A 55,844-nucleotide genomic window follows, 5' to 3' on the forward strand; every position below is an offset into this window, starting at 1 on the left:
TCGCCCCGCCGAAGCCGGAGACGACTCCGGTGGCGACGAGGGACACATAGGTTTCACGGCGGAACGCTTCGCGCGCCGCCGGGTTGGACAGGTGGCACTCGATGACAGGAATATCCAGTGTCTTGAGCGCGTCCAGCAGGGCCACGGAAGTGTGACCATAGCCCGCAGGATTGATCACCACGGCGCAGGCCTCCGTCCGGGCTTCCTGCACCCAGTCGATGAGCTGGCCTTCATGGTTGGTTTGGCGGAAGACCACGGCATGACCGAGGGCGCCGGCGCGGCGTTCGCAACGAGTGCGGACGTCCTCCAGCGTCTCCTTTCCGTAAATCTCCGGCTCCCGGACCCCCAAGAGGTTGAGGTTGGGCCCGCTAAGCACATAGATCGGTTTCGACATTCGGCTCCGCCGTCGATTCCGCCGTCTTGTAACGGGCGGCGGCGGGGGTCACAAGCATTCGGAAACTCCAAGCTTCACGAGGGCGTCATGACGCTGACCATCAACGGGGAACAAAGGGCCTTTGGCGGGGTGTCGAGCGTGGCCGCCCTGGTGAGCGAATTGGGCCTGGATCCCCGCAAGGTGGCGGTTGAGCGCAATCTGGAGATCGTGCCGCGATCGGCCTATGGACAGACCGCGCTCGCCGACGGCGATCGCATCGAGATCGTGCATTTTATCGGAGGCGGCTGACATGGACGGGTCTATCCACAAGGAAGACACCTGGAGCGTCGCGGGCCGGACCTTCACCTCGCGGCTGATCGTCGGGACGGGGAAGTACAAGGACTACGCCGAGAACGCCGCCGCGGCCGAAGCCGCGGGCGCCGAGATCGTCACCGTGGCGGTTCGCCGGGTGAACCTGTCAGACCCGAGCCAGCCGATGCTGGTGGATTATGTGAAGCCCGATCGCTTCACGTTCCTGCCTAACACCGCAGGCTGCTTTACCGGCGAAGACGCGATCCGCACCTTGCGCCTGGCGCGCGAAGCCGGCGGCTGGGACTTGGTGAAGCTGGAAGTTCTGTCGGACACCAAGCACCTGCTGCCGGACATGGAAGAGACGCTGCGGGCGCTGAAGCTGCTGGTCGCCGATGGCTTCCAGGTGATGGTCTACTGCTCGGACGATCCGGTCTACGCCAAGAAGCTGGAAGATGCGGGGGCGGCGGCGATCATGCCGGCGGCCGCGCCGATCGGCTCGGGGCGCGGTATTCAGAACTTCCTGAACCTTGGCCTGATCATCGAACAGTCGACCGTGCCGGTGCTGGTCGACGCCGGCGTCGGCACGGCGTCCGACGCCGTGCTGGCCATGGAGACCGGCTGCGACGCGGTGCTGATGAACACCGCCATCGCCGGGGCGAAGGAGCCCATTCGCATGGCGATCGCCATGAAACATGCCGTGATCGCGGGGCGGGAAGCATTTTTGGCAGGACGCATGCCAAAACGTATGTATGCTGACCCATCATCCCCGTTATCCGGTCTGATCTGATGAGCCTCGGCGTCGACGTCTACTGGTCCTTCCGCAGTCCCTATTCCTATCTTGTGACCCCGCGGTTGCGGGAATTGGCTGAGACCTACGACGTCGATGTCCGAATGCGGCCGGTCTATCCGCTGGCGGTGCGTTCGGAGGGGTTCTTCACCAAGCAGGACCCGTTGTTCGTGCCTTACCTGGTGCGGGACGTGCGGCGGCTGGGGGATTTCCTCGGTCTGCCGCTGGCGTGGCCCAATCCTGATCCCGTGGTGATCGGCCAGAACCTGAACGGCGCGGCCGAGCAGCCACACCTGGACCTGTTGATGCCGCTGGGCGTCGTCGCGGCCCATAAGCCCCAGTCTCTGGCCTTCTATGACGAAGTCTCGCGCCTGATCTGGAGCGGCCAGGACATGCCTTGGAACGAAGGCGACAAGCTGGCCCGCGCCATTGAGCGGGCGGGCCTTGATATGGCTCAGCTTCAGGAGGAGGCTGCCAGCAAGACCGGCGAAATCGCCGCTGAGATCGAGGCCAACCAGGAGGCGCACCGCGCCTCAGGTCACTGGGGCGTGCCGACCATGGTCTTTGAAGACGAGCCGTTCTTCGGTCAGGATCGTTTCGACGTCCTGGTGTGGCGTCTCAAGCAGCGGGGACTCGCGCCCCGAAAATAGGGGAGCGGGATGACCAAGGCTGGCGGGCGCAAGTCCATCTTCATCACCGGCGCGGCTTCGGGCATGGGCCGAGAGACCGCCAAACTGTTTGCGTCGAAAGGCTGGTTCGTCGGCGGTTTCGACGTCAATGACGCCGGCCTCGCCGCGCTGCAGAGCGAACTTGGGGCCGACAACTGCATCGTCCGCCGTCTCGATGTCACCGACCGTGAGAACTATCGCGCGGCGCTCGCGGCCTTTGGCGAGGCGACCGGCGGCCAGATGGACGTGCTCTACAACAACGCCGGGATCGGGCGCGGAGGCCCGTTCGCCGAGCAGCCGTTCGAGGACGTGATCGCCGTCGTCCAGGTCAACCTGATGGGCGTGCTGATCGGCATCCACGCTGCGATCGGGCTGCTCAAGGCGACGCCGAACTCGCTCTGCTTCACGACATCGTCGTCCTCCGCGACCTTCGGCATGGCCAATATCGCCGTTTACTCGGCGACCAAGCATGCGGTGAAGGGCCTGTCAGAAGCGCTGTCGGTCGAGTTCAAGGCCTATGGGGTGCGCGTCGCCGATGTGCTGCCCGGCCTGATCGACACGCCGATCCTGCCGCCCGAGGCCATCGCCAATGCGCCCAAGGAAGGCATGTTTCGCGCGATCCCGCCGATCGAGGTCGCCAAGGCCGTCTGGGAGGCCTACCACGCCGACAAGCTGCACTGGTACGTGCCGCCGGAGCTTGTGGAGCTGGACAAGGCCGCCACGCTGTCGCCGGAGACCGTGCGCGATCAGATGGCGCAGGGCGGGCTGTTCAACTCCGCGCCCTGAGGTTTGTCAGGCGCGGATCATGTCCGCGTCGGCGGCGAGGCCCAGGGCCTGGAACAGCTCGGCTCGGCCGGGACCGGGCTTGGGCGGATAGGCGTCAGCCTTGTTGTCTCGGCGCGTGATCCAGTAGCGCATCACCTTCGCCAGGTTGTCTGGACGCTTCAGCCAGGCTGAGGGGTGCTCGAGCATGTGGAAGCCGCGCAGCGCCTCGCGCAGCAGATTGGCGTCTGAGCGGATCGCGATGTTGACGCCGTCCTCCAGGAAGCTTTTGACGAGCTTGCTCTTGAGGCTTGGCCGATAGCCAGGGGTGAGCTGCTGGCGAGCGCGGCGGATGGCGGCGCGGTCCTGGTCGCGCATGTTGAGATAGTAGGGCTGCAATTCATCGGTGACCCGGGCCTGGAAGGCCTGGATGCGGTCGGCGGCGTCGCCGGATGAGACGAGCACGTCGCGCAGGATATAGGCCGTCACCGCCGCGAAGGAGCAGCCGCGGCCATAGAGTGGATTGGTGCGGATCAGGGAGTCGCCGACTGCGAAGTACCCAAGCACGGCGGGCGTCTCACCGCCGCCGATATCGCGCCAGCGGCTGTGCAGTTCGCCCATGCCGAACACCCGGCTGACGCCCTCGGCCCTGGAGTTGTCGACCCACGCGGCAAGTCCAGGCAGGCGCGCGCAGATCGCGTCGAACGCCTCCGGCCGCACGATCGCCTTGCGCAGCTCCAGCTCGGGCTCGGGCGTGCACAGGGTGATGGAGAAGCAGCCGTTGTCGGCGGGGAACAGGCCGAACTTCAGGAAGCCCAGATCGCCTGTGCCGCCGGCCTTGGTGCGCGAGGGCTCTTGAGCGCCTGGTCGCAGGCGGTAGTGGCGCGTGAAGTAGAGGATGCCGGCGCTCTCGCTCTCCTCGGTGATCGGCGCGCCTTCTTCGACCAGTTGTTCGATGCAAGAGGAGGTGCGTCCTCCGCCGTCGATGACGACGTCGCCAATGATGTCGCGGGGGCCGTTGGCGTCGGCGACAGCCACCCCGACGACGCGCAGACCCTGCGGATCGTGCTGGGTCAGCAGCTTGCGGACGAAGGTCTCGGAGTCGATTCGAATGTTGGGATAGCGCTCGACGTAGCGTCGGATGACGAGTTCGAGGGTCGTGCGGCGGCTGGTCAGGACCACGAAGTCGCGGTCCGTGGGCTGAGGCTTGTAGTCCAGGCGATGCAGATCGGTGAGCATCTGCTCGAAGCCGAGCTCGCGGCAGCCGGCCGCCAGCAGGTCAGCGTGCAACTCGGGATGTTCGTTGCGGATGATGGTGCGTAGCCGCGCCAGGAAGGCGTGGCTGTGGCGCAGGTGACCGACGCCCCGGCGAGTCCAGTCGGCGAAGGCCTGGTCGGCGTCACCGCGCGGCGGCGCCGGATCGCGCTCGAGCATGACGATATCGCGGCCGGTCGGCGCCAAGGCCAGCGCCGTACACAGGCCGCCTATACCAGCCCCGATAATGAGCACCCGCTCGTGCATCCGGCTCGCCGTGGTCGGAACGACAGACTCTCAAAGCACTAGAGAGGAGCCTAGCCGTGTCGCCCGGCGACGCAATGCCCGAGTTGCCGAGACGGCGTCAGCCCTTGTCGAGCTGCGGCGAGGGCATGGTCTTGAGCTTGCCGGTCTTGGCTTCGGCGATCGCGGCGCGCAGAGCAGCCATATCCGCGCCGGGGATGATGCGGTCGCCGACGATGAAGGCCGGCGTGCCCTCAATCGCGAGTTCCTGGGCCAGGGCGCGGGTGTCGGCGATGTGCTTCTTGACCTCCGGGCTGGCGCCGCCGGCGCGCGCGGCGGCCGGATCGACCCCAACGGCGCGCAGGTGGCGATCGATCGCCGCCTCGTCCAGCGCCTTTTCAGCCATGAAGCGTTCGAAGAGCTCGATGTTCTTGGGCATCCCGGCCGGCGACAGCGCCACTTCGGCGGCGACGTTGCTCTCCGCGCCAAAGATCGGGAATTCCTTGAACACGAAGCGGACGTCTGGATTTTCCCGGATCAGCTTGAGGACTTCGGGAGCGCTGACCTTGCAGTAGCCGCAGCGGTAATCGAAGAACTCGACCACCGTGATCTTGCCGTCCGGATTGGCCACGAAGTCGCGCGGATCGCGCTCAAGCTGGGCGCGATACTTGGCGAGCGAGGCCTGTGCGGCCTCTTGCGCGGCGGCCTGCTTATTCTGCTGCAGTTTGAGAACGGCTTCCTCGATCACCTCGGGATGCGCGAGCAGGTAGGCGCGGACTTTCTGGCCGAAGTCGTCTTCCTGCTTCTGGCAGGCGGCGAGCGGCAGGGCGAGGGCGGCGCAGGCGACGAGGGCGCCGCGGGAAATCTTGGTCATGTCAGGCCAAATAGGTGAGAAGCGGGGCTTTGCGAAGGCCTTTCGACCTTATCAGCGCGAGGAACGGCGTGTGATCGAGCCCTCGGAGGCGAGGTCCTTGAGGTCCTCCCTACTGGGCTTGGAGGTCAGGACGATGTCCGTGGCGCGACGCCATTCGGGCGTGTCCTTGTCGAGCTTTTCGCGGGCGCGCATGGCGAAGACCCGTGCCTGGGTCGGATCGCCGACAGCAAAGAAGTATTCGCCAGTGGCCAGGCGGGCGAGCCCCTCCTTGCCCTGCTTGTCGTAGGCCTGAGCGAGGATGCGCCAGGCGGTGGCGTTGTCATGCTCCTGGGTCAGCGCCTTGCGCAATTCGCCGACGCCTTCTTCCACCTTGGCCTTGTCGTCCAGCGCGATCAGGGTCTGGCCGAGGTTGATGCGCAGCAGCGGCGCGTCCGGCTTCAGCTCCACCGACTTGCGTTGCGGCGCCTCGGCCTCCTGCGCGCGTCCGAACTCGAACAGAACCTGACCCTTGAGTTCCCAGAGGTACGGATTGTCCGGCTGTTCGGCCAGCAAGGCGTCGATCATCTTCAGCGACTGATCGGGCTGCTTCATCTGATAGTACGCGATCGCCCGGGCGTAACGCGCCGGGTAGGAGGTGTCCTTCTCGCCGTACTTGGTGATGGCGACCGTCGGGTTGATGAACCCGTCCAGCTTGGCCTTCATGATGTTGTGTTCGGCGATCGCTTCCGGGGTGTCGGGTGTGTCGTAGTGGGCGTTCTGCTCGACCCGATGGCGAAGCGCCTCGATCCGCGAGGACGACAGCGGGTGGGACCGGAAGTAGGCGAAGCGCCGGGCTTCCTGGAAGACTTCCTGATAGCGGAAGTTGTCGAAGAACTCGACGAGGCCCTTGCCCGAAAGACCGGCCCGCTCGAGCATGGCTGCGCCGGCCTGGTCAGCGCGGCTTTCCTGTTCGCGGCTGAAGCCCATGGCGCCGAGCGTGCCGAAGTAGCTGGCGCTGCCGATGAGGCCCGCCGCGCCTTCGCCGGAACCAGCCAGAGCGGCGAGTACACCCAGACCCATGGTCAACAGGAACGGTTTCATGCCCGCGGCGGTCATCTCGCCCGACCGCGCCGAGTGACCGGCCGCGAGGTGGCCGACTTCGTGAGCGATGACGCCCTGGAGCTGGTTGGGATTTTCGGATTCGAGGATCAGGCCGGTGAAGACGCCCATCGTGCCGGGGCCGGCGAAGGCGTTCAGATCCTTCGATCCGATCAGGAGGATATCGATGGAATTCGAGTCGACGCCCGCGGCCTTGAAGATCGGTTCTGAGTCCTTGCGCAGGATCTCTTCGATCTCGGTGTCGCGGATCAGCGACATGCCTTCCTGGGCGTGAGCCGGAACGGCCGGCAGCATAAGGCTCAGGGCCGTCGCGGCGGCCAAGGCGAATTTCGAAACCGAACGGGCAGGGGATACCATGCCGAACAACTCCAAGCGCCCCCCGCAAAGCCCCATGGATTGAAGCCTAACGCGCTTCAGACGGACTGGAAACCGGCTCGCATGGCGCGAGCCGGTTTCCGATGTCACGGTTCAGGATCAGCCCCTGCGCCACCAGCCCTTTTTCGGCACTGAAGGCGGCGCGTTGATCTCGTTCGGATCAGGCTCGCGCACGACGGGGGCGGCTGGGGTGGGCTCCGGCGCCGGTTCGGCGACCGCTTCCACGACCTCGACAGCCTCGACGACTTCGGCGGCCTCAACGACCGGCTCGGCGGCGGCTTCAGCTGCAGCCGAGGCCTTGGTGCGGCGCGCACGCGGCTTCTTCGCCGGCTTGGCTTCCGGCTCGGCGGCGACGACTTCGGCCTCGGGTTCCGGGGCCGGCTCAGCGACCGCCGGGGCGGCCTCCTGGACAACAGCTTCGGGCGCCTCGTCAGCGACCTCGGCTTGGGCCGGAGCCTCGTCGGCCTTGCCACGGCTGCGACCGCGGCGCGAGCGAGACTTCTTCGGCTTGTCGTCGACGGCCGGCAGTTCCACCCAGACGTCCAGTTCGACGTCGGGCTGATCGTCGTTCACGCTCGGCGCCGGTGCGGCCGTTTCAGCCGCGGCCGGAACCGGAGCGCGATCATTGGCCGGGGTCGGGGCCTGAGCGCGGGCCGGCGGGAAGTCTTCCGACGGGTCGTGCCAGACGAACGGGTCGTCGCCGTAGGGCACCCACGGACGGGTCCACGAGAACATGTCCGCCGGACGACCGTCATCGCGCATCCGGCGACCGCCGCGGCGGCCGCGACGACGGCGGCGGCCGCCGTCGTCGGTTTCGCGATCGTCGGTGCGGGCAGGCTGCTCGGCGGTAGCTTCGCGCGCTTCGACCGGCTCGCCATCGCGGCGGCCGCGGCGGCGGCGGCGGCGGCCACGGCGTCCGCTGCGGTCCTCGTCCTCGGATTCGTGTTCCTGGAACCGCTGCTCGGCCTCGTCGTCGTCAGTGGCCTCGCGCTCGATATCGGTTTCGTCCTCGTCCTCGATCTCTTCCTCGTCCTCGAACGCCTCGTCGTCGAAGTCGTCGTCGACCGGCTGGTAAGGCTGGAGGGGCGCGCCATGGACCGGCGGAGCGTGCTCGGGACGGGTCTCGCTGGCGGTCCGCTCGATCTCATGATCGGCATGGGCCAGGGCGTCGTCGATGGTGATGGTGATGAAGAGGCCGAGGTTCTCGTGAAGACGCGCGAGATGGTTGCGCTTCTCGTTGAGAATGTAGAGGCCGACGGCGCGCGGCACTTTCAGGGTCGCTTCGCCGCCGCCCTTCAGGGCTTCGATCTCGATGGCGCGCAGGGCCGATAGGGCGCTCGATTCGACCGAGCGCACGCGGCCGGTGCCGGCGCAATGCTCGCAGACGTGGGTGGTGCCTTCCAGGACGCCCGAACGGCGGCGCTGGCGGCTGATTTCCATCAGCCCGAAGGTCGAGATTTTGCCCATCTGGACGCGGGCGCGGTCGTCCTTCAGCGCGTCCTTCAGCTTCTTTTCGACGGCGCGATTGTTCTTCGATTCATCCATGTCGATGAAGTCGATGACGATCAGGCCGGCCAGATCGCGCAGACGCAGCTGGCGAGCGGTCTCTTCGGCCGCTTCCATGTTGGTCTTGAGGGCGGTGGCCTCAATGTTCCGCTCGCGCGTGGCGCGGCCGGAGTTCACGTCGACGGCGACCAGGGCCTCGGTCTGGTTGATCACCAGGTAGCCGCCGGACCGCAGCGGGACGACCGGCGAGTAGATCTGGGAAAGGTGATCCTCGACCCGGTGCTTGACGAACAGCGGGGTCGCCTCGCGATAAGGCAGGACCTTCTTGGCCTGCGACGGCATCAGCATGCGCATGAACTCACGCGCTTCCTTGAAGCCGGCCTCGCCCTCGACCCAGACCTCGTCGATGTCCTTGTCGTAGAGATCGCGGATGGTCCGCTTCACCAGGTCCTCTTCCTCGTAGATGAGGGCGGGAGCCACGGAGTGCAGGGTGGTGTCGCGGATGTTCTCCCACAGGCGCAGGAGATACTCGTAGTCGCGCTTGATCTCGGCCTTGGTGCGCTTGGCGCCGGCCGTGCGGACGATCAGGCCCATGCCTTCCGGCACGTCGAGGCTCTGGACCACGCCCTTCAGGCGCTTGCGGTCGGTGGTCGCGGTGATCTTGCGGCTGATGCCGCCGCCGCGGGCGGTGTTGGGCATCAGGACGCCGTAGCGGCCGGCCAGCGACAGGTAAGTGGTGAGCGCCGCACCCTTGTTGCCGCGCTCTTCCTTGACGACCTGGACCAGCATGATCTGCCGACGGCGGATCACTTCCTGGATCTTGTAGCGACGCATCAGCCGCCGGCGACGCCGGGCGACTTCTTCTTCCATGACGTCGTCTTCGTCGGCGTCGACGGAGTCTTCGTCCTCATCGTCGGAGCCGCGGGCGCGCGATTCGGCGATGTCGTCCTCTTCGTCGGCCTCTTCGCGCATCAGCGCTTCGCGGTCGGCGACCGGGATCTGGTAGTAATCGGGGTGGATTTCGTTGAAGGCCAAGAAGCCGTGGCGGTTTCCGCCGTACTCGATAAAGGCAGCCTGCAGCGACGGCTCAACGCGCGTCACCTTGGCGAGATAAATATTGCCTCTGAGTTGCTTTCGGTTCTGGCTCTCGAAATCGAATTCTTCAACACGCGGTCCGTCGACCACCACGACACGCGTCTCTTCGGCGTGTGCGGCGTCGATCAACATCTTCTTGGACATAAAGTACGTCTCCGAGGCGCGCCGCGAGCTCTCGGCTCGGGCGCCGCCGGTCTGTCAGGAGGGCGCGCACGCCACCGCCTATCGTCTTGTCGAAGCCGACAAGGCGGGCGGTAGGCCGAAATTGGGCTCGAGCGGCGCTGCCCATTGGTGTGTTCCCAGGCGCGCTCAACGAAAAGCGCGGATCGGATGGCGCGTGGCCGCCGATAGGGCGAGGCCGACGCGGGTTGTGTCGCGCTGGCCGCGACCTTGCGACGCAAGGCGCGCACGGTTCAGCGCGGGCGGACATTGCAACACTGGCGGCGAAAAGGAAAGCCGCTGCGCTGCAATGCGATGGCGTAAGGACACGGTTAACCGTTTGTCCACGTCGCCGGCGTCTATATGGGTATGACTGTATAGGAAGTGTAACGGGGCTGCGCGTATGGGCGGCAGGTTCAGGATCGGCGGACGAAGCGTGCTGGCGGCTGTCGGTGCAGTGGTTTGCTGCCTGGCGATCGTCGCGGGAGCGCAGGCCGCTGGCGCCAGGGCCGATGTCCTGAAGGTGCGCCTGGGCGGCGACCGGGCCGAGACCCGTATCGTTATCGATCTCGACAAATCGGCGACCGGCAAGGTGGCCGCGGACGGACAGAGCGACCGTAGGGTCGTTCTGAACCTGCCTGGCGTGTCGGTGGATACCGAATTGCAGGGCGGGGGACTTGGCCTGGTGAAGGCCTGGGTCGTCGACGACAACGCCAGCGGCGCCCGCTTGCGCATCGACCTGGCCGCCGACGCCGTAATCAAGCGCCGTTTCCTGCTGCCGCCGGCCGACGGGGTCGCCAACTATCGCTATGTGATCGACCTGGCGGCCAAGGAGCCGTCGAGCGTGAAGGTCGCCCAGGCAGGCGGGCCGCGTTTCATCTCGGCGCCGGTCAAGACGACCAAGGCCGCGCTGCCGCTCAAGAAAGTCATCGTCATCGATGCTGGGCACGGGGGCAAGGATCCCGGGACCAAGGGCGCCGACGGCAACGAAAAGGACGTCACCCTGGCCGCGGCGCGTTCGCTGAAGAGCCAGCTCGAGAAGAGCGGCCGCTACAAGGTCGTGATGACCCGCGACGCCGACGTCTATGTGGATCACGCGGTCCGGGTGCAGATCGCCCGCCGTGCGGACGCCGACCTGTTCATCTCGCTGCACGCGGACTCCGGCAGCGACCCCAGCCTGCGGGGCGCCAGCGTCTACACCCTGGCCGACCGGGCGACGGCGCGTTCGGCCAAGTTCGTCAGCAAGGACGACTGGTTCATGCAGGCGGGCACCCACGGCGATAAGGGCGTGTCGACGATCCTGCTGGACCTGACCCAGCGCATGACCCGCAACCGCTCGGCCACCTTCGCCGAAGTGCTGCTGAGCCGGGTCAGCGACCATCAGCCGCTGCTGCGCCGCAGCCACCGCGAGGCGGGCCTTGCAGTGCTGCTGGCCCCTGACGTGCCCGCGGTGCTGCTGGAAATGGGCTTCCTGACCAATGCAGCCGACGAAGCAGTGCTGCGCGACCCGAGCAAGCGCACCCGGCTGATGGGTTCGGTCGCCGATGCGATCGACGACTATTTCGGCCAGCCGACCAAGCTGGCGTCCAACTGACGGCGCGCCAAGCCGACGCAGGCCCGTTGGCGCCCGGCGCGATGCACGCTAGACCAGCCTGAGCGGACGGGGAGCGCCCCCGCGGAGGTCGGTCAGTTTGAAGCCCCCCGAGAGATGGATCGCGGTCGCCGGCGTGACGGTGCTGAGCGCTATTGCGCTGGCCGGATTCGCCATCGCCATCTATGCCGCCTGGCTGTTCCACGACATGCCCGACGCGGCCGATCTGGCGGACTATCGTCCGCCGACGGCGACGCGCGCCTATGCATGGGACGGGGTCCTGATCGGCGAGTTTTCGCGCGAACGTCGCATCTACGTGCCGTACGACAACATGCCTCCGCAACTGGCCCAGGCCTTCCTGGCGGCTGAGGACCGGAACTTCTTCAGCCACGGCGGCGTCGACGCCATGGGCCTGACCCGGGCGATGGCCAAGAATGTCCTCAACGCGATGAACGGCCGGCGCCTGGAAGGCGGCTCGACCATCACCCAGCAGGTCGCCAAGAACGTCCTGCTGACCAGCGACGCGACGGTCGGGCGCAAGCTGAAGGAAGCGATCCTGGCGGGGCGTCTGGAGCAGACGCTCAACAAGGAGCAGATCCTCGAGCTCTATCTGAATGAAATCTGGCTGGGCTATCGCTCGTACGGCGTCGGCGCGGCCGCCTACAACTACTTCGGCAAGTCGATCACCGACCTGACCCTGGCCGAGAGCGCCTACCTGGCTTCGCTGCCGAAGGGGCCTGACAACTATCACCCGACGCGCCGCAAGGCGCAGGCCATCGCGCGCCGCAACTGGGTGCTGGAGCAGATGGCCGAGCTGGGCTGGGTCAGCCGCGCGGACGCCGAGGCGGCCAAGCGCGAGGATCTCAAGGTCCAGAAGGCGCCGACGCGCGCGAAGTACCGCGACGCCGACTTCTTCGTCGAGGAAGTGCGCCGCCGCGGCCTGGCGACCATGGGGCAGCGCCTGAACGAAGGCGGCTACTATATGCGCACCACGCTCGATCCGCGGCTGCAGACCGCCGCGCGGGTGGCGCTGATGAACGGCCTTGAGCAGTACGACCGCCGTCACGGCTGGCGCGGCGCCTGGGGCCATGTCGACACGGCCGAAGGCTGGGAAGACGTCGCCAAGCAGAAGAGCCCGCCGTCCGAGCGCCGCTCCTGGCGCGCGGCGTTGGTGACAGACGTCTCCGGCGGCAATGTCCGGGTCCGCGTGGCGAGCGACGGCGGAGCCGGGGCCATTGTCGGCCAGGACGTTGCGTGGGCGCGTGCGGGCAAGGGCCTGAGGTCCGGCGATCTGGTGTTCGTGGAGCCGGTCGAGAACGGCGGCGGCTTCCGGCTGCGGCAGGTCCCGGCGGTCAACGGCGCGCTGGTGGCGATGGAGCCGCATTCTGGCCGCGTGCTGGCGATGGTCGGCGGCTACTCGTTCTCGCTGTCGAACTTCAACCGGGCCACCCAGGCGATGCGCCAGCCCGGCTCGGCCTTCAAGCCGATCGTCTACGCCGCGGCCCTGGAGAACGGCTACACGCCGTCCAGCGTGGTGATGGACTCGGCGATCACCCTGAAGGGCGCGGCCGGCCAGAACTGGACCCCGGAGAACTACAACCGCCGCTATTACGGCGCCCTGACCCTGCGTCGCGGGCTGGAGCTGTCGCGCAACGCCATGACCGTGCGTCTGGCCCAGGGCGTCGGCATGAAGAAGATCAGCGACCTCGCCGTGAAGATGGGCGTGGTCAAGAGCATGGATAAGGTCCTGGCCATGGCGCTGGGGGCGGGGGAGACGACGCCGTTCCGGCTGACCGCCGCCTATGCCACCTTCGTCAACGGCGGGCGGCGGATCGATCCGCACCTGATCGAACTGGTCCAGGACCGTAACGGCGAGACCATCTTCCGCGCCGACAAGCGCGACTGCCCCCGGTGCGAGGTCGGCTTCAACGGCGACGAGAGCCCGCGGATCCCGCCGGGCGGCGAACAGGTCATGGACCCGATCACCGCCTATCAGGTGACCTCGATGATGCAGGGCGTGGTCCAGCGGGGCACCGCAACCTCGGCCCTGGTGTTGAACCGCCCGGTCGGCGGGAAGACCGGCACGACGAACGAGTACCGCAGCGCCTGGTTCGTCGGCTTCACGCCGCAGATCGTGGCGGGCGTGTTCGTCGGCTTCGACGACAATCGCAGCCTTGGCGAGGGCGAGACCGGCACCCAGGCCGCGGTGCCGATCTTCATCGAGTTCATGCAGGAAGCGACCAAGGACCTGCCGAAGGACGAGTTCAAGGCCCCCGCGAACGCCAAGTTCGCCACCGTGCGCGGCATCCGCGAAGCGTTCCGGCCTGGAACGGAACCGAAGGTGATCGTGGCCCCGGCGGGCGGAATGCCGGTCGGTGGCCCCCAGCCCTACAATCAGGTCTGGCCGGACGGGCAGCTGACGACGCCGGCGCCGGCCGCGGCGCCGCCGCCCAAGAAGCCGGACGACATGAGCGGGCTGTACTGAGGGCGCGCCGGCCGCTTTTCGCTTTCGCATGGCCGGGGCACGCCCGACCGTGACGAGTTGGAATGGGGAATGACGGTGGTCGTGCGGCGGCACGTGGACCCCGCGCCATTGTAATGCGGCCCGCCGCGCGCTATCTGCCCGACCCCCAGAACATTTCTGGTTTCGGAGATTCCCATGAGAGTGGATGTCGAGGCCTCGAAGGCCGACATCGAGCAGTCGATCGACTTGCTCAGGAGGAGACTTTGACTGGGAACCGGCCCTAAGAAAGCTCGATGAGCTGAACGCCCGCGTCGAAGACCCGACCCTTTGGGACGATGCGGCCGCCGCCCAGGCGATCACTCGCGAACGCTCCAAGCTGGCGGCGTCCGTCGAGGCCGTGCAGTCGCTGGAACGCGACCTGGCCGACGCCATCGGCTATGCCGAAATGGCCGACGAGGAGGGCGATGAAGCCACCCTCGATGAGGCTCGCGAACAACTGAAGGGCATCAAGGAGCGTGCTGCGCGCGCCGAGCTGGAGGCCCTGCTGTCTGGCGAGGCCGACGGCAACGACGCCTTCATGGAAATCAATTCCGGGGCCGGCGGCACCGAGTCCAACGATTGGGCCGGGATGCTGATGCGCATGTACACCCGCTGGGCCAACGCCCACGGCATGAGCGTCGACTTCCTCGAAGAGACCTCCGGCGAACAGGCCGGGATCAAGTCGGTGACCCTGCAGATCAAGGGGCCGAACGCCTATGGCTGGCTGAAGAGCGAAGCGGGCGTGCACCGGCTGGTGCGCATCTCGCCGTTCGACGCGGCGGCCAAGCGGCACACCAGCTTCGCCTCGGTCTGGGTCTACCCGGTGGTCGACGACACCATCGAGATCGATATCAATCCGTCCGACGTGCGCACCGACACCTATCGGGCGTCCGGCGCCGGCGGCCAGCACATCAACAAGACCGACTCGGCGGTGCGCCTGACGCACATTCCGACCGGCGTGGTGGTGGCCTGCCAGATGGGACGCTCGCAGCACCAGAACCGCGAAGAGGCCTGGAAGATGCTGCGCGCCCGGCTCTATGAGCTGGAGTTGCAGAAGCGCGAAGCCGAAGCTCAGGCGATGAACGACCTGAAGACCGACATCGGCTGGGGCCACCAGATCAGGTCTTACGTCCTGCAGCCGTATCAGATGGTCAAGGACCTGCGGACGAACGTCGAAACATCCGATACCCAGGGGGTGCTGGATGGCGATCTCGACGAGTTCATGGGCGCGGCCTTGGCGCAGCGCGTCGGCAGCACCCGCGACGGAGCGGGGGCCTAGCCGGCCAGTTGGCCCCAATGCAAAAGGTGTCGTCCCGGTTTTGGCGAAGCCGAAGACCGGGACCCATGAACACCTGATCAGGCAAGTCTCGCTTGAACTTCCCCAGACGGCGCGAATGGGTCCCGGTCTTGCTTCGCAAACCGGGATGAAATTCGGAGAAGCGCTTCCCTGAAGTCGAGGGACGGCAAGGCGCCACAGCCACGTTTGCATTTGAGCTGGGAACGGCGTTCGATCAAATCCGGAGGCGCTCGATGCAGAAGGTCCATTGCGAGTGGGGGCTGAACGGGGTCGAGCTGATGCGCGACCGCGTCGCCGTCGTTGTGATCGTCGATGTGTTGTCGTTCTCGACGGCGGTGGACGTCGCAGTGCATCGGCAGGCGCGCGTCCACCCGTTCGCCTATGGCGACGAGGACGCGGCGCGGGCCGAGGCTGAGCGGGTCGGGGCCCGCCTGGCGGCCAGCCGCAAGGCGGGGGGGCAGCTGAGCCTGTCGCCGGCCAGCCTGATGAAGCTCAATCCTGGGGAACGGCTGCTGCTGCCCTCGCCGAACGGATCGCGGCTGTCGCTCGCCTGCGGCCGCGCCACGGTCCTGGCCGGTTGTCTGCGCAATGCGGCGGCGGTGGCGGCCAAGGCCGTGGCCCTGGCCGAGGGGCGGGACATCGCGGTGATCCCTGCGGGCGAACGCTGGCCGGACGACAGCCTGCGGCCAGCTATCGAGGATCTGATCGGGGCCGGGGCGGTGATCGAGGCTATCGGCTTCGACGGCGAGACTGAGGCGGTGGTGGCGCGGCACGCTTTCCTGAGCGCCAGGCCTCATCTTGAGGCGACGCTGCGGACCTGTCGCTCAGGCGTCGAGCTGATCGAGCGCGAGCATGCGATGGACGTCGATATCGCCGCAGAGCTGAACGTCAGCCGCTGCGCGCCTGTGCTGAAGAACGGGGCCTACGAGAACGCGGCCTAGCCTCAGGCGCTCTGGACTTCCGGTTCGGGAGCGGCGAGGGCCACCGGGGCAGGGCGCTGGAACTTCAGGCTGCGGCCCTGGAAGAAGGCGCCGGATTCGACCGAGAGCTGCTCGTGGGTGATGTCGCCGTCGACATAGGCGGTGCCGAACAGGCGCACCTGCTTGGCGGTCACGGTGCCGATGATGCGGCCGCGGATATCGACCGTCTCGGCCTGGACCGAGCCCTCGATGTGGCCGGTGTCGCCGAGCGTCAGCCGGCCGACGCGGACGTCGCCGCGGATGACGCCGTCGACGTGCAGTTCACCTTCGCCGACGATGCCGCCTTCGAGGGTGATGTCCTGGCTGATGAGGGAAGCGGGCTTGGGGGCCTTGCGTTCGCCGGTGTTGGCCGACAGGGACACGTCGGAGGTCTTCTCGGGCTTAGCCGCCTTGGAGAACATAATCGCCAGCCTTTACGAAACGCGACGGGTTCTGGGCCCTACCATTGACCCAGACCTCGTAGTGCAGGTGCGGCCCGGTGGACCGGCCTGTGGAGCCCATGCCGCCGATGCGGCTGCCGACGGTCACGCGCTCGCCCGGACGCACGCCGATGGCCTGCAGGTGGGCGTAGCGGGTCTTGAAGCCGCGGCCGTGATCGATCTCGATGGTATTGCCGTAGCCGGAGCGCACGCCGGTGAACGACACGACGCCCGGGGCGGTCGAGTAGATCGGCGTGTTGGTCGGGCCGGCGAAATCCAGGCCCGAGTGGAACGCGGGACGACGGGTGAACGGGTCGAACCGCACGCCGTAGCTGCTGGTCTGGGCCGCGGCGGTGGTCGGACGCGCGAAGGGCAGCTTGGCGGCTGCGTCGACCAGGGCGCCGGCTTCGGAAAGATTGGTGGCCGCATGCTGGATACGTTCGGCGAAGTCCTCGTCCACGTCGAGCACGGCGGCAAGGGCGCGGGGATCCTTGGCCTCGATCAGCGGGCCGCCGAGAGAGCCGCCCTTGGGCACGAAGGTCGACGGCGTGAGGCCCGCGAGACGGAAGGCCAGGCGCAGACGGTCGGCGCGGGTCTTGGCGAAGTCGTCGGCGGCGTCGATCAGGCGTTCCTGGCCGGCGCGGACGAGTTCGATGCGGCGAAGCGGGCCGACCTCGCTGGAGGCGCTGGTGGCCTTGGCGATGGCGGGGCCAAGGGCGGCCTGCGCGCCTGGCTGGCCCTTGAATTCGGTCAGCAGCATCGCGAGCGCGGCGTGACGGTTCTCGACGCTGGCGGCCAGCGCGCCGATGCCGCCCTCGGCCTGGTTCAGCTGCACCATGGCGCTGTTGAGGCGGGCTTCGCGGTCGGCGACGAGGCGTTCGGACTTGGCCTGCATGCGGGCCAGCTGCTGGTCATGGCTGGAGACAGCCATGGCGTTGACCATCATCGCCGCGGTGCTGACGCCCATCCAGAGCGCGCCGGCGGCGACCCCGCCGGCGATCGCCATCTGGCGGCCGGTCGTGAGGACGAAGGAACGCATTTCACCGCCAGAGCGGATGTAGAGGTGTCGCTCGGGGAACAGCTCTACAAGCGATCGGCGAAGGCGCGCGAAGCGTGTCATTCTCACCGTATCGGTTACGAACGCTAGGGAACGGCGCGATATGCAATGAGATTTAGGACGCGTGCAAGCGTCTTCGCGCTGCAACGTGCGCGGGCTGAGCAGCCTGTAGCATCGATGATCGTGGTTAACAGGGCCTGAATGGCCACGCTAGATCACGAGCGGAAGCTGAGCCGGCCCCAGGCGGATAAAGGGTCGGCGCGACAATTCTACAACAGCGGACGCGGCCGACAGTTCCCGCATCCGAGGTGCGATCTGGCGTCGCTCTGCGGCGAGGGGCCGCAGAGCGCTAAGCTTAACTGCTACAGGGATTGCGCGGCTTTCAGCACCTCGGCGGCGTGGCCAGGGACGCGGACCTTGCGCCAGATCCGCGCCAGCTTGCCGCCGTTGTCGATCAGGAAGGTCGAGCGCTCAATGCCCATGTACTTGCGGCCGTACATGTTCTTCTCGACCCACGAGCCGTAGGCCTCGATCATGGCGCCTTCCGGGTCCGAGGCGAGGGGAACGGCGAGGCTGTATTTCGCCGTAAACTTCGCGTGACTGGCCACGCTGTCCTTGGAAACGCCCAGCAGGGCGACGCCGGCCTTGGCGAACTCGGCGGCCAGGGCGGTGAACTCCTGGGCCTCCTTGGTGCAGCCGGCGGTGTCGTCCTTCGGATAGAAATAGACGACCAGCGGCTCGCCGGCGAAGTCGGCCAGCTTGACGGGGCCGCTCGCGCCTTGCAGCTCGAAGTCGGGCGCGCGCGCGCCTTCGGTAAGGTCGGACATTTAGGGTCTCCTAGACCGGCTTCACCAGGACGATCTTCTTCTTGCCGGCTGCAAGCTTGATCACGCCGTCGACGAGGTCTGCGCTGGTGAGCATGCGGCCGGCGTCGGGCTCGGCGGTGTCGTTGACCCGCAGGCCGCCGCCCTGGGCCAGGCGACGGGCCTCGCCGCGCGATCCGGCCAGGCCGGCGTCGGTGGCGAGGGCGGCCAGCATGAGGCCGGCTTCGAGATCGGCCGCGGCCACCTCGTGGGTCGGCATGTCGCCGGAGACCGAGCCGACCTCGAAGGCGACGCGCGCGGCCTCGGCGGCGGCCTGGGCCGCTTCCTCGCCGTGCAGCATGCGGGTCGCCTCGTTGGCGAGCACCTTCTTGGCCTCGTTGATGTCGGCGCCCTGCATCGCCTCGTAGCGGGCGATCTCGTCCATCGGCAGGTCGGTGAACAGGCGCATGAAGCGGCCGACGTCGGCGTCCTCGGTGTTGCGCCAGAACTGCCAGTAGTCGTAGGGGCTGCGCATGTCGGCGTTGAGCCAGACCGCGCCGCCGACCGTCTTGCCCATCTTCTGGCCCGAGGCGGTGGAGAGCAGCGGCGTGGTCAGGCCGAAGGAGGCCTTCTGGTCGACGCGGCGGATCAGCTCCACGCCGTTGACGATGTTGCCCCACTGGTCAGAGCCGCCCATCTGCAGCACGCAGCCCTGGCTGCGCGCGAGCTCCAGGAAGTCGACCGACTGCATGAGCATGTAGTTGAACTCGAGGAACGTCATCGGCTGCTCGCGATCGAGCCGCGCCTTGACGCTGTCGAAGGCCAGCATCCGGTTGATCGTGAAGTGGACGCCGTAGTTCCGCAGGAACTCGACGTAGCCGAACTTGGACAGCCACTCGTCATTGTCGACCATGATCGCGTCGGTGGGCCCATCGCCGAACGTCAGGAAGCGCTGGAAGGTGCCCTTGATCGTGGCGATGTTGCCCTGGATCTGCTCATGGGTGAGCAGCGGGCGCTGGCCGTCCTTGTCGGTCGGGTCGCCGACCTTGGTGGTGCCGCCGCCCATGAGCACGATCGGCTTGTGGCCGGCCTGCTGCAGGCGGCGCAGCATCATGATCTGGATCATGTGGCCGACATGCAGCGACGCGGCGGTGGCGTCGAAGCCGATGTAGGCGGTGATCGGGCCCTTGGCGGCGGCTTCGTCCAGCTCCACCGGGTGGGTGATCTGATGGATGTAGCCGCGCTCCTGCATGGTGCGCAGGAACTCGGACTTGAAAGGCTGCTCGGCGGACATGGGCTTTGACTCAGGAGGTTGCGCGGGGCGCTCTAGCACTTCGGACGGCATCTGACAGGCTCCTATTGGGGCCGGAGACCGTCTGTTCATCGTGGAGATGCGGGCGCCGACCGTTACGGGTGGCGCAAGAGATCGTTCCGCGCCTGCTCTAGGGCAGGCGGTAATAGCGGCCAGCGAGGGGGGCGCGGATGATCATGACCGCTAGCTACGGCGCGCGGAGCGTGGCAGTCAAGCTCGCATGCGTGTTCTGGGCTTCATGACCGGCACGTCCCTGGACGCCTGCGACATGGCGATCCTGGAGACGGACGGAGAAACGATTTTCGCCTTCGGGCCGGCCGGCGAGCGCAAGCTGACCGAGGAAACCCGGGCGCTGGCCCTGGAAGCGACGCAGGCGGCGATGAGCTGGCCGCGCGGCGCGCCGGAGCCAGGGGTGTTCAAGGCGGCGGCCGAGGCGGTGGCTCGCGAGCACTTCGAGGCTGCGGAGGGCTTCCTGGCCGAGCACGGCCTGACCTGGGCCGACATCGACCTGATGGGCATGCACGGCCAGACAGTTCTGCATGAACGCCCCCAGGAGGGGCGCGTGGGTCGGACGGTGCAATTGGGCGACGCCCAGTGGCTGGCCGACGCCGCCGGCGTGCCGGTGGCCTACGACTTCCGCACGGCCGACGTGGCGGCGGGAGGCGAGGGCGCGCCGCTGGCGCCGATCTACCATCTGGCGCGGGCGCGAAGCGCGGGGATGGCCGCGCCGCTGGCGGTGCTGAACGTCGGCGGGGTGGCCAACGTCACCTTCTGGCCGGGCGGCGACGACATCGCGGCCTTCGACACCGGTCCCGGCAACGGCATGATCGACCTGCTGATGCAGTCGCGGGGCGCGGGGCGCTTCGATGAGGGCGGCAAGTACGCGAGCGTCGGCCAGGTCGATGAGGGCGTGCTGAGAGGCCTGCTGGCGCATCCCTATTTCCAGGCGCCGCCGCCCAAGTCGCTGGACCGCTACGACTTCTCGCTGGAGCCGCTGGAGGCGCTGCGGCTCGAGGATGCCGCCGCGACGCTGGTCGCCTTCACGGCCGAGGCGGTGAAGCTCGGCTTCGACATTATGGGCGGCGCGCCGCGAGAGCTTATCGTCTGCGGCGGCGGCCGGCGTAATCCGGTGCTGATGCAGGCGTTCGCCGAACGGCTGGCCGTGCCGGTGACCACGGCCGAGGATCACGGCTGGCGCGGCGATGCGATCGAGGCCGAGGCCTTCGCCTACCTGGCGGCGCGCACGGCGCGGGGGCTGCCGATCTCGTTTCCCAAGACAACCGGCGTGGCTGCGCCGATGACCGGCGGGCGTATCGTCCGCCCGAACCGCTAGAGCTCAGGAGTATTCATGTCGAAACGGGTTTGGCTGGCGGGTGTCGCCGCTGCGGTGGCGATGACGGGGACGGCGTCGGCTCAGGAAACGCCGGCGGCCAAGCCATATGACGCGGCGGTGTTCGCCAAGGCCGCGGCGCTGCAGCCCAAGGTCATCGCTTGGCGGCGCGACTTCCACGAGCATCCGGAACTGTCCAACAGCGAGGTGAGGACGGCCAAGATCGTCGCCGATCACCTGCGCAAGCTGGGCATGGAAGTGCGCACGGGCGTCGGCAAGACCGGCGTGGTCGGCATCCTGAAGGGCGGCAAGCTGGGCAAGGTCGTCGCCCTGCGCGCCGACATGGACGCCCTGCCGGTGGCCGAACAGACCGGCCTGCCGTTCGCTTCCAAGGCGACAGGGCAGTATCTGGGCCAGACGGTGCCGGTGATGCACGCCTGCGGCCATGACAGCCACGTGGCGATCCTGATGGGCACGGCCGAGGTCCTGGCCGGCATGAAGGACCAGATCGAAGGCACTGTGGTCTTCGTCTTCCAGCCCGCCGAGGAAGGCCCGCCTCCGGGCGAGGAAGGCGGCGCGCCGCTGATGGTCAAGGAAGGCGTGCTGAAGAACCCCAAGGTGGATGCGATCTTCGGGCTGCACGCGTTCCCAGGCCCGGTTGGGATGCTGGTCTGGCGTCCTGGCCCCATGATGGCCGCCTCCGACCGCTTCGAGATTCACCTGAAGGGCAAGCAGGCGCACGGGTCGATGCCCTGGCAGGGGATCGACATGTCGTCGCTGACCGCCGACATCGTCACCGCCTTCAACCAGATCACCTCGCGCCAGATCAACGTCTCCAAGACGCCGACGGTGCTGACCATCGCCACCCTGCAGGGCGGCATGCGCTACAACATCATCCCCGAGAACATGGCGATGACCGGGACGCTGCGCACTTTCGATCCGGGCATGCGGACCGACGTCATGGCGCGGGCCGACAAGGCGGTGGCCTCGATCACCGAGCGCTACGGCGCCACTGGCAAGATCGATTGGGGCCAACCCAACCCGGTGACGGACAACAACCGGGCCCTGTCGGCGCAGATGAAGCCGACCCTGACACGCGCCGCCCAGGGCCAGGTCGCCGACGACATCGACTACATCATGGGCGCCGAGGACTTCTCGTACTTCCAGAAGGAAGTTCCGGGCTTCTTCTATCACCTGGGCGTCGGCAATCCGAAGGGCGGCAACCACTCGCCTTTCTTCGACGTCGACGAGAAGGCGATGGAGACCGGCGTGCGGGCCCAGGCGCTGCTGGCGCTGGATTACCTGGCGGCGAAGTAGGCAAAGAAAAAGGCCGGGGCGTGAGCCTCGGCCTTTGAACTTCTTGCGCTGGCGCCCAATCAGATCGGGTCGGCCTCGATGCGCTTGTCGAGGTAGGCGCCGACACGCTTTTCGACTTCGGGCAGGTGTTCGGCCCAGAAGTGGGTGGCGCCGTCGACGACCTCGTGGTCGATGACAATGCCCTTCTGGGTGCGCAGCTTCGACACCACGCGTTCGACTTCCACTGGCGGGACGACGGTGTCGGCGCCGCCGTGCAGGATCAGGCCCGAGGCCGGGCAGGGGGCCAGGAAGCTGAAGTCGTACATGTTGGTCGGCGGCGACACGCTGATGAAGCCGTCGGTCTCTGGGCGGCGCATCAGCAACTGCATGCCGATCCAGGCGCCAAACGAGTAGCCGGCGACCCAGCACTGCGAGGCGGCCGGGTTGGTCGCCTGCAGCCAGTCGAGCGCTGTGGCCGCATCGGCCAGTTCGCCGATACCCGAATCAAACTCGCCCTGGCTGCGGCCGACGCCGCGGAAATTGAAGCGCAAGGTCGAGAAGCCGCGCTTCATGAACAGGTGGAAGAGCTGCACCGCCACCGGGTGGTTCATCTGCCCGCCAGCCTTGGGGTGCGGGTGCAGGATCAGCGCAATTGGCGACGTCGGGCTCTTGCCCTGGGTGTAGCGACCCTCGATCCGCCCGGCCGCGCCGGTCAGAACCACTTCTGGCATGCCATTCCTCTCGTCAGGCGCGACGTCCGAATACTTGACTAACGCGCTCGGTCTTCCTAGATCGCGACCGTCGGCCGGTTCCGGCGACAAGCCCCGTGCAAGCCGGGGCCTGTAACATATGGGCCGCGCCAAATGCTCGAAAAAAAGCAAACGGGCTGCTGAGAGCTTTCGAGGAGCGATATGCGCCTTTCGACCAAGGGACGTTATGCGGTGATGGCCATGGCCGACCTCGCGCGCCGGCAGGCCGCGTTGGCGGACGGCGATCGCGCCGTGACCCTGGCCGAAATCGCTACGCGGCAACAGATTTCGCTCTCGTATCTCGAACAGCTGTTTGCGCGCCTGCGCCGCCGCGGCCTGGTCAAGAGCCTGCGGGGCCCTGGCGGCGGCTATCGCCTGGCCCGAACCGCCGAAGAGACCAATATCGCCGACATCGTCCTGGCCGTGGACGAACCCCTGCGCGCCACCCGCTGCGGGATGCAGGGCAAGGGCTGCATGCTCAAGGGCGAGCGCTGCATCACCCATGACCTCTGGGAGGACATGGGCCGGCATCTGCATAGCTATCTGTCCTCGGTGACCTTGGCCGACCTAGTCGATGGGCGTTTTGCGCCCCACGAGGCGGCGGCATGAACGGGGTCTATCTGGACTACAACGCCACCGCGCCGGTGCGGCCGCAGGCCGCCGAGGCCGTGGCGCGCGCGTTCACGGTCGGCGGCAACCCGTCGTCCGTTCACGCCAGCGGCCGCGCCGCGCGCGCGATCGTCGAGGACGCCAGGAACGCCGTCGCGGCGCTGATCGGTGGTCCCGCTTCGACCGTGGTGTTCACCTCGGGCGGAACGGAGGCCAATGCGCTCGCGATCGAGAGTGCGGTGGCGACCGGCTCCAAGCGTCTGATCGTCAGCGCCATCGAGCACGACAGCGTGCTGGAGTCGGCCAAGGCCAGCGGCGCAGCGGTCGAGTATTTGCCTGCGACCGCCGATGGCGTCGTCGACCTTGCCTGGCTGGCCGAGCGCCTGGAGCGTTGGGACGCCGCCGATGGGCGGCCGTTCGTCGCGCTGATGCACGCCAACAACGAAACCGGCGTCATCCAGCCGATCCGCGAGGCGTCGGAGATCGTTCGCGCCGCCGAGGGCTGGCTGCATGTCGACGCGATCCAGAGCGCCGGGAAGATTTTCACCGACAGCCGCGGCCTGGGCGCCGATACGCTGGTCGTCTCGGCGCACAAGCTGGGCGGCCCGCAGGGCGTCGGCGCGCTGACCTTCGGTCCGCGTGCGACCCTGGTGCGTCGCCAGCACGGCGGCGGACAGGAGCGCGGCCGCAGGGCCGGCACCGAGAATGTCGCCGGCATCGCCGGTTTCGGCGCGGCGGCCCTGGCTGCTCTGCGCGACCGCGAGATTGACGCGGGGTGGCGTGACGCCGCAGCCGCGCGCCTGAAGGCTGCGGGCGCCGTGGTGATCGGCGAGACTGCGCCGCGGCTTCCCAACACCCTGTGCGTGGCGACGCCGGAGTGGGGCGCAGAGCTGCAGGTGATGGCCCTGGACCTGGCCGGTATCATGGTCAGCGCCGGCTCGGCCTGTTCGTCAGGCAAGGTGAAGGCCAGCCACGTGCTGACCGCGATGGGCCTGACCGACCTGGCGGGATCGGCGATCCGCGTCTCTGGCGGCTGGGCCACCACGGAAGAAGACTGGGCGGCGTTCGCGACCGCCTGGGAGCAAGTTCAGTCCCGTCACGCCGCGCGTCGCCGCGCGCCGGCGGCGTGAGGAGGTAAGAGTATGGCCGCCGTCAAGCAGACCGTCGAACACGTCGAAAGCCTGGAAAAGTACAAGCACGGCTTCGTCACCGAGATCGACCAGGAGTTCGCGCCCAAAGGGCTGTCGGCCGACATCGTGCGCTTCATCTCGGCCAAGAAGGAAGAGCCGGAATGGATGCTGCAATGGCGGCTGGACGCCTTCGAGCGCTGGCTGGCCATGGACGAGCCGACCTGGGCCAAGGTCGATTTCCCGCCGATCGACTATCAGGACTCCTACTACTACGCCGCGCCGAAGACCAAGGACGGCCCAATGAGCCTGGACGAGGTCGATCCGGACATCCTGGCCACCTATGCGAAGTTGGGCATCCCGCTGCGCGAGCAGGAAGTGCTGGCCGGCGTCCAGGGCGCGCCGCGCTATGCGGTCGACGCGGTGTTCGACAGCGTTTCGGTGGTTACCACCTTCAAGAAGGAGCTGGCCGAGGCCGGGGTGATCTTCTGCTCGATGAGCGAGGCCATCCGCGAGCATCCCGAGCTGGTCAAGAAGTACCTGGGCTCAGTGGTGCCGGTGTCGGACAACTACTATGCCTGCCTGAACGCGGCGGTCTTCTCCGACGGCAGCTTCGTCTATGTGCCGCCGGGCGTGCGGTGCCCGATGGAACTCTCGACCTATTTCCGGATCAATGCCGAGAATTCGGGACAGTTCGAGCGCACACTGATCATCGCCGATGCGGGCGCCTACGTTTCCTATCTGGAAGGCTGCACCGCGCCGATGCGCGACGAGAACCAGCTGCACGCCGCGGTGGTCGAACTGGTCGTGCTGGACGACGCCGAGATCAAGTACTCCACGGTCCAGAACTGGTATCCGGGCGACCCGGAGACCGGGAAGGGCGGCATCTACAACTTCGTGACCAAGCGCGCCGACTGCCGTGGCGACCGCTCGAAAGTGTCGTGGACGCAGGTCGAGACCGGTTCGTCGATCACCTGGAAATATCCGTCCTGCGTGCTGCGCGGCGAGAGCAGCGTCGGCGAGTTCTATTCGATCGCGATCACCAACGGCCGCCAGCAAGCCGACACCGGCACCAAGATGATCCATCTGGGGGCGAACACCCGCTCGCGGATCATCTCCAAGGGCATCAGCGCCGGCAAGTCGTCGAACACCTATCGCGGCCTGGTCTCGGCCCACCCCAAGGCCAAGGGCGCGCGCAATTTCACCCAGTGCGACAGCCTGCTGATCGGCAAGACCTGCGCGGCCCATACGGTGCCCTATGTCGAGGCCCGCAACGGCAGCTGCGTCTTCGAGCACGAGGCGACCACGACCAAGCTATCGGAAGACCAGCTGTTCTATGCGATGCAGCGCGGCCTTTCGCAGGAAGAGGCCGTCCAGCTGCTGGTCAACGGCTTCGTCAAGGACGTGCTGCAGGAGCTGCCCATGGAATTCGCCGTGGAAGCCCAGAAGCTCGTCGCCATCTCCCTTGAGGGTTCCGTCGGATGACCCTCGCAACGTCAGAGACCCGCTCCATGTCCCTTCGCCGCGCCTTCGAAGCCGAGCACGCCCGCCGCGACGCGGCCCGCCATGCCCGCGAGGAGGCCGAGCGACGCCAGCAGGAGGAAGACCTGGCGCGCGCCGAGCAGCTGTTCAGCGCGTTGTCCGATGACGACGGCTTCCTGAAGGAAAAGGGCCTGACCCTGGACCTGCGCCGCTACACGGTCAGCCTGAACCACGAGGACTATCTGATCGACGCCTATTTCGAATCCGGGACGGCCAGCATCCGCGCCGCGGACAAGCGCACCGCGACCACGGCGACCGCCGCGCCGCGCAAGCAGCAGACGGTCAACACCGTCGAAGAAGCCCTTGAAGTGATGGCCCAGTACCTGGCCGACGAGACCAACTGATGCTTTCGATCTCCAACCTGCGCGCCGAAGTCGACGGCAACGAAATCCTCAAGGGCCTGTCGCTCGACGTCCCGGCGGGCGAGGTGCACGCCATCATGGGGCCGAACGGCGCCGGCAAGTCGACCCTGTCCTACGTGCTGACCGGCCGCGACGGCTATGACGTCACCGGCGGGACGGCGACGCTGAACGGCGAGGATCTGCTGAGCCTGGATCCGGCCGAACGCGCGGCCAAGGGGATGTTCCTGTCGTTCCAGTATCCGCTGGAGATTCCGGGCGTCCCCGCCCTGACCTTCATCCGGACGGCGATGAACGCCCAGCGCAAGGCGCGCGGCGAGCCCGAAATCAGCGCGCCGGAGTTCCTGAAGCTCGCCAAGGCGACCGCGGCGTCGCTGAAGATCGAGTTCGACATGCTCAAGCGAGCGCTGAACGTCGGCTTCTCTGGCGGTGAGAAGAAGCGGATGGAAATCTTTCAAATGGCGATGCTTTCGTCACGGTTCCTCATCCTCGACGAGACAGACTCCGGCCTCGATATCGATGCGCTGAAGATCGTGTCCGACGGCGTGAACGCCATGCGCGCGCCCGACCGCGCGATGCTGGTGATCACCCACTACCAGCGCCTGCTGGACTACATCAAACCCGACCGCGTGCACGTGCTGGCGGCCGGGCGGATCGTGGCGTCCGGCGGACCGGAACTGGCGCTCGAGCTGGAGCGTGAAGGCTACGACAAGTACGCGAGGGCTGCGTGAGCATCGCTGAGGCCATCAGCTCCGGCGACGCCAGCCTGCTGCCGAGCCGGCGCGACGAGGACTGGCGCTGGACCGATCTGCGCGGATTGATCCGCCAGATGCCGGCCGCCTCGCCCGAGGGGCGCGCCTGGGCCTGGGACAGTCCTCTGTCCGGACAGGTCGATGTCGAAGTCGGCGTCGTCAACGGGCGTGGATCGACCGATCTCGAGGTCGCCGCGGGCGAAGAGAAGTTCGTGGCCTGGCGTTTCCTGTCCACGGCCGAAGCCGGGGCGCACAACGCCGAGCTTTGGGTCACGGTGGGCGAGGGCGGCAAGCTGACCCTGGTCGAGAGCTATGAAGGCGTGTCCGGCGGCTACCTGGCCAACACCATGGTCAACATCCGGCTGGCCAAGGGCGCCAAGGTCGAGCGCATCGTTTTCGCCGCCGATCACGCTGACGGCGTGTCGGTGGTGGATGCGAAGGTCGAACTGGCTGCTGACGCGGCTTACTCCCAGACCGTGCTGACCCACGGTGCGCGCCGCCAGCGGATCGAGACGCGGGTCGCCCATCCGGGCGCGCACGCCCAGTTGCGGCTGGACGGCGCCTATCTGCTGGAAGGTCAGCACAACGCCGATCTGACGACCGTGGTCGAGCATCAGGGCGTCGACGGAACGACCAGCCAGCTCACCAAGGGCGTCGTGCGCGATCAGTCGCGGGGCGTCTTCCAGGGCCGCATCGTCGTCGCCGAGGGCGCCGACCGCACGGACGCGCGAATGGGCCACCATGCGCTGATCTTGTCGGACAAGGCCGAGATCGACGCCAAGCCGGAGCTGCTGATCTTCGCCGACGACGTTCAGTGCGCGCACGGCAACACCATCGGCGCGCTCGACGAGGATGCGTTGTTCTACGCCGAGCAACGCGGCATGCCCGAAGATCTGGCGCGCGCGCTGCTGACCGCGGCCTTCGTCGGCGAGGTTATCGAGCGGATCGAGCACGACGCCGTCCGCGAGGTCGCCCAGGCCTGGGCCGCGCAGCGGCTGGAGGTCTGAGCATGGCCTTCGACGTCGACGCCGTCCGGGCGCAGTTTCCGATCCTGCAGCGGCAGGTGAACGGCAAGCCGCTGGTCTATCTCGACAGCGCTGCGTCGGCCCAGAAGCCGCGGGCGGTGATCGACGCGATGACTGCGGTGATGGAGGGCTCATACTCCAACGTCCACCGCGGCCTGCACACCCTGGCCAACGAGACGACCGACGCCTACGAGGCGGCGCGCAAGTCGGTGGCGAAGTTCATCAACGCCGGCGAACACGAGATCGTCTTCACCAAGGGCGGCACCGAGGCGATCAACCTGGTCGCCTCCGGGATCGGGGCGAGTCTGGTCGAGGGGGACGAGATCCTCCTGACCGTGATGGAGCATCACGCCAACATCGTTCCCTGGCACTTCCTGCGCGAGCGCAAGGGCGTGGTCCTGAAGTTCATCCCGGTGCTGGACGACGGGACCCTGGACCTGGCCGCGCTGCCCGACCTGCTGACGCCGCGCACCAAGGTCGTGGCCTTGACGCAGATGTCCAACGTGCTCGGTACGATCAACCCGGTGGCCGAGATCGCCCGCATGGCCCACGCGGCCGGAGCGAAGGTGCTGGTCGACGGCTGCCAGGGCGTGGTCCATCTGGACATCGACGTGAAGGCGCTGGACGTCGATTTCTACGTTTTCTCCAGCCACAAACTCTACGGGCCCACCGGGATCGGCGTGCTCTACGGCAAGGCCGAGGCGCTGGCCCAGCTGCCGCCTTACCAGGGCGGCGGGGAAATGATCGGCGAAGTGCGCCTCGAGGCGATCACCTACGCCGACCCGCCGCACCGGTTCGAGGCCGGCACGCCGCCAATCATCGAGGCGATCGGGCTTGGGGCGGCCATCGAGTGGCTGAACACCATCGACCGCAAGGCCGCCGCCGAGCATGAGGCCAAGCTCTATGCGCGCGTGCGCGAGGGGCTGAAGGGCTACAATTGGCTGCGGGTGATCGGCGAGGCGCCGGGCAAGGGCGCGATCATGGCCTTCACCGTCGACGGCGCACATGCCCACGACGTGGCCCAGATCCTCGACCGCTATGGGGTCGCTGTGCGGGCGGGAACCCACTGCGCCGAACCTTTGATGCGGCGTTTCGGCCTGACCGCGAGCGCCAGAGCTTCCTTCGCCCTATATAATACGGAAGGGGAGGCCGACGCATTCGTCGACGCGCTGACCCGCACCCAGGCCTTTTTCGCTTGAGTTTGATCATGGACGACGCTGCCGCCATCGAGCCGACCGCCACCACTCCGCTTTCGCAAGCGGAACTGGATGTGCTGACCGATCTGCTCATCGAGAAACTGAAGACCGTGTTCGACCCGGAAATCCCGGTCGATATCTATGAGCTTGGGCTCATCTACAAAGTCGACGTGTCGGACGACAAGGACGTGGCGATCGACATGACGCTGACCGCGCCGGGATGTCCGGTGGCCGGCGAGATGCCCGGCTGGGTGCAAGACGCGGTCCGGGAGATCCCGGGCATTCGTAACGTGACCGTGGAGCTGGTGTTCGATCCGCCGTGGGATTCCTCGCGGATGTCGGACGAGGCGAAGCTTCAACTCAACATGTTCTGACCCCATATGGAGGGGACATGAGCGATCTGAACCTGACACCCGCGCCTCGGGCGCGCCGTCCGCGGCCCAAGGTCGTCACCCTGACCGACGCTGCGGCCGAACGCGTGCGTGCGATCATGGCCAAGGCCGAAAAGCCCTATGCCGGCCTGCGCGTCGGCGTGAAGAACAGCGGCTGCGCGGGCCAGGAGTACATTCTGGAGTACGCCGAGGAATCCGGTCCTCTGGACGAGGTGGTCGAGGACAAGGGCGTCACGATCCTGATCGAGCCGAAAGCGGTGTTGTTCCTGGTCGGCACCGAGATCGACTACGTGACCACCAAGCTCTCGTCCAAGTTCCAGTTCCGCAATCCCAACGAGACCGACGCCTGCGGCTGCGGCGAGAGCGTCACCATCGCGCCGGCCAAGCCCGCGGACGCCTAGCGTCCCTTGAATTCGGCCGGACGCTTCTGAAGGAAGGCGAGGATGCCTTCGCGGCTGTCTTCGGTTCTGCCTGCGGACTTCTGGGCCACGCGCTCGGAGTGCAGCTGGGCGGCCCATTCCTCGTCCAGGCTCTCCCAGACCAGCTTGCGGATGGCGCCCAGGGCCTTGGGGCCCGTCGCCAGGGTCTTGGCCAGTTCCATGGCGGTCGGCATCAGTTGGTCGTCGGCCACGCAGCGGTTGACGAGGCCCCATTCAAGCGCGGTCTTGGCCGGAACCTTGTCGCCGAGCAGGGCCATCTCCATCGCCCGCGCCTTGCCGATCAGGCGCGGCAGCAGGTAGGTCGATCCGCCGTCCGGCACCAGGCCGATGCGGCGGAACGCCTGCAGGAAATAGGCGCTCTCGGCTGCGACGATGATGTCGCCCATGAGCGCGAGGGAGCAGCCCACGCCGGCGGCCACGCCGTTCACCGCGGTGACGATCGGCACGGGGAACTCGCGCAGCGAGGTGACGAAGGGATTATAGACGGTCTCGAGCGCCGCCCCGGCGTCGGGGCCTTCCGGGTCGGGCGTCTCAGCCGCCGGGCCACGCCCCGACAGGTTGGCGCCGGAGCAGAAGCCGCGGCCTTCGCCGGTCAGCACGACGCAGCGGACGGAGGCGTCAGCCTTCATGGCCTCGAAAGCCTGGCCAAGCTCGTCCATCAGGTCGAGGCCGGCGGCATTGAGGGTGGAGGGGTCGGACAGGGTGATCACGCCGATGCCGGCACCCACCGATGTCTTGATCTTCGAATAGACCATGGCGTCCTCCCTCAAGGTTCTGATGAACTTAAAGAGGAATGTCGCGGCGTCAGGCTAGGGGAAAATCACCGGGCGGCTCAGGCCGCCGCGGCCACCTTCTCGGCGCTGGTCACGCGGTTGCGGCCTGAGCGCTTGGAGACGTAGAGGGCGCTGTCGGCACGCTCCATCAGCCCATGGGCGCTTTCGCCGCGACGCAGTTCGGCCAGGCCAGCCGAAACGGTGATCGCGCCGAGGTCGTCGTTGGTCGAGCGGCGCTTCAGCATGCGGGATGAGACCTCTTCGCGGATCTCCTCGAGCACGATCGTCGCCAATTCGGCGCTCTCGCGCGGGAAGATCAGGGCGAACTCTTCGCCGCCGTAGCGCGCAGCGAAGCGGGGCGGGGCGCCCACGCGGCCGATGACGCTGGCGACGTAGCGGATGACCTGGTCGCCGGTCTGGTGGCCCCAGGTATCGTTGAAGGACTTGAAATGGTCGATGTCGATGACCGCGAGCGTCAGGCTCTGAGCCTGCTCGTCGGCGTCGGCGCAGGCGCGCTCCAGTTCCTCGTCGAACGCCTTGCGGTTTGCGAGATTGGTCAGGCCGTCGGTCGTGGCTTCCCGGCGGACCTGTTCCAGGTGCTCGCGCAGCTTGGTGACCTGGGCCGTGGACTCGCCCAGACGGCGCTCCAGCGACTTGTTCTCGCGCTGAACGCGCTTGGTCGCGGTCACCAGGGTGTCGACCGTCGCGCGCAGGTCGGCGGCGTCGCCGGCCGCGATCAGCGTTTTCGAGGCGTCGGCCAGAGTCTCGCCGTAGGCTTCGCTCGACTTTTGGGCGGTCTCGATGGCGCGGCTGACCGCATCGAGTTCCTTCGTCAGGGCGTCGCCAGCGTCGCGGATCTGGTCGTTGAGCTTTGCTTTGGGCAGATAGGTCGCGGCCAGTTCGTCGGCGACCGTGTCGGTGAACGCCTCGCCGGTCGAGAGCATGCGGGCGATTTCGCGGCCCAGCGCGCTGTCAGGAGCGACGATGAAGTGGGTCCAGAGTTCGAAGTTTACAGCCGTCGGCCAGACCTGGTGCGCCTCCATGGCGTCCATGGTCTGCCTGGCCAGAGCGTATGCGCCCGGACCCCGCAGCTTGGTTTCGATGTCGCCCGACATTCTGTCTTCCCCGAATCCCCGATACCGCCGCGATTTTTTCCGCAGCGGCCCGTATCCGAGGTGAAGACTACCGGTGAGATTCCAACGAGCCGTTAAAAACTCGGCTATTCCAGCTATTCCGTAGTTGAACTGCGCGGCGGGGCCCGCAGGAGGAACGCGGGGATATCGGATCCGAAACCGACGACGTTGTCGCGATCTTCTCGGTTGTCGCGGTTGTCTCGATTGTCACGTCCATCGCGGCCATCGCGGCGTGAACGCTCGCGACGTACGGGATCCGGCGCGGCGGCGACGGGCGTCGGGGCGGGCGGAGCGGCTTTAGGCGGTTGGGCCTTGGCGGCGGGCTCGGCGCGCGCGCGGGTACGGCGCTTGGGGGCTTCGGCCTGGCTCTCTTCGCTGGCAGGCGCGGCGACGACCGGCTCCATCGAGGCGACCTCGCCGTGCGGCGCGATCGGGCGCGAGCGGTCACGGGAACCGCGCTCGCTACGGCCGCCGCGTTCGCGCGAGCCGCCGCGTTCGCGGCCGCTGCTGCTGGCGCGGCGCTCATCCTTGATGGCGGCGAAATCGACGCCCTCGAGCACGACCTCTTGCGGGGTCTTGCCGATCAGCTTGAGCACCTTGTCGATGTTCTTGGCGTCGGCCGGGGTGACGATCATGAACGCCTCGCCGGACCGGCCGGCGCGACCCGTACGACCGATGCGGTGCACATAGTCGTCGGCGTGGTGCGGGACGTCGTAGTTGAAGACGTGGCTGACGGCCGGAATGTCGAGGCCGCGGGCGGCGACGTCAGAGGCGCAAAGCAGCTTCAGTTCGCCTTTGCGGAAGCTTTCCAGCGTCCGCATCCGGGTCGCCTGATCAAGATCGCCGTGAATGGGGCCGGCGTCGAAGCCATGCTTCTTCAGGGACTTGGCGACGATATCGACTTCGGACTTGCGATTGCAGAACACGATGCCCGTATCGACCTCGGCCTTTTCGATGAGCATGCGCAGGGCGGTGCGCTTGGCCTTCGGGTCGGAGGTGGGGAGGCGGACCAGGTGCTGGGTGATGGTGTCGGCGGTCGTGGCCGGACGGGCGACCTCAATGCGCAGCGGATCGTTCAGGAACTGCTTGGTCAGCCGGGTGATTTCCGGCGGCATGGTCGCCGAGAAGAACAGCGTCTGCTTCTTGGCGGGCGTCAGCTTGAAGATGCGCTCGATGTCCGGGATGAAGCCCATGTCCAGCATGCGGTCGGCTTCATCGACGACCATGATCTGGACGCCGGTGAGCAGCAGCTTGCCGCGTTCGAAATGGTCGAGCAGGCGGCCCGGGGTGGCGATCAGCACGTCCACGCCGCGATCGAGCTTCAGCTCCTGATCGCCGAACGAGACGCCGCCGATCAGCAAGGCCCAGGACAGGGTGCGTTTCTGGCCCTTGGCGTACTTCTCAAACGAAGCGGCGACCTGATCGGCCAGTTCGCGCGTCGGGGCGATCACCAGCGAGCGCGGCATGCGCGCCTTGGACCGGCCCGCGGCCAGTCGATCGATCATCGGAAGCGTGAAGGCGGCGGTCTTGCCGGTGCCCGTCTGCGCGATGCCCAGCACGTCGCGGCCCTGGAGGGCGACGGGAATGGCCTGCGCCTGGATCGGGGTCGCGGTCGTATAGCCGGTGTCAGCAACTGCCTGGAGCGTCGCGGGCGACAGGCCCAGTTCGGAAAATTCGGTCATTCAGCAGCAATGGGGGCGGAAGGCCCGTCCGGAGACGAGCTAGCGAACCGCGGCGGCGCAGACGGCGATCGTCGCGCGACGCGGAAGATACGGAGACATGGCGTCAAGTCAAACGCGTTCTGACCCCTTGCAGTTCAAGGGACGCGTTGAGCTTCGCCGATGTAGTGCGCGCGGACAAGGGCAGGTCCGATCTGCGGAACTGCTTGGGGGCGGAAAAACAGGGGCGGGCAGGAGGGCTAGCCGCAAGCCTGTGTCCAGATCAGGCCGAAGCCGCCTGCTCTGAAACGCGGGGCTCCAGGCGGCCGGCGAGGCGGCGGCCGAGCATGATCCCCGGGGCCTCCACGTAGCGAAACAGGACCCATCCGAGTGCGATGGCGACACAGGACGTCGCCAGGACGGCGAGCAGGAAGGTGACGCCCGAGCCCCCCGGCAGGTCGCGAATGCGGGCGTAAACGCCCACGCTGTCCAACATGAGGATGACCTGTGGATGGCCTAGATAGACGCCGAAACTGATCGTGCCGAGAAACTGGGTTAGGCGGTTGGACAGGAACTTCGGGGGTGATAGCGCCATGCCAAGGCACAGGACGCCAAATGGCGCGCCCCAGGTGAGCATGTAGAGGACGTTCGCGACGCCGTTCGCTCCTGGGCCAGTGAATATTGGTGCTACGGCCCAGGCCAGAACCACCAGAAGCAGGCCAGCTACGCTGAGCAGCCCACCCCACCTGGCCGGTGCAACTTGCAGCAATTGGTACGCGACTAGGCCGTATCCGAAATAGGGGAGATTGAACGCCAGGCCGTGAGTGATGAAGGTGGGGTTGAGCTTCAGCTTGTTGATGGCGAGCGCATAGAACACTGAGACAACAGTGAGCGCGGCGGTCAGGAAGATCGCGCGAGGCAAGGTCGCGGCGAAAGCAAGTGCGACAGGAAACACTGCGTAGAACAGCATCTCGACCCCGATCGACCAGGAGGCGGGTGCAATGCCGTCGACCATCTGAGGGTGGAGATTGAAGGTGAAGCTGAAGGCCAGCACCAAGTCGCTCCAGGACGGCTGTGGCGCGCCGTAGGAGGCGATGACTGCGAGTTGGGCGAGGATCGCGAGATAGTAGAGCGGCGCAATCCGAAACAGACGGCGCAGGTAGAAGTCGGTGACCTGCCTAGGCCCGGATAGCCTCCCAGCGTAGCCATATGCGAGGCTGAAGGCGCTGATGACGAAGAACAGCGGCACCCCGTAGGCGAGGAACACCTTCATGAACTCGAGGCTTTGGGGAACCGCGGCGTTCGTCATGTGAATGACGTGGAAGATCAGGATGGCGAACGCCGCATAGCCTCGTAGCGCCTCGATGCCGGGGAGGCGCGCGCGATGGCCAAGCGGGCTCTCAGTCATCACCACCGTCCCCCTGCAGAACGACATAGTTAGGAGGCGGATTCTCTCATGCTTGGTAGCGGCCGGCGGCGCTACACGTCGAGGTCGTCGGCGGCGAACTCGGCGTTTTCCTGGATGAAACGGAAGCGCAGTTCGGGTTTGCGGCCCATGAGCGCCTCGACCAGGTCTTCGACCGTCTCTTCAGCGCGAGGCAGGGTGACGCGGGCCATGGTCCGGGTGGCCGGATCCATGGTGGTCTCCTTGAGCTGGCCGGGCATCATTTCGCCGAGGCCTTTGAAGCGGCCGATCTCGGGCTTCTTGCCCTTGTACTCGGTCGCCAGCAGCTCTTCGCGGTGGGCGTCGTCACGGGCGTAGATGGTCTTGCCCCCGTGGCTCATCCGATAGAGCGGCGGCAGAGCCAGATAGAGGCGGCCAGCGCGGATCAGGTCCGGCATCGTCCGATAGAAGAAGGTGATCAGCAGCGATGCGATGTGGGCGCCGTCGACGTCGGCGTCCGTCATGATCACGACGCGCTCGTAGCGCAGGTCCTCTTCCTTGAACTTCTTGCCCGGCTGGACGCCGAGCGCGAGCAGCAGGTCTGACAGCTCCTTGTTGGCGACCAGCTTGTCGACCGAGGCCGAGGCGACGTTCAGGATCTTGCCGCGCAGCGGCAGGATCGCCTGGGTCTTGCGGTTGCGCGCCTGCTTGGCCGAGCCGCCGGCGGAGTCGCCTTCGACAAGGAAGATTTCGGTGCCGTCCGTAGCCTGGCCGGAGCAGTCGGCCAGCTTGCCGGGCAGGCGCAGCTTGCGGGTGGCCGAGGCGCGCTGGACGTCACGGTCGCGGCGGCGCTTAAGGCGTTCCTCGGCCCGGTCGATGACGAACTGCAGCAGCAGGCTCGCCGACTTCGGCTGGGCGGTCAGCCAGTGGTCGAACGGGTCGCGCAGGGCGTTTTCGACCAAGCGCTGGGCGTCCGAGGAGGAGAGCTTTTCCTTGGTCTGGCCCTGGAACTCCGGATTGGAGATGAACACGCTGACCAAGGCGCCGGCCTGGGCCACCACGTCTTCGGCGGTGATCAGGCCGCCACGCTTCTCGCCCGTCAGTTCGGCGTACTGCTTGAGGCCACGGGTGAGGGCGGCGCGGAAACCGGCCTCGTGCGTGCCGCCTTCGGGGGTCGGCACGGTGTTGCAGTAGGACTGCATGAAGCTGTCGGCTTCGCCGAAGCCGGCGGGGGTCCAGGTGACCGCCCATTCGACCTTGCCGGTCTCGCCAGGGCGCGCGTAGCGGCCGGCGAACGGTTCGGGGGTGACGGTCTCGATGTCCTTGACGCGCTCGGCCAGGAAATCGGCCAGGCCGTTGGGGAAGCGGAACACCGCCTCGGCCGGCGTCTGGTCCTGGATGCGCGAGGGATCGCAGCTCCAGCGGATCTCGACGCCGCCGAACAGGTAGGCCTTCGAACGGGCCATGCGGTAGAGGCGCGCCGGCTTGAAGGCGCAGCCTTCGCCGAAGATCTGTTCGTCGGGCACGAAGGCGATCGCCGTGCCCTTCTTGCGGGTCGCGCCAAGTTTCTCGATCGCGCCCAGCGGCTTGCCGCGGCTGAAGGATTGGCGCCACTCGAAGCCGTCCTTCCAGGCGGTGACGTCGACGCGCTCGGACAGCGCGTTCACCACCGAGACGCCGACCCCGTGCAGACCGCCGGAGGTCTCGTAGGCCTTGCCGGAGAACTTACCGCCCGAGTGCAGGACGGTCATGATGACTTCCAGGGCGGACTTGCCCGGATGCTTGGGGTGGGGGTCGACGGGGATCCCGCGCCCGTCGTCCTTGACCGTCAGGCGGCCCTCGGCGTCGAGCCGAACTTCAATGACCTTGGCATGGCCGGCGACGGCCTCGTCCATCGCGTTGTCGAGCACTTCGGCGAAGAGGTGGTGCAGGGCGCGCTCGTCGGTGCCGCCGATGTACATGCCAGGCCGCTTSCGCACCGGCTCCAGGCCCTCGAGGACCTCGATGTCTTTCGCCGAGTAGCCGCTGGACGCCTTGTCCGTCAGCACCGCCGGATCGGGACGCGGCTCATGGCTCTGCGCCAGCGGCGCGGCAGGCGCCGGATTCAGGGCGTCGTCGAAGAGGGAAGCTTGGGGAGTGGAGGCCTGGGACATGCGACCTGAAAATGGAACGATTCGAGACCGTCCCATATGAATCGCGCCGGGCGCCAAATCAATGCGACCCGGCGGCTTTGTCCCCTAAGCGCCCCGCCAATCAACGAAATAGGGCCGCGGATTGCTCCGCGGCCCCTTCGAAGGTCGCCTCAGGCGGCTTCGATCAGCACGAATAGTACATGTCGAATTCGACCGGGTGCGGGTGCAGTTGGAGACGCATCACTTCCTGCATCTTCAGCTCGATGTAGGAGTCGATGAAGTCGTCGTCCATGACGCCGCCGGCCTTCAGGAAGGCGCGGTCCTTGTCGAGGTTTTCCAGGGCTTCACGCAGCGAGCCGCAGACTTCCGGAACCTTCTTCTGCTCGCGCGGCGGCAGGTCGTAGAGGTTCTTGTCTTGGGCCGCGCCCGGGTCGATCTGGTTGATGATGCCGTCCAGGCCGGCCATCAGCAGGGCGACGAAGGTCAGGTAGGGGTTGCCCATCGGGTCCGGGAAGCGAGCTTCGATGCGCTTGGCCTTCGGCGAGTCGACGTGCGGGATGCGGATCGAGGCCGAGCGGTTGCGGGCCGAGTAGGCCAGCTTCACCGGGGCTTCGTAGCCGGGCACCAGACGCTTGTAGGAGTTGGTGGTCGAGTTCGAGAAGGCGTTGATCGCCTTGGCGTGCTTGATGATGCCGCCGATGTACCAGAGGCACATCTGCGACAGGCCGGCGTACTTGTCGCCGGCGAACAGCGGCTTGCCGTCGGCCCAGATCGACTGGTGGACGTGCATGCCCGAGCCGTTGTCGGCGAACATCGGCTTGGCCATGAAGGTGGCCGACTTGCCGTAGGCCGCGGCCACGTTGTGGATGACGTACTTATAGAGCTGCATCCGGTCGGCCATGGTGATCATGGTGTCGAACTTCAGGCCGAGCTCGTGCTGGGCGGGCGCCACTTCGTGGTGGTGCTTTTCCGGCTTCATGCCCAGCTCGCCCATGACGGCCAGCATTTCGCCGCGGAGGTCCTGGCAGCTGTCGACCGGGTTCACCGGGAAGTAGCCGCCCTTCGGGCCGGGCCGGTGGCCCATGTTGCCTTCCGGATATTCCTTGCCGGTGTTCGACGGCAGTTCGCTCGAGTCGTACGAGTAGCCGGTGTTGTGCGGAGCTGTGGACCAGCGCACGTCATCGAAGATGAAGAACTCGGCTTCCGGGCCGAAGAACACGGTGTCGCCGATGCCCGAGGCCTTCACGTAGTTCAGCGCCGCCTTGGCGATCGAACGCGGGTCGCGGTTGTACGGGGTGCCCGTGTCCGGGTTCACGATGTCGCAGAACAGGCACAGCGTGGTCTGCTGGTAGAAGGGATCGATGTAGGCGGTTTCCAGATCCGGACGCAGCTTCATGTCCGACTCGTTGATGGCCTTCCAGCCAGCGATCGACGAGCCGTCGAACATGGTGCCGTCGGTCAGGAATTCGTCATCGACCAGGTCGATGTCGAACGTGACGTGCTGCATCTTGCCGCGAATGTCGGTGAAGCGGACGTCGACGTATTTGACGTCCTTTTCCTTGATCTGATCCAGAATGTCCTTGGCGGTCGTGGCCATGGTCTTATCCCCTTGAAGAAGTCCGATAGCTGTAAAGTCGTTAGACGGCTGCGGCGCCGGTTTCGCCGGTGCGGATGCGCAGGACGTCGGTGATTTCCGAGACGAAGATCTTGCCGTCGCCGATGCGGCCCGTGCGCGCGGCGCCGACAATGGCCTCCAGCGACACTTCGAGCTGGTCGTCGGCGACGACGACTTCGATTTTGATCTTGGGCAGGAAGTCCACCACGTACTCAGCGCCGCGGTAGAGTTCGGTGTGACCCTTCTGGCGGCCGTAGCCCTTGGCCTCGATGACGGTCATACCCTGGACGCCCAGCTCCTGCAGGGCTTCCTTCACCTCGTCCAGTTTGAACGGCTTGATGATGGCTTCGATCTTTTTCATTCCAAGCTCACTGGCCTCACTTGTGCGCGGCGCCGCCGGGGCGGTTGGCGGCTACGAGCACGCTCCGGGCGGACCCGACAAGGGGGATGGGCTTGCGGTTCCGTCGCGGGAGCATGCGATGATGTGAATGATGCATTTTTGAGCACCCGGCGCCCAATCGATAACCAGTGTCGGAAACATCTAGTTCGCGTCTGTTCGGCGGCCGAAGCGGCGCCCGTTCGGTCGCTGCGGGGAGAGAAATGATGGACGAGCGGACCCCAGTTCTCATCGGAGCGGGCCAATTCACGTACAGGGGTGATCCGGGCGCTTCGCCTTCCCCGACGGCATTGCTGAAGATTGCGGCGGAACGGGCGGCGCAGGACGCTGGGCTCGATCCCGAAAAGCTCTCAAAGATCGATACCTTGGCTGTTGTCGGCTTCACGATCGATGCGCCGGGGGGCGGCCGGCTGGTGCCGCACTCGACCAATCCGCCGGCTACGCTGGCCAAGCGGATCGGTGCGCAGCCCACGCACGCGGTCTATTCGCACATGGGCGGCAACAGCCCCCAGCAACTGGTCAACACGGTCTGTGAGCGCATCGCCAAGGGCGAAACCGACTTCGCGCTCGTGGTCGGGTGCGAGTTCCTGGGCTCGGCCACCAAGCGCCTGACCAAGGGCCTGGGCTTCGCCGACTGGGACGACGCCGAGGAACTGCCTGAGCCGAACCGCATCGGCGATCCGCGTCCGGGCGTGACGCCGTATGAGGCCAAGCACGGTCTGGGACGCCCGATCAACTGCTACCCCCTGTTTGAGAACGCACTGCGCGCGCGCGACGGCCGTTCAATTCCCGACCACCAGCGGCGCCTGGGCGAACTGTTCGCGCCGTTTACGCGGGTCGCGGCCAAGAACCCCGAAGCCTGGTTCCCGGTCGAGCGTTCGGCGGAGGAACTTGTCGAGGTCACCGACCGCAACCGCATGATCGGGTTTCCGTACCCGAAGTACCTCAACGCCATCATGGACGTGGATCAGTCGGCCGGGGTGCTGGTCGCCAGCCTGAAGACCGCCCGTGAGCTGGGTGTGCCGGAGGACAAGTTGGTCTACCTGCACGGCTGCGCCGACGCATCGGACCTCTGGTATCCGCTGGATCGTCAGGACTTCCACTCCAGCCCAGCGATGCGTTTCACCGGCCAGCGGGCGCTGGAGATGGCCGGAATCGGCCTCGCCGACATCGGGCACATCGATCTCTATTCCTGCTTCCCTGTCGCGGTGGAGGTGGGCGCCGAGGAACTGGGCCTGGCGCTGGACGATCCGCGTGGCCTGACGGTCACCGGCGGACTGCCGTACATGGGCGGACCGGGCAACAACTACGCCATGCACTCCATCGCGGTGATGATGCAGCGGTTGCGGGATGACCCGGGCGCCTATGGCCTGATCACGGCGAACGGCTGGTTCCTCACCAAGCAGTCGACGGGCGTCTATTCGACCAAGCCGCCGGCGGGTCCGTTCGATCGCCAGGATCCGAAGGTCATTCAGGCGCAGATCGACGCCCTGCCGCATCCGACTGTCATCGAAGAGCCAAAGGGCGCAGCCACAATCGAGACCTACACGGTCGTGCATGGTCGCGAGGGCTACATGATGGGCATCGTCGTCGGGCGCGACAGCGAAGGGCGCCGGTTCGTCGCCAACACCCCTACGGACGAGGCGACGTTGGCCGGACTTGAGGCTAAGGAAGCTGTGGGCCGTAGCGGAACCGTCAGTCGGTCCGAAGACGGGACCCGCAACATCTTCGTACCGGATTGATCTGATGTCCCGACTCTACTTGATCCGCCATGGCAAGCCGGCCGCCGTCTGGGGCGAGGCCGACGAGGACCCCGGTCTGGACGCGGCGGGTCAGGCGCAGGCGGAGGCCGCCCGCGACTATCTGATGAGCCTGCCGGAGGCCGAGCGGCCCCGGCGGGTGGTCAGCTCGCCGCTGCGCCGCTGCCGCGAGACGGCTGCGCCGACGGCCGCCGCGCTGGGCGTGGAGCTCGAGATCGATCCCTTCGTCGGCGAGATCCCGACCCCCAAGGCCTTGAGCGCGGAAGAGCGGCCGGCGTGGCTGCGCAGCGTGTTCCAGGGCCGCTGGAAGGATGTAGAGGGCGATCTGGACTATGACGCCTGGCGCGGCGACGTCGTGAAGGCCCTTCGAGAAAAGGGCGGGGCGGCGGTGTTCTCGCATTATGTGGCGATCAATGCGGTGATCTCGCATCTGGATGGCGACGAGCGCGTTCTCGTCTTCCGCCCGGATCACGCCTCGATCTCGACCCTCGAAACTGATGGCGAGCGCTTGACCTTGGTGGAGCGGGGGCGCGAAGCCTCCACCCAAGTCCTTTAGGTCAGACGAGGAGCGGCCGTGGCTGCGCGCAGGATTCTCACGGTCGCGGAAATCGCCGCGGCCGATCGTGTGGCCATCGCGGCGGGCACGCCGGGTGTCGAGCTGATGGAGCGCGCGGGGGCGGCTGTGGCCGACGCGATCGCCGATCGCTTTTCGCAGAGGGCGGTCTGCGTACTGTGCGGGCCCGGAAACAATGGCGGCGACGGATACGTGGTCGCCCGTCTGCTGAAGGCGCGCGGCTGGCCGGTCGAGCTTCGGGCGCTGGCCGAGCCGCAGACGGCGGACGCCAAGGCCGCGGCCGCCTTGTGGGACGGCGGGACGGCGGATTGGGACGCGCCGCTGGACGCCCGCCTCTTCGTGGACGCGATGTTCGGCGCGGGCCTGGCCAGGCCGTTGAGCGGCGAGGCTGCAGCCATGGCGACGCGACTGGCCGCGCATCCCGAGAGCGTGGTGGCTGTCGATGTGCCGTCCGGCCTGCCGGGCGACACGGGCGAGCCGCAGGGGGCGGTGGTGGTCGCGGGGCTGACGGTGACCTTCCACGCCAAGAAGCCCGCCCACGTCCTGCAGCCGGGCCATGCGTTGTGCGGCGAGGTCGTAGTCGCCGACATCGGCCTGGCCGAAACGGGCGGGGAACTGATCGAGAATGGCCCCGAGGCCTGGCTGCCGCACTTTCCGTGGCCGACACCGACGTCACACAAGCATGCGCGCGGTCGGCTTGTGGTGGTGTCGGGTGAAGCGTGGAACACCGGCGCGGCGCGGCTCTCCGCCCGCGCAGGCCTGAGAATGGGGGCAGGGCTCGTGACGCTGCTGTCGCCGAGCGAGGCGCTGTCGGTGAACGCCGCCCACCTTGAAGCGGTGATGCTGAAGGGCTTCGACACCGAGGCCGAGTTGGAGCAGGCCGCAGCGGACGTCGACGCCGCGATCATCGGTCCGGCAGCCGGCGTGACCGAGAATACGCTGGTCAATGTCCTGGCGCTGGCGCGCACGGGCGCTGCGCTGGTCATCGACGCCGATGCGATCACGGTTTTCCGCGACGATCCCGAGGAACTGTTCTCGGTGCTGGATGTCGATGACGTGCTGACCCCTCATCCTGGTGAGTTCGACCGTCTGTTCCCAGGGCTTTTGAAAGAAGCGCCCGACCGGATCGCCGCTGCGCGACGTGCGGCCCAGCAGGCCGATGCGATCGTGCTGCTGAAGGGCGCTGACACCGTGATCGCCGCCCCGGACGGCCGCGCCTGCGTCAACACCAACGGCTCCCCCTGGCTGGCGACGGCGGGATCGGGCGACGTGTTGGCGGGCTTTATCGGCTCGCTGATCGCGCAAGGCATGGAGAGCTTCGAGGCTGCGTGCGCGGCCGCCTGGATCCATGCGGAGATCGCCGAACTGCACGGCCCTGGCCTGATCGCCGAGGACTTGCCTGGTCTGGCGCCAGCGGTGCTGCGGCGCCTCTACGAGGGCCGTCTGGGCTAATCCTGCGAACATTCAATGTCGGGATGCTTCTGGTGCTGTCGTTGATCCCGCTCGCCATGGAGCTGATCGGCGATTAACCGATGCTCCTTCGCGTCTGTGTATCCGACCCTGCGAAAGGAGAATTCTATAAACATCTGATTTTGCAGAGAACTTGGGTTCGCATCGAGGAGGGCTCAAGCCCTTAGATGCAAATGATTTGCAACCGCATATGACTCCGAGTAGAGCCAGCGCAACTTTCTCGGGGATTGTGCAATGCAACAGTTTGGACGTTTCAACCGCGCCATAGTCGGCGCGGGAGTGTTGGCTGCGAGCCTGGCGGCGGGCGAGGCGCGCGCCGAGGCCGATGAGGCCGCGCACACCGTGTCCGAACTGGTCCTCGTCGGCGCCAAGGACACTGCGGCCGGCGCCAAGGCCGCCACGCCGATCAAGGAAATCCCGCAGACGGTGACCGTTGTCGGCCGTGAGCGGATCGAGGAACAGAACCTCTTCACCCTGGAAGACCTGATGGCCCAGGCCCCAGGCATCACCACCACCGGCATTTCGCCCGAGAGTCCGTCCTTCCTGTCGCGCGGCTTCTCGATCGACGCCTATCTGATCGATGGCGTGGCGGGGATCGGCTATCCGGGTTCGACGCCGGACTTGGCGATCTACGAGCGGGTCGAAGTCCTGCGCGGCGCGGCCAGCCTCTACAGCGGCACCGCCAGCCCGGCCGGCAGCATAAATCTGGTGCGCAAACGGCCGACGGCGGAGTTCCAGGCCTCAGGCGCTGCCCTGGTCGGCTCGTGGAGCAACTACCGGATCGAGGGCGACGTCTCCGGCCCGCTGGCCCAGGAGGGCCGGCTGCGCGGGCGCCTGGTGGCGTCCTACCAGGACCAGGACATGTTCTACGACGTGGCGCACAAGAGCCGCGCCATTCTTTACGGCGCCCTGGCCTATGACCTGACGCCGCGGACCACGCTGACGCTCGGCGCGCACTATCAGGACTTCCAGCCCGCTAACCAGACCGGCCTGCCGGGCTACACCACTGGCGGCCTGCTCAAGGTCCGGCGCTCCACCTTCCTCGGCGCCGACTGGAACCGCTTCCAGACCAAGGACACCGTGGCGTTCGTCGAACTGGCTCACGACCTGGGCGACGACTGGCGCCTGCGGGCCACCGTTCAGACTGGTCAGCAGGACCGGATGGACAAGTACGCCTACGTTGGCAACGGCGCGGTCACGCCCACCAACGGCTGGACCAACCAGATTGCCTACTGGGGCGAGAACTTCACGCGCCGGAACAGCTTTGACGTGAACGTTGGCGGGCCTGTGAACCTGCTCGGCCGCAGCCATGACCTGCTGATCGGCGCCGACTATCAGACCTATACGAACAAGTACGTCGAATGGCGCCACAGCTCGTTCGCACGGATCGACGTGTTCAATCCGGTGACCAACGTCCCCGAGCCCGACTACAAGCCCAATGGCGGCGGGCAGCAGGACGTCGAGCAGTACGGCGTCTACGCAAACGCCCGCCTGCGCCCGTTCGACGGCACCGCGGTTGTGCTGGGCGGCCGCTTCAGCTGGTACGAGAATTCCAGCCGCTCGGGCGGCACGCGAGCGACCCCGACCAATCCGCCCCAGCCCTGGACCTTCGGCGCCTGGAGCACCTACGAGGTCGAGCACGAATTCACGCCCTACGTAGGGATTGTGCAGGACGTCAGCGAAAACTGGTCGATCTACGCCAGCTACGCCGACAGTTTCACGCCCCAGAGCTCACGCACCGTGGACGGCGAGTTCCTCGATCCGATCGTCGGCCGCCAGTACGAGGCCGGGGTGAAGGGCGAGGTTCTGGGCAACCGGCTGTTGCTGTCGGCCGCCATCTATCGGATCAATCAGGTCAATCGCGCCCAGGCCGACCCCGACCATGAGGGTTTCTTCATCGCCACGGGCGAGGTGGTCTCCAAGGGCCTGGAACTCGAGGCCACCGGCCGTATCAGCGACAACTGGAGCCTCAGCGCCGGCTACGCCTACAACAAGAACGAATATGAGAAGGACGCCGCCAACGGCGGCAAGCCCTTCACCCTTGTCAGCCCCGAGCACAGCGGCAAGCTGTATACGAACTACAGGTTCACGGACGGCATGTTGAAGGGCTTCGACGTCGGGGCCGCGGTGAGCGTCTATGGCGAGATGATCGGCGGCACGCCGCCCATCTCGGTCCGCCAGCCGGCCTACGCCGTGGCCAACGTCAATCTCGGCTATCGCGTGAACGACCAGATGACCCTGCGTCTCTCGGTCAACAACCTGTTCGACACGACCTACTATGCGCGGATCAGCGGCGTCGGCCGCGGCAACTACTACGGCGAGCCGCGCAGCGTCATGCTGTCGCTGCGCGCCGCTTACTAAGCAGACGGGCGGCCTCGCGGTCCCGGTGAACGCGAGGTTGTCAGCCCATGCCCGCCAGCATCCCGACGAATGTCGCGATCGAAAATCCGGCGAAGAGGCCTGAGAAAGCCAGCAGCAGTACGAACAGGACGGCGTGCTCCGTGCTGCGGCCGGTCGTCTCGCGCACGGTGCGTTGCTCTCTGATTGTTTCCATGATCCAGCTCCGGTGACACAGGCCTCAACACGAGCGGAGCCTTGGATGTTCCGGGTTGCTTCCGCCCCCCTAGTCACCTAAAGCCGCGACCGGAACGCGGGTGTGGCGGAACTGGTAGACGCACTGGATTTAGGTTCCAGCGCCGCAAGGCGTGGAGGTTCGAGTCCTCTCGCCCGCACCATCTCCCCGAGGCGGTCCGTCCGCATATCGCGCGGACGGCCCAGACTTCAGGAGCTGCCGGCTGCGGGCGCAGCGCGGCGTAAAGCTTGTCCGGGCTTTGGCCGCTGGGGGCGTTGGCTGTCTTTGCTCTTGGACTGGCGCGTGCGAAATGACATAAGAGCGCCCGCTCGCCGCCGCTTCATTCGGCGGCGACAACCTTTTCACCCCTAGGGCGGACCTGCCGGCGCGAGCCCGCGCCGCACTCCGGAATTCGAGAATGTCGATGCAGATCGTTGAAAAGTCTGGCGAAGGCCTGAGCCGCGTTTATGGCGTGACCGTCCCGGTTGCGGACCTCAACGAACGGCTCGAGGCGCGGATCGTCGAGATCACGCCGCAGCTCAACATCAAGGGCTTCCGCCCGGGCAAGGTGCCCGCGGCGCACGTCCGCCGCCTGCATGGCAAGGCCTTGATGGCCGAAGTGGTCGAGCAGACCATCTCGGAGACCACCCAGAAGGTGCTGGAAGACAACAAGCTGCGCCCCGCGGGCGAGCCGGACCTGAAGCCGGAAGGCGACATCGCCCAGGTGATCGACGGCAAGGCCGACCTCTCGTACGAAATCGCCGTCGAGATCATGCCGGACTTCGAGCCGACGGACCTGACCAAGATCGCCCTGACCCGGCCGGTCTATGAGCCCACCGAGACGGAAGTCGACGAGGCGCTGGACGAGCTGGCCAAGCAAAGCCGCACCTACGAGCCGCGGACCGGCAAGTCGCTGAAGTCCAAGGACGGCGACCAGCTGCTGATCGACTTCGTCGGCCGCATCGATGGTGAAGCCTTCCAAGGCGGCACCGCCGAAGATTCGGAGCTGGTGCTCGGTTCGGGCCAGTTCATCCCGGGCTTTGAAGAACAACTGGTCGGCGCCAAGCCGGGCGACGAAGTGATCGTGAAGGTGGCTTTCCCGGCCGACTACCAAGCCGCCAATCTGGCCGGCAAGGACGCCGAGTTCACCACCACGGTGAAGGAAGTTCGCGCGCCGGTCGACGGCAAGGCCGACGACGCTCTGGCCGAGCGTCTGGGCGTCGAAAACCTGGAGAAGCTCAAGGAGCTGCTGAAGCAGAACCTGGAGTCGCAGTATGCCGGCGCCTCGCGCTTCAAGCTGAAGCGCGCCCTGTTGGACGTGCTGGACGAAAAGCACGACTTCCCGCTGCCGCCGAAGATGGTGGAAGCCGAGTTCAATGCGATCTGGCAGCAGGTCCAGGCCGACAAGGAACGTGGCGGCCTGCCGCCGGAAGACGCCGAGAAGTCGGACGACCAGCTGCAGACCGAGTACCGCAAGATCGCCGAGCGCCGCGTGCGCCTGGGTCTGGTGCTGGCCGAGATCGGCCGCGTCAACAACGTCCAGGTCACCGAGCAGGAGCTGCTGGACGCGATGCGTCAGGAAGCCATGCGCTACGGCCCGCAAGCCCAGCAGATCTTCGACATGTTCCGCCAGAACGCGGGCATGCAGGCTCAGCTGCGCGCGCCGATCTTCGAGGACAAGGTCGTCGACCTGATCGTCGACAAGGCCACCGTGACGGACGAGAAGGTCTCCAAGGACGACCTCCTGAAGGAAGACGACATGCCGGAAGGCTACGGCGCCTAAACGCCGGTCTCCCTTTAAGGCGGACGCAGAAATCCCTCCCGGAAACGGGAGGGATTTTCTTTAGGACTATCGGTCACCTTGCGCTGGCCCCTCCGCCACGCGATATCGGTGGGGAACGCGGCTCTGCGCGCAGAGTCGATCCATTCAGAGAGGCTTCCTTTTATGCGTGACCCGCAGATCACCGCGCTGAACCTCGTTCCCATGGTGGTGGAGCAAACCAGCCGCGGCGAGCGCGCCTTCGACATCTTCTCGCGCCTGCTGAAGGAACGCGTGATCTTCCTCAACGGTCCGGTCGAGGACGGCATGTCGGCGCTGATCTGCGCCCAGCTGCTGTATCTCGAAGCCGAGAACCCGAAAAAAGAGATCCAGATGTACATCAACTCCCCTGGCGGAGTGGTGACGTCCGGTCTCGCGATCTACGACACCATGCAGTACATCCGCTCGCCGGTCGTGACCCTGTGCATGGGCATGGCCGCGTCGATGGGCTCGTTCCTGCTGATGGCCGGTGAGAAGGACCAGCGTATCGCGCTGCCCAACAGCCGCATCATGGTGCACCAGCCGTCGGGCGGTTACTCGGGCAAGGCCTCGGACATCGAGCGCCACGCCGAGGACATCATCAAGACCAAGCGTCGCCTGAACGAAATCTACGCCAAGCACACCGGCCGCACCTATGAAGAGGTCGAGGAAAAGCTCGACCGCGACACCTTCATGACCCCGGAAGAGGCCAAGGAGTGGGGCCTGGTCGACCACGTGATCGAGCGTCGCGCGGAAGACTAAGAACCCGTGCCGCGCCACGCGCTCGTCGTGGGCGGGACCGGCATGCTCTCAGGACTTGTGGAGGCGCTCGCCGGCGACGGCGGGCGCCTTTCGCTTTTGTCGCGCCATGCCTCGCAGCACCCGGGCGGGATTGACTGCGACTATCACGACGCGGCCGCGTTCAGCCGCGCCCTTGAGGTGGCGGTGGAGCGCAATGGGCCGATCGATCTGGCCATCGCCTGGTTTCACACCCTGAGGATCGCGGCGCCGCGTCTGCTGGCGGAGCAGGTGAGGGGACGGATGTTCCAGGTGTTGGGCAGCGCCACGGCCGATCCGGCCCATCCGCAAAGGCTCGCGACAGCGGCCGCCGTCGCGGAGGGTCTGCAAGGGTGCCAACTGCGTCAGGTGGTGCTGGGGTTCCAGGTTACGGGCGACGGGTCGCGCTGGCTGACCAATGAGGAAATATCCGGCGGCGTGCTCGATGCGGTGCGGACCGACCGGCCGCTGACGATCATAGGCCAGGTGGAGCCGTGGGCTGCCAGGCCGTAAGGCGGGCTTTGGTTGCCGCCAGCAGAGCCGCGCGTCCCGGCTCGGCCGTGACGTCGAACCGATCAAAGTCCTGTCCGGCGTCGTCGCGGATGTCGGCGAACAGGCCCTTCGGATCCTCGTGGAAGTGCAGGAAGGCCTTGGACTTCCGGTAGAAGACACCTCGCTTCTTCTCGACCATGCCGGGCAGGGCTCTAAGCTCGTCGAGCAGCGGCTCGAGGCGGTCGAGGGCTTGGTCGCCAGCGTGCTTCATGCGCTTTAGTCCTCGCGCGGATATTGCTCCGGCCTGGCGAGATAGTAGTCCGCCGCAGGAAGACCGACAGGGGCCTCGACCGCAGCATTGAAGACCCGGCCATCAAAGCCGCCGCGTTCGTGGCGTTTGGCGACGCGCCTGTCTTCGACGTCCTCCATCGACAGACCATGAGCCTTCGCCATGGCGTGGATGACCTCAAGGACGTCGGCCAGCTCTCCTGTCAGCTCTGCCGGCGACGTGGCCTCCCTGGCTTCGTGAGCCTCTTCGATCAACTTGTCCCGCAGCGCGTCGGCAAATTCGGAGGCGTTCAGCTGCCGCTCGAAGACGGCGAGCCCGTCGGCGCGCATCATCGCCGGCAGGCGGTCGCGGATCAGCTTCTGGACACGGAACCGCATCGCCTAAGGAACGTCGTCGTCGCCGACGATCCCGCCCTCGTCCTCCCAAGCGCCAATGGCCTGGGCTTGCTTGCGGCTGAACTTGAGGCGAACGCCGGCGCCGAAGCCGTCGCCATCGTCGATGAACAGAACGCCGAGGGTGTCGAGGGCGTGCAGGACGTGCTCGACCTCAGCTGTGACGTCCAGCGGCCCGTGGCCGCTCGCTTCCAGTTGGCGCAGGGTGTCCAGGTCGAGGCCGGAACGCGTGGCCAGCTTGGCCTGGCTGACGCCGGTCAGGGCGCGTGCGGCGGCGATCTGAGCGCCGGAGACGACGTGGGTCATAGGGCCCTCCTGGGGCGGCGGATTCAGGGCTTCTCCTGGAAGACCCGGTAGCCGGGTTCGTCTGCGATCGCGAGCATCTCACGATCTCCGCTGGTATCGCCATAGGCCGCGCGCAACCGCACGTCGGGCCCGAAGGCCTGCTGCAGGCGGCGCACCTTTTCCGGGCCGCGGCAGTTGGGGCCATCGAAGGCACCTGTGACGCGGTCGCGGGAGTCGAAGACCAATTCCGTTCCGATCAGCATGTCCGCGCCCAGCCCGCGAGCAAAGGGGGCGACCACGATCTCGGGAGAAGCCGTGACGATCACCAGCTTGGCGCGGCGCTGGCCCCACCGGCGCCAGGTGCGCAACGCATCCGGCCGCAGCATTCGCGGAGCCATAAGCTCGGCGAACGCTCTGGCGTCGGCTTCCAGACGCTCGCGTGAGACGCCGGCAAGGAACTCGCGTGTGGCGGCGGCCTTGATGCGACCGCGATTGCGGTGCGCCAGATATGACGCGGCGGCCGGCAGCAGTTTGGCGAGGCCGACATTGTAACGCGTTGGCCCGGCCCGCCACTTCAGGAAGGCTGTGTAGCTGTCGTGGGTGGTCAAGGTGCCGTCAAAGTCGAAGGCGACCACGCCCGCGTCTTCAATCTGCTCGTCCAAGGATTCCACCTGCGCGCCGCCGATGCGCCGCAGTTGTCGCTTAGCCATCTATCCCCCAACACGCTGCGCGCTCGCGCGTGTCAACTCAAGGAAAGGCGCCTGGCGCCGAGCCTGCCGTCATGGGAGGGGCTTTTGCGCGTCAGGGCGTCTCACTTGCGCCATTTAATCACAATCCCATCTAGGGATTCGGACATGCCCGCCATCGGGCGCCCCGCCGCCAATTGTCACTGAAGTATGTCAGAGGCTTGTGATCGTGGCTCGGATCGGGGAATGTCAAGGATTAGACAACCCCGGGCACGTATCCTGCACTGATGGCGTCAGGGACGCCTCCGGGCCGATGACGGCGAAGACTCCGGTCAGCGTTGTCGAGAGAGTGAGAAAAGAGCATGACCAAGGCCGCGAGCGGAGACTCCAAGAGCACGCTGTATTGCTCTTTCTGCGGCAAGAGCCAGCATGAGGTCCGCAAGCTTATCGCGGGCCCGACCGTGTTCATCTGTGATGAATGCGTCGAGCTGTGCATGGATATCATCCGCGAAGAGCACAAGATTTCCTTCGTGAAGTCGAAGGACGGCGTTCCGACTCCGAAGGAAATCCGCGAAGTCCTCGACGATTACGTGATCGGCCAGGACCACGCCAAGAAGGTGCTCTCGGTTGCCGTCCACAACCACTACAAGCGCCTGAACCACGCGACGAAGAACAACGACGTCGAACTGGGCAAGGCCAACATCCTGCTCATCGGTCCGACCGGTACCGGCAAGACCCTGCTGGCCCAGACCCTGGCTCGAATCATCGATGTTCCGTTCACGGTGGCCGACGCGACGACCCTGACCGAAGCCGGCTATGTCGGTGAGGATGTCGAGAACATCATCCTGAAGCTGCTCCAGGCCGCCGACTACAACGTCGAGCGCGCCCAGCGCGGCATCGTCTACATCGACGAAGTCGATAAGATCAGCCGCAAGTCGGACAACCCTTCGATCACCCGCGACGTGTCGGGCGAGGGCGTCCAGCAGGCGCTGCTCAAGATCATGGAAGGCACGGTCGCGTCCGTGCCGCCCCAGGGCGGCCGCAAGCATCCCCAGCAGGAATTCCTGCAGGTCGATACGACCAACATCCTGTTCATCTGCGGCGGCGCCTTCGCCGGCCTGGAAAAGATCATCTCGGCCCGCGGCCAAGGCACCTCGATCGGCTTCGGCGCCAAGGTGTCGGACCCGGACGACCGCCGCACCGGCCAGATCTTCCGTCAGGTCGAACCGGACGACCTGCTGCGCTTCGGCCTGATCCCCGAGTTCATCGGCCGTCTGCCGGTGATCGCCACCCTGGACGACCTCGACGAGGCCGCCCTGGTGAAGATCCTCACCGAGCCGAAGAACGCCTTCGTGAAGCAGTACCAGCGCCTGTTCGACATGGAGAACGTCGGCCTGACCTTCACCGACGATGCGCTGACGGCCGTTGCCCGCAAGGCTATTCAGCGCAAGACCGGCGCGCGGGGCCTGCGCTCGATCCTGGAAGGCATCCTGCTCGACACCATGTACGAGCTGCCGACCTATGACGGCGTCGAGGAAGTCGTGGTCAACGCCGAGGTGGTCGAGGGCCGCGCTCAGCCGCTGGTCATCTACGCCGAGCGCCGCGACAAGGGCGGCGCCGCCTAGGACCTAGGTGAGCGACGAATGATCAGGGGCCCCGCGGACATGCGCCGCGGGGCCCTTTTCGTTTGGAGGCGGCCATGACCCATGGCGTGCTCTCACCGTGCGATCGCGGCGTGGTCGAAACCACCGCGCCTTGCGCTGAGCCGGCCGACGGCAGGCTTGTGCTGGCGGGCACGGTCCTGGGCTCCAGCCTGGCCTTCATCGACGGCTCTGCGGTCAATCTGACGCTGCCCGTCATCCAGCAGCAACTCGGCGGCGACGCCGCCGGAGCACAGTGGATCATGAACGCCTACGCCTTGATGCTGGGCGCGCTGGTGCTGGCGGGCGGCGCAGCGGCGGACCGATATGGCCGGCGGCGCGTGTTCGTGGTCGGCGTCGTGCTGTTCTCGGCGGCCTCTGCGCTCTGTGGAGCCGCGCCCAGTCTCGAGCTGCTGATCATCGCCCGCGCTGTCCAGGGGATCGGCGCGGCGCTGCTGGTGCCGGCCAGCCTCGCCCTGTTGGGCGCCTCTTTCGACGAGAAGGGCAGGGGGCGAGCGGTCGGCGTCTGGGCCGGGGCCAGCGGCCTGATGAGCGCGATCGGCCCCGTGCTGGGCGGTTGGCTGACGGACGCCGTGTCATGGCGCGCGGTGTTCCTGATCAATCTCCCCCTCGCGGCGCTGGCGGTCTGGCTCATCCTGGCCGGAGCGCGGGAGAGCCGAGTTCCGGCGGCGGGATCGGTCGATTGGGCCGGAGCGATCTGCGCGACGCTGGGACTAACAGCCTTCACCTGGAGCCTCACCCAGGCCTCAAGCGTGGGAATGTCGGCGGGGGTCTGGGCGCTGGGCGTGGCAGGTCTGTTGCTGGTCGGGGCCTTCCTATGGGTAGAGCGTCACGCGGAGAGCCCGATGGTCCCGCTGGGCCTCTTCAAAAGCCGCGCCTTCTCAGGCGCCAACGGACTGACGCTGCTGCTCTACGCGGCGTTTGGCGGGGCGCTCTTCCTGCTGCCGTTCCAGCTGATCCGCGTGCACCACTATCCAGCCACGGCCGCAGGCGCGGCGCTGCTGCCGCTGTCGATCGGCCTGGCGGTGCTGTCGCCGCTTTCGGGGGCGCTGTCCGCGCGGATAGGCGTTCGGGCCATGCTGACCATTGGCCCGTTGCTCGCGGCCGCGGGCTTTGCGGGTTTGGCTTGGAGCGCTCACGACGGGGCCTATTGGACCGGTGTGTTCCCAGGGCTGACTCTGCTGGCCCTGGGGATGGGCGTCGCCGTGGCGCCGCTCACGGACGCGGTTCTGGGCGCCGTCCCCAGCGCCTATGAGGGAGCAGCTTCAGGCGTGAACAACGCCACGGCCAGGATCGGAGGCCTGCTTGCGGTGGCCCTGGCGGGGTTCGTCCTTGCGCCCAGCGCGGCGGGAGCAGAGGCCATGACGCTGGGGTATCAAGGCGCGATGCTGGCGGCGGCGTTTGCGGCCGCAGCGGCGGGCCTCATCGGCGCGCTGGCCATGGGATCCGCGCCTAAGCCCTAGCCTACTTCTTGGCCGAGGCGGCGCGAGGCTTGAGACGGTCCATCCAATCCAGCGTAGCTAGCCAGTAGGTGTTGGTCCGAGGGATGAAGCCGTCGCGCTTTCGGGCCTCGACCCAGCCATTGAGCGTGTTGAGCAGATCCGCATCGCCCTTGCGGACGGCGAAGGCGTCGGCTGTCCGGGCGAGCGGCTCGCCTTCAACGACGGCGTACTTTTCTGGCGCCTTCACCGCCACGAGGCGCGGGATCGGCGCCTTGTGAGCCAGGCCGGCGATGGCGCCGCCGTCCAGGGCCCGCTCAGCGGCGAGCAGATCGGGGAAGACCTCGATCGTGGCGGCGGGCAGCTTCGACTTCGCGAGCAGTACGGCCGGGGCGCCCGCTACCGCGCCGACGACGACGCCGGCCTTGTCGAGGTCGGCCGTATGCACGGGGCCTTTGCGCGCGGCGACGATGGTCACCTCGCTCTCGCTATACGGCGTCGTGAACCAGGCTTGCCGCAGACGGTCAGGCTCGATGGCCAGCGAGGCGGCGATCAAGTCGCAATCGCCCTTATTCAGGCGCTCCATCATGTCGGCGTACGAGACCGAGACGAACTCAGGGGAGAGACCGAAGTCGGTGGCCAGGCGCTGGCCTATGTCGATCTCGTGCCCGATCCAGCGTCCGGTGGGTGTCTTGATGGCGTAGGGAGCGCCCTCGACGACGCAGATCCGCAGTGAGCCCCGCTTCGTCGCGTCATCCAGTGTATCGGCCGCCGCTGGAGCAGCGATCATCAACCCAAGGATTACGCCAGTCACCAAGCTGCGTCGCATTTTGGATCCGCCCTCCTAGCTCAAGCTCTGGATGAGAATTCCATTGTCGCTCGATGACAAGGGCTATTCTCAACGGAAGGTTGTTGGCGTTAGGGTGACGCTGGACAGTCACCGGAGGTCGTTGATGCGTGTCGGCTTGATGATCACAGCGTCGGTGCTCGGACTTTGGTCCGCGCCCGTGACGCCCGCGTATGCCGACTCCTTCATCGATTGCTCGTCATCCGGCTATGGCCGCAACTACTGCCCGGTGAATTCGGGCGGGCGCGTTTGGCTGGACTACCAGTACAGCAACAACAGCGGCCAGTGCATCGAGAACCAGACCTGGGGCTGGGACGGCCGCGGCGTGTGGGTCGATCGTGGATGCCGAGGGCGCTTCCGGGTCGAGGACCGCTATGGCGGCGGCAATGGCGGCAAGAAGGACAAGGACAACACCGCGGCGGTCGTCGGCGGCTTGCTGCTGGGGGGGCTGCTGCTTGGAGCCCTGGCGGCAAATTCCAAGGACAACAACAGCGGCGGGACCTCCGGCGACTCGCGCCAGGCGGTCGACAGCTGCTCGAACGAGGCGATGAACCAGGCGTCACGCTACGGGACCCGGGTGAGGATCGACCGGATCACCTCTGCCCAGCCGCAGGGCCGGGGCTATTCGGTGCAGGGCTATGTCGCCGCGGACGTCGGGCCGCGCAGCGTCACCTACAGCTTCAATTGCGACTACGACGGCCGGTACGCCAATGTGGAGTTGAACTGATGCGCGGGCGTATCGCCATGGCGCTGGGCGCCATGCTGATGCTGCAGGCGGGTTGTGATCGCAAGCCGGCGGCTCCGCCAAGCGAGCCCGCGGCCGCACCTGCCGCTGAGCCAGCGCCAGTGGTCGTACCCGCGACGGCGCCCGAAGGCGAATTCGACGCGATCAGCAACACAGCGCTCGGGGTGACCGGGGGCATGACGGCCGCGGCCGGTGAGCTGACCTTCGCCCAAGGGCAGGCGTACAGCGTCGGCGGGGAGGGGCGGCTCAAAGGGGCGGCGCCCTATGCCTCGACGAAGGCCACCTTCGCCAGCTTGATCAACGTCGCCGACACCGCTGAGCTTCAGGTGCTGAAGGTGACGCGGGAGGATCCGGGCAAGGCGCGCAACGGCGGGTTCTGCGGCAAAGGCGTGGCCACGACCTATCTGGTGACGCACGAAGGCGTCGATGTCGGCGGATCCCCGGCGCTGTTCGTGATCGCCTTCAAGAGCGTCGCGCCGCCGAGCGAAGCCACCGCGGAAGCCGATCTCTGCGGCGCCTTCATGTACGGCCCCAAGGCCGGTTGACGCGCGACGATATGTCGAGGACGCGGGCGGCTTGAGCAGCTAACAGGACGCCTGCTGTTCTGTTGGAAGGCCACTATGCGTAGCGTCACTCTCACCACGTCACTTGCGATCGCCCTGTCGATGGGCGCCGCCGCC

Annotated in this window: 54 protein-coding genes and 1 tRNA gene (2 of these 55 running past the window's edge); 32 read left to right on the forward strand and 23 right to left on the reverse strand. The window is 66.7% G+C overall.

Annotation, left to right across the window (positions count from 1 at the left end):
• Positions 1-394 carry the 5' portion of a type II 3-dehydroquinate dehydratase gene (locus ASC79_RS01085; protein ID WP_056018423.1) on the reverse strand. Its footprint begins 56 nt before the window's first position, so 394 of the gene's 450 nt are visible here — the first part of the coding sequence; the start codon lies at positions 392-394; the stop codon falls past the left edge of the window.
• An 87-nt stretch (positions 395-481) separates the two neighbouring features.
• On the opposite strand from ASC79_RS01085, the gene thiS reads away from it, so the two are divergent.
• The 4 genes from thiS to ASC79_RS01105 are packed head-to-tail and all read left to right on the forward strand — an operon-like array spanning position 482 to position 2,926.
• On the forward strand, positions 482-682 hold the full coding sequence (gene thiS, locus ASC79_RS01090) for a sulfur carrier protein ThiS (RefSeq protein WP_056018426.1): 201 nt from the start codon (positions 482-484) through the stop codon (positions 680-682).
• Between the two features lies 1 nt (position 683).
• Positions 684-1,472 carry a thiazole synthase gene (locus ASC79_RS01095; protein ID WP_056018429.1) on the forward strand — a complete coding sequence of 263 codons (789 nt, stop codon included), beginning with the start codon at positions 684-686 and terminating at the stop codon, positions 1,470-1,472.
• Positions 1,472-2,122, forward strand: a complete 651-nt coding sequence (locus ASC79_RS01100; protein WP_056018431.1) for a 2-hydroxychromene-2-carboxylate isomerase — start codon at positions 1,472-1,474, stop codon at positions 2,120-2,122. Before ASC79_RS01095 ends, ASC79_RS01100 begins: the two co-directional genes overlap by 1 nt.
• A gap of 9 nt (positions 2,123-2,131) precedes the next feature.
• The gene (locus ASC79_RS01105) at positions 2,132-2,926 is read left to right on the forward strand and encodes an SDR family oxidoreductase (protein WP_056018436.1); all 795 of its coding nucleotides are present in this window, start codon (positions 2,132-2,134) and stop codon (positions 2,924-2,926) included.
• Between the two features lie 6 nt (positions 2,927-2,932).
• Here ASC79_RS01105 and ASC79_RS01110 read toward each other — a convergent pair whose 3' ends face one another.
• The 4 genes from ASC79_RS01110 to ASC79_RS01125 form a co-directional block, all read right to left on the reverse strand.
• Positions 2,933-4,423 carry an NAD(P)/FAD-dependent oxidoreductase gene (locus tag ASC79_RS01110; protein ID WP_056018439.1) on the reverse strand — a complete coding sequence of 497 codons (1,491 nt, stop codon included), beginning with the start codon at positions 4,421-4,423 and terminating at the stop codon, positions 2,933-2,935.
• A gap of 97 nt (positions 4,424-4,520) precedes the next feature.
• Positions 4,521-5,273 (reverse strand): DsbA family protein, encoded by a 753-nt coding sequence (locus ASC79_RS01115; protein WP_056018442.1) that lies wholly within the window; start codon positions 5,271-5,273, stop codon positions 4,521-4,523.
• Between the two features lie 51 nt (positions 5,274-5,324).
• Positions 5,325-6,728, reverse strand: coding sequence for a M48 family metalloprotease (locus ASC79_RS01120; RefSeq protein WP_056020866.1), 1,404 nt, complete (start codon positions 6,726-6,728; stop codon positions 5,325-5,327).
• Positions 6,729-6,845: 117 nt separating this feature from the next.
• On the reverse strand, positions 6,846-9,491 hold the full coding sequence (locus ASC79_RS01125; RefSeq protein ID WP_056018445.1) for a ribonuclease E/G: 2,646 nt from the start codon (positions 9,489-9,491) through the stop codon (positions 6,846-6,848).
• Positions 9,492-9,909: 418 nt separating this feature from the next.
• Between ASC79_RS01125 and ASC79_RS01130 the strand changes: the two genes are divergently transcribed.
• From ASC79_RS01130 to ASC79_RS01145, 4 genes are all read left to right on the forward strand, one after another.
• On the forward strand, positions 9,910-11,100 hold the full coding sequence (locus tag ASC79_RS01130; protein WP_056018448.1) for an N-acetylmuramoyl-L-alanine amidase: 1,191 nt from the start codon (positions 9,910-9,912) through the stop codon (positions 11,098-11,100).
• A gap of 97 nt (positions 11,101-11,197) precedes the next feature.
• Positions 11,198-13,582 carry a penicillin-binding protein 1A gene (locus ASC79_RS01135; protein ID WP_235528705.1) on the forward strand — a complete coding sequence of 795 codons (2,385 nt, stop codon included), beginning with the start codon at positions 11,198-11,200 and terminating at the stop codon, positions 13,580-13,582.
• A 174-nt stretch (positions 13,583-13,756) separates the two neighbouring features.
• Positions 13,757-14,879 (forward strand): peptide chain release factor 2 gene (gene prfB, locus ASC79_RS01140; RefSeq protein ID WP_156378298.1). Its coding sequence is split into 2 segments (ribosomal slippage): positions 13,757-13,825 and positions 13,827-14,879, totalling 1,122 coding nucleotides; the frame shifts between segments, so codons are not numbered across the junction.
• Between the two features lie 251 nt (positions 14,880-15,130).
• Positions 15,131-15,838 carry a 2-phosphosulfolactate phosphatase gene (locus ASC79_RS01145; protein WP_056018454.1) on the forward strand — a complete coding sequence of 236 codons (708 nt, stop codon included), beginning with the start codon at positions 15,131-15,133 and terminating at the stop codon, positions 15,836-15,838.
• 2 nt (positions 15,839-15,840) lie between these two features.
• Here the strand turns inward: ASC79_RS01145 and ASC79_RS01150 are convergent, their stop codons facing one another.
• The 4 genes from ASC79_RS01150 to tyrS all read right to left on the reverse strand — a co-directional run bounded on the left by ASC79_RS01150 (position 15,841) and on the right by tyrS (position 19,501).
• Positions 15,841-16,278 (reverse strand): polymer-forming cytoskeletal protein, encoded by a 438-nt coding sequence (locus ASC79_RS01150; protein WP_056018457.1) that lies wholly within the window; start codon positions 16,276-16,278, stop codon positions 15,841-15,843.
• Positions 16,259-17,422 (reverse strand): M23 family metallopeptidase, encoded by a 1,164-nt coding sequence (locus ASC79_RS01155; RefSeq protein ID WP_056018460.1) that lies wholly within the window; start codon positions 17,420-17,422, stop codon positions 16,259-16,261. The genes ASC79_RS01150 and ASC79_RS01155 overlap by 20 nt, the downstream gene beginning before the upstream one ends.
• Positions 17,423-17,715: 293 nt before the next feature.
• Entirely contained in the window at positions 17,716-18,180 is a 465-nt protein-coding gene (locus tag ASC79_RS01160) for a peroxiredoxin (protein WP_056018463.1), read from the reverse strand.
• Between the two features lie 10 nt (positions 18,181-18,190).
• Entirely contained in the window at positions 18,191-19,501 is a 1,311-nt protein-coding gene (gene tyrS, locus ASC79_RS01165) for a tyrosine--tRNA ligase (RefSeq protein WP_235528706.1), read from the reverse strand.
• A 187-nt stretch (positions 19,502-19,688) separates the two neighbouring features.
• On the opposite strand from tyrS, the gene ASC79_RS01170 reads away from it, so the two are divergent.
• Entirely contained in the window at positions 19,689-20,801 is a 1,113-nt protein-coding gene (locus ASC79_RS01170) for an anhydro-N-acetylmuramic acid kinase (protein WP_056018468.1), read from the forward strand.
• Positions 20,802-20,816: 15 nt separating this feature from the next.
• A complete protein-coding gene (locus ASC79_RS01175; RefSeq protein WP_056018471.1) occupies positions 20,817-22,115 on the forward strand; it encodes an amidohydrolase in 1,299 nt (432 codons plus the stop codon).
• Positions 22,116-22,174: 59 nt separating this feature from the next.
• Here the strand turns inward: ASC79_RS01175 and ASC79_RS01180 are convergent, their stop codons facing one another.
• Positions 22,175-22,825, reverse strand: coding sequence for an alpha/beta hydrolase (locus tag ASC79_RS01180; protein ID WP_056018474.1), 651 nt, complete (start codon positions 22,823-22,825; stop codon positions 22,175-22,177).
• A gap of 180 nt (positions 22,826-23,005) precedes the next feature.
• Here ASC79_RS01180 and ASC79_RS01185 point away from each other — a divergent pair, with 180 nt between their 5' ends.
• The 9 genes from ASC79_RS01185 to ASC79_RS01225 are packed head-to-tail and all read left to right on the forward strand — an operon-like array spanning position 23,006 to position 30,246.
• Positions 23,006-23,452 (forward strand): Rrf2 family transcriptional regulator, encoded by a 447-nt coding sequence (locus ASC79_RS01185; RefSeq protein ID WP_056018477.1) that lies wholly within the window; start codon positions 23,006-23,008, stop codon positions 23,450-23,452.
• A complete protein-coding gene (locus ASC79_RS01190) occupies positions 23,449-24,582 on the forward strand; it encodes a cysteine desulfurase family protein (RefSeq protein ID WP_056018480.1) in 1,134 nt (377 codons plus the stop codon). The genes ASC79_RS01185 and ASC79_RS01190 overlap by 4 nt, the downstream gene beginning before the upstream one ends.
• 12 nt (positions 24,583-24,594) lie before the next feature.
• On the forward strand, positions 24,595-26,064 hold the full coding sequence (sufB, locus tag ASC79_RS01195) for a Fe-S cluster assembly protein SufB (protein WP_056018483.1): 1,470 nt from the start codon (positions 24,595-24,597) through the stop codon (positions 26,062-26,064).
• A gap of 26 nt (positions 26,065-26,090) precedes the next feature.
• Positions 26,091-26,465 carry a hypothetical protein gene (locus tag ASC79_RS01200; protein WP_056826569.1) on the forward strand — a complete coding sequence of 125 codons (375 nt, stop codon included), beginning with the start codon at positions 26,091-26,093 and terminating at the stop codon, positions 26,463-26,465.
• Positions 26,465-27,211: a Fe-S cluster assembly ATPase SufC gene (gene sufC, locus ASC79_RS01205; protein WP_056018490.1), complete on the forward strand. Its 747-nt coding sequence runs from the start codon at positions 26,465-26,467 to the stop codon at positions 27,209-27,211. The genes ASC79_RS01200 and sufC overlap by 1 nt, the downstream gene beginning before the upstream one ends.
• Positions 27,208-28,239 (forward strand): Fe-S cluster assembly protein SufD, encoded by a 1,032-nt coding sequence (sufD, locus tag ASC79_RS01210; RefSeq protein ID WP_056018492.1) that lies wholly within the window; start codon positions 27,208-27,210, stop codon positions 28,237-28,239. The genes sufC and sufD overlap by 4 nt, the downstream gene beginning before the upstream one ends.
• A gap of 2 nt (positions 28,240-28,241) precedes the next feature.
• Positions 28,242-29,456 carry an aminotransferase class V-fold PLP-dependent enzyme gene (locus ASC79_RS01215; protein ID WP_056018495.1) on the forward strand — a complete coding sequence of 405 codons (1,215 nt, stop codon included), beginning with the start codon at positions 28,242-28,244 and terminating at the stop codon, positions 29,454-29,456.
• A gap of 8 nt (positions 29,457-29,464) precedes the next feature.
• Positions 29,465-29,827 carry an SUF system Fe-S cluster assembly protein gene (locus ASC79_RS01220; RefSeq protein WP_056020873.1) on the forward strand — a complete coding sequence of 121 codons (363 nt, stop codon included), beginning with the start codon at positions 29,465-29,467 and terminating at the stop codon, positions 29,825-29,827.
• 17 nt (positions 29,828-29,844) lie between these two features.
• Positions 29,845-30,246 carry an iron-sulfur cluster assembly accessory protein gene (locus ASC79_RS01225; RefSeq protein WP_056018499.1) on the forward strand — a complete coding sequence of 134 codons (402 nt, stop codon included), beginning with the start codon at positions 29,845-29,847 and terminating at the stop codon, positions 30,244-30,246.
• Here ASC79_RS01225 and ASC79_RS01230 read toward each other — a convergent pair.
• The 7 genes from ASC79_RS01230 to ASC79_RS01260 all read right to left on the reverse strand — a co-directional run bounded on the left by ASC79_RS01230 (position 30,243) and on the right by ASC79_RS01260 (position 39,341).
• Complete coding sequence (locus ASC79_RS01230) at positions 30,243-31,040, reverse strand: enoyl-CoA hydratase/isomerase (protein WP_056018502.1); 798 nt, start codon at positions 31,038-31,040, stop codon at positions 30,243-30,245. The genes ASC79_RS01225 and ASC79_RS01230 overlap by 4 nt on opposite strands.
• Before the next feature lie 77 nt (positions 31,041-31,117).
• Complete coding sequence (locus tag ASC79_RS01235) at positions 31,118-32,173, reverse strand: GGDEF domain-containing protein (protein WP_056018505.1); 1,056 nt, start codon at positions 32,171-32,173, stop codon at positions 31,118-31,120.
• A gap of 113 nt (positions 32,174-32,286) precedes the next feature.
• A complete protein-coding gene (locus ASC79_RS01240; protein ID WP_056018506.1) occupies positions 32,287-33,873 on the reverse strand; it encodes a DEAD/DEAH box helicase in 1,587 nt (528 codons plus the stop codon).
• Between the two features lie 259 nt (positions 33,874-34,132).
• A complete protein-coding gene (locus tag ASC79_RS01245) occupies positions 34,133-35,257 on the reverse strand; it encodes an acyltransferase (RefSeq protein WP_162244243.1) in 1,125 nt (374 codons plus the stop codon).
• A 71-nt stretch (positions 35,258-35,328) separates the two neighbouring features.
• Positions 35,329-37,386, reverse strand: a complete 2,058-nt coding sequence (gene parE, locus ASC79_RS01250) for a DNA topoisomerase IV subunit B (RefSeq protein ID WP_056018516.1) — start codon at positions 37,384-37,386, stop codon at positions 35,329-35,331.
• Positions 37,387-37,549: 163 nt separating this feature from the next.
• The gene (gene glnA, locus ASC79_RS01255; RefSeq protein ID WP_056018519.1) at positions 37,550-38,962 is read right to left on the reverse strand and encodes a type I glutamate--ammonia ligase; all 1,413 of its coding nucleotides are present in this window, start codon (positions 38,960-38,962) and stop codon (positions 37,550-37,552) included.
• Between the two features lie 40 nt (positions 38,963-39,002).
• On the reverse strand, positions 39,003-39,341 hold the full coding sequence (locus ASC79_RS01260; RefSeq protein WP_056018522.1) for a P-II family nitrogen regulator: 339 nt from the start codon (positions 39,339-39,341) through the stop codon (positions 39,003-39,005).
• Positions 39,342-39,583: 242 nt separating this feature from the next.
• Between ASC79_RS01260 and ASC79_RS01265 the strand changes: the two genes are divergently transcribed.
• The 4 genes from ASC79_RS01265 to ASC79_RS01280 all read left to right on the forward strand — a co-directional run bounded on the left by ASC79_RS01265 (position 39,584) and on the right by ASC79_RS01280 (position 45,542).
• Positions 39,584-41,119 (forward strand): acetyl-CoA acetyltransferase, encoded by a 1,536-nt coding sequence (locus ASC79_RS01265; RefSeq protein WP_056020875.1) that lies wholly within the window; start codon positions 39,584-39,586, stop codon positions 41,117-41,119.
• Positions 41,120-41,123: 4 nt separating this feature from the next.
• Positions 41,124-41,693, forward strand: a complete 570-nt coding sequence (locus ASC79_RS01270) for a histidine phosphatase family protein (RefSeq protein WP_056018526.1) — start codon at positions 41,124-41,126, stop codon at positions 41,691-41,693.
• A gap of 18 nt (positions 41,694-41,711) precedes the next feature.
• Positions 41,712-43,163, forward strand: coding sequence for a bifunctional ADP-dependent NAD(P)H-hydrate dehydratase/NAD(P)H-hydrate epimerase (locus tag ASC79_RS01275; RefSeq protein WP_056018529.1), 1,452 nt, complete (start codon positions 41,712-41,714; stop codon positions 43,161-43,163).
• Between the two features lie 252 nt (positions 43,164-43,415).
• Entirely contained in the window at positions 43,416-45,542 is a 2,127-nt protein-coding gene (locus tag ASC79_RS01280; RefSeq protein ID WP_082531885.1) for a TonB-dependent siderophore receptor, read from the forward strand.
• Positions 45,543-45,582: 40 nt separating this feature from the next.
• On the opposite strand, the gene ASC79_RS20965 is transcribed toward ASC79_RS01280, so the two are convergent.
• Positions 45,583-45,735 carry a hypothetical protein gene (locus ASC79_RS20965; RefSeq protein ID WP_156378299.1) on the reverse strand — a complete coding sequence of 51 codons (153 nt, stop codon included), beginning with the start codon at positions 45,733-45,735 and terminating at the stop codon, positions 45,583-45,585.
• A 96-nt stretch (positions 45,736-45,831) separates the two neighbouring features.
• Here ASC79_RS20965 and ASC79_RS01285 point away from each other — a divergent pair.
• From ASC79_RS01285 to ASC79_RS01300, 4 genes are all read left to right on the forward strand, one after another.
• A tRNA-Leu gene (locus tag ASC79_RS01285) sits at positions 45,832-45,916 on the forward strand.
• 261 nt (positions 45,917-46,177) lie between these two features.
• Positions 46,178-47,536 (forward strand): trigger factor, encoded by a 1,359-nt coding sequence (tig, locus tag ASC79_RS01290; RefSeq protein ID WP_268795194.1) that lies wholly within the window; start codon positions 46,178-46,180, stop codon positions 47,534-47,536.
• A gap of 162 nt (positions 47,537-47,698) precedes the next feature.
• Positions 47,699-48,313, forward strand: coding sequence for an ATP-dependent Clp protease proteolytic subunit (locus tag ASC79_RS01295; protein ID WP_056018538.1), 615 nt, complete (start codon positions 47,699-47,701; stop codon positions 48,311-48,313).
• A 6-nt stretch (positions 48,314-48,319) separates the two neighbouring features.
• Entirely contained in the window at positions 48,320-48,841 is a 522-nt protein-coding gene (locus tag ASC79_RS01300) for a hypothetical protein (protein ID WP_056018541.1), read from the forward strand.
• Here the strand turns inward: ASC79_RS01300 and ASC79_RS01305 are convergent.
• From ASC79_RS01305 to ASC79_RS01320, 4 genes are read right to left on the reverse strand one after another with little or no spacing between them, the layout of a single operon-like run.
• Positions 48,804-49,091, reverse strand: coding sequence for a hypothetical protein (locus tag ASC79_RS01305; protein ID WP_056018544.1), 288 nt, complete (start codon positions 49,089-49,091; stop codon positions 48,804-48,806). The genes ASC79_RS01300 and ASC79_RS01305 overlap by 38 nt on opposite strands.
• A 5-nt stretch (positions 49,092-49,096) precedes the next feature.
• Positions 49,097-49,441, reverse strand: coding sequence for a nucleoside triphosphate pyrophosphohydrolase (locus tag ASC79_RS01310; RefSeq protein WP_162244244.1), 345 nt, complete (start codon positions 49,439-49,441; stop codon positions 49,097-49,099).
• A 48-nt stretch (positions 49,442-49,489) separates the two neighbouring features.
• Positions 49,490-49,807: a helix-turn-helix domain-containing protein gene (locus tag ASC79_RS01315; RefSeq protein WP_056018550.1), complete on the reverse strand. Its 318-nt coding sequence runs from the start codon at positions 49,805-49,807 to the stop codon at positions 49,490-49,492.
• A gap of 23 nt (positions 49,808-49,830) precedes the next feature.
• Entirely contained in the window at positions 49,831-50,496 is a 666-nt protein-coding gene (locus ASC79_RS01320; RefSeq protein ID WP_056018552.1) for an HAD-IB family hydrolase, read from the reverse strand.
• Positions 50,497-50,834: 338 nt separating this feature from the next.
• Here ASC79_RS01320 and clpX point away from each other — a divergent pair, with 338 nt between their 5' ends.
• On the forward strand, positions 50,835-52,097 hold the full coding sequence (clpX, locus tag ASC79_RS01325) for an ATP-dependent Clp protease ATP-binding subunit ClpX (protein WP_056018555.1): 1,263 nt from the start codon (positions 50,835-50,837) through the stop codon (positions 52,095-52,097).
• A 74-nt stretch (positions 52,098-52,171) separates the two neighbouring features.
• Positions 52,172-53,596: a DHA2 family efflux MFS transporter permease subunit gene (locus ASC79_RS01330; RefSeq protein WP_056018558.1), complete on the forward strand. Its 1,425-nt coding sequence runs from the start codon at positions 52,172-52,174 to the stop codon at positions 53,594-53,596.
• A gap of 1 nt (position 53,597) precedes the next feature.
• On the opposite strand, the gene ASC79_RS01335 is transcribed toward ASC79_RS01330, so the two are convergent.
• Positions 53,598-54,362: an ABC transporter substrate-binding protein gene (locus ASC79_RS01335; protein WP_056018562.1), complete on the reverse strand. Its 765-nt coding sequence runs from the start codon at positions 54,360-54,362 to the stop codon at positions 53,598-53,600.
• A gap of 163 nt (positions 54,363-54,525) precedes the next feature.
• On the opposite strand from ASC79_RS01335, the gene ASC79_RS01340 reads away from it, so the two are divergent.
• The 3 genes from ASC79_RS01340 to ASC79_RS01350 all read left to right on the forward strand — a co-directional run.
• Positions 54,526-55,146: a DUF3011 domain-containing protein gene (locus tag ASC79_RS01340; RefSeq protein WP_056018566.1), complete on the forward strand. Its 621-nt coding sequence runs from the start codon at positions 54,526-54,528 to the stop codon at positions 55,144-55,146.
• Positions 55,146-55,709 (forward strand): hypothetical protein, encoded by a 564-nt coding sequence (locus tag ASC79_RS01345; protein WP_056018569.1) that lies wholly within the window; start codon positions 55,146-55,148, stop codon positions 55,707-55,709. The genes ASC79_RS01340 and ASC79_RS01345 overlap by 1 nt, the downstream gene beginning before the upstream one ends.
• 75 nt (positions 55,710-55,784) lie before the next feature.
• Positions 55,785-55,844, forward strand: the 5' end (the start) of a protein-coding gene (locus ASC79_RS01350; protein ID WP_056018572.1) for an amidohydrolase family protein. Its footprint extends 1,383 nt past the window's final position; only the first 60 of its 1,443 coding nucleotides appear in the window; it begins with the start codon at positions 55,785-55,787; its stop codon lies off the right edge, out of view.

The organism is Phenylobacterium sp. Root1290 (assembly GCF_001425305.1).
Lineage (GTDB): Bacteria > Pseudomonadota > Alphaproteobacteria > Caulobacterales > Caulobacteraceae > Phenylobacterium.

Bases quoted from the DNA above. Each gene is read 5' to 3' on its own strand.
- thiS (WP_056018426.1), top strand. From the start codon at position 482: ATGACGCTGACCATCAACGGGGAACAAAGGGCCTTTGGCGGGGTGTCG.
- ASC79_RS01095 (WP_056018429.1), top strand. From the start codon at position 684: ATGGACGGGTCTATCCACAAGGAAGACACCTGGAGCGTCGCGGGCCGG.
- ASC79_RS01100 (WP_056018431.1), top strand. From the start codon at position 1,472: ATGAGCCTCGGCGTCGACGTCTACTGGTCCTTCCGCAGTCCCTATTCC.
- ASC79_RS01105 (WP_056018436.1), top strand. From the start codon at position 2,132: ATGACCAAGGCTGGCGGGCGCAAGTCCATCTTCATCACCGGCGCGGCT.
- ASC79_RS01110 (WP_056018439.1), bottom strand. From the start codon at position 4,423: ATGCACGAGCGGGTGCTCATTATCGGGGCTGGTATAGGCGGCCTGTGT.
- ASC79_RS01115 (WP_056018442.1), bottom strand. From the start codon at position 5,273: ATGACCAAGATTTCCCGCGGCGCCCTCGTCGCCTGCGCCGCCCTCGCC.
- ASC79_RS01120 (WP_056020866.1), bottom strand. From the start codon at position 6,728: ATGGTATCCCCTGCCCGTTCGGTTTCGAAATTCGCCTTGGCCGCCGCG.
- ASC79_RS01125 (WP_056018445.1), bottom strand. From the start codon at position 9,491: ATGTCCAAGAAGATGTTGATCGACGCCGCACACGCCGAAGAGACGCGT.
- ASC79_RS01130 (WP_056018448.1), top strand. From the start codon at position 9,910: ATGGGCGGCAGGTTCAGGATCGGCGGACGAAGCGTGCTGGCGGCTGTC.
- ASC79_RS01145 (WP_056018454.1), top strand. From the start codon at position 15,131: ATGCAGAAGGTCCATTGCGAGTGGGGGCTGAACGGGGTCGAGCTGATG.
- ASC79_RS01150 (WP_056018457.1), bottom strand. From the start codon at position 16,278: ATGTTCTCCAAGGCGGCTAAGCCCGAGAAGACCTCCGACGTGTCCCTG.
- ASC79_RS01160 (WP_056018463.1), bottom strand. From the start codon at position 18,180: ATGTCCGACCTTACCGAAGGCGCGCGCGCGCCCGACTTCGAGCTGCAA.
- tyrS (WP_235528706.1), bottom strand. From the start codon at position 19,501: ATGCCGTCCGAAGTGCTAGAGCGCCCCGCGCAACCTCCTGAGTCAAAG.
- ASC79_RS01170 (WP_056018468.1), top strand. From the start codon at position 19,689: ATGCGTGTTCTGGGCTTCATGACCGGCACGTCCCTGGACGCCTGCGAC.
- ASC79_RS01175 (WP_056018471.1), top strand. From the start codon at position 20,817: ATGTCGAAACGGGTTTGGCTGGCGGGTGTCGCCGCTGCGGTGGCGATG.
- ASC79_RS01180 (WP_056018474.1), bottom strand. From the start codon at position 22,825: ATGCCAGAAGTGGTTCTGACCGGCGCGGCCGGGCGGATCGAGGGTCGC.
- ASC79_RS01185 (WP_056018477.1), top strand. From the start codon at position 23,006: ATGCGCCTTTCGACCAAGGGACGTTATGCGGTGATGGCCATGGCCGAC.
- ASC79_RS01190 (WP_056018480.1), top strand. From the start codon at position 23,449: ATGAACGGGGTCTATCTGGACTACAACGCCACCGCGCCGGTGCGGCCG.
- sufB (WP_056018483.1), top strand. From the start codon at position 24,595: ATGGCCGCCGTCAAGCAGACCGTCGAACACGTCGAAAGCCTGGAAAAG.
- ASC79_RS01200 (WP_056826569.1), top strand. From the start codon at position 26,091: ATGTCCCTTCGCCGCGCCTTCGAAGCCGAGCACGCCCGCCGCGACGCG.
- sufC (WP_056018490.1), top strand. From the start codon at position 26,465: ATGCTTTCGATCTCCAACCTGCGCGCCGAAGTCGACGGCAACGAAATC.
- ASC79_RS01215 (WP_056018495.1), top strand. From the start codon at position 28,242: ATGGCCTTCGACGTCGACGCCGTCCGGGCGCAGTTTCCGATCCTGCAG.
- ASC79_RS01220 (WP_056020873.1), top strand. From the start codon at position 29,465: ATGGACGACGCTGCCGCCATCGAGCCGACCGCCACCACTCCGCTTTCG.
- ASC79_RS01225 (WP_056018499.1), top strand. From the start codon at position 29,845: ATGAGCGATCTGAACCTGACACCCGCGCCTCGGGCGCGCCGTCCGCGG.
- ASC79_RS01230 (WP_056018502.1), bottom strand. From the start codon at position 31,040: ATGGTCTATTCGAAGATCAAGACATCGGTGGGTGCCGGCATCGGCGTG.
- ASC79_RS01235 (WP_056018505.1), bottom strand. From the start codon at position 32,173: ATGTCGGGCGACATCGAAACCAAGCTGCGGGGTCCGGGCGCATACGCT.
- ASC79_RS01240 (WP_056018506.1), bottom strand. From the start codon at position 33,873: ATGACCGAATTTTCCGAACTGGGCCTGTCGCCCGCGACGCTCCAGGCA.
- ASC79_RS01245 (WP_162244243.1), bottom strand. From the start codon at position 35,257: ATGACTGAGAGCCCGCTTGGCCATCGCGCGCGCCTCCCCGGCATCGAG.
- glnA (WP_056018519.1), bottom strand. From the start codon at position 38,962: ATGGCCACGACCGCCAAGGACATTCTGGATCAGATCAAGGAAAAGGAC.
- ASC79_RS01260 (WP_056018522.1), bottom strand. From the start codon at position 39,341: ATGAAAAAGATCGAAGCCATCATCAAGCCGTTCAAACTGGACGAGGTG.
- ASC79_RS01265 (WP_056020875.1), top strand. From the start codon at position 39,584: ATGGACGAGCGGACCCCAGTTCTCATCGGAGCGGGCCAATTCACGTAC.
- ASC79_RS01270 (WP_056018526.1), top strand. From the start codon at position 41,124: ATGTCCCGACTCTACTTGATCCGCCATGGCAAGCCGGCCGCCGTCTGG.
- ASC79_RS01280 (WP_082531885.1), top strand. From the start codon at position 43,416: ATGCAACAGTTTGGACGTTTCAACCGCGCCATAGTCGGCGCGGGAGTG.
- ASC79_RS20965 (WP_156378299.1), bottom strand. From the start codon at position 45,735: ATGGAAACAATCAGAGAGCAACGCACCGTGCGCGAGACGACCGGCCGC.
- tig (WP_268795194.1), top strand. From the start codon at position 46,178: ATGCAGATCGTTGAAAAGTCTGGCGAAGGCCTGAGCCGCGTTTATGGC.
- ASC79_RS01295 (WP_056018538.1), top strand. From the start codon at position 47,699: ATGCGTGACCCGCAGATCACCGCGCTGAACCTCGTTCCCATGGTGGTG.
- ASC79_RS01305 (WP_056018544.1), bottom strand. From the start codon at position 49,091: ATGAAGCACGCTGGCGACCAAGCCCTCGACCGCCTCGAGCCGCTGCTC.
- ASC79_RS01310 (WP_162244244.1), bottom strand. From the start codon at position 49,441: ATGATGCGCGCCGACGGGCTCGCCGTCTTCGAGCGGCAGCTGAACGCC.
- ASC79_RS01315 (WP_056018550.1), bottom strand. From the start codon at position 49,807: ATGACCCACGTCGTCTCCGGCGCTCAGATCGCCGCCGCACGCGCCCTG.
- ASC79_RS01320 (WP_056018552.1), bottom strand. From the start codon at position 50,496: ATGGCTAAGCGACAACTGCGGCGCATCGGCGGCGCGCAGGTGGAATCC.
- clpX (WP_056018555.1), top strand. From the start codon at position 50,835: ATGACCAAGGCCGCGAGCGGAGACTCCAAGAGCACGCTGTATTGCTCT.
- ASC79_RS01330 (WP_056018558.1), top strand. From the start codon at position 52,172: ATGACCCATGGCGTGCTCTCACCGTGCGATCGCGGCGTGGTCGAAACC.
- ASC79_RS01335 (WP_056018562.1), bottom strand. From the start codon at position 54,362: ATGATCGCTGCTCCAGCGGCGGCCGATACACTGGATGACGCGACGAAG.
- ASC79_RS01340 (WP_056018566.1), top strand. From the start codon at position 54,526: ATGCGTGTCGGCTTGATGATCACAGCGTCGGTGCTCGGACTTTGGTCC.
- ASC79_RS01345 (WP_056018569.1), top strand. From the start codon at position 55,146: ATGCGCGGGCGTATCGCCATGGCGCTGGGCGCCATGCTGATGCTGCAG.